General features: G+C 39.1%; 52 protein-coding genes and 3 pseudogenes (2 of these 55 cut by a window edge). 45 read left to right on the top strand and 10 right to left on the bottom strand.

Annotated elements, in window-relative coordinates; all coding sequences use genetic code 11:
* The 12 genes from DOZ58_RS04270 to DOZ58_RS04220 form a co-directional block, all read left to right on the top strand.
* Nucleotides 1–618, top strand: partial view of an enoyl-CoA hydratase/isomerase family protein gene (locus tag DOZ58_RS04270; protein ID WP_070372596.1) — the 3' portion only. 303 nt of this gene lie to the left of the window's left edge; the window shows 618 of its 921 coding nt (coding positions 304–921); its start codon lies off the left edge, out of view; it ends in the stop codon at nucleotides 616–618.
* Nucleotides 619–648: 30 nt separating this feature from the next.
* A complete protein-coding gene (locus tag DOZ58_RS04265) occupies nucleotides 649–1,500 on the top strand; it encodes a 3-hydroxyacyl-CoA dehydrogenase family protein (RefSeq protein WP_084633789.1) in 852 nt (283 codons plus the stop codon).
* Between the two features lie 124 nt (nucleotides 1,501–1,624).
* Nucleotides 1,625–2,788: a thiolase family protein gene (locus tag DOZ58_RS04260; protein WP_070372594.1), complete on the top strand. Its 1,164-nt coding sequence runs from the start codon at nucleotides 1,625–1,627 to the stop codon at nucleotides 2,786–2,788.
* Between the two features lie 41 nt (nucleotides 2,789–2,829).
* Entirely contained in the window at nucleotides 2,830–4,413 is a 1,584-nt protein-coding gene (locus DOZ58_RS04255; protein WP_111887171.1) for a malonate decarboxylase subunit alpha, read from the top strand.
* 45 nt (nucleotides 4,414–4,458) lie between these two features.
* A complete protein-coding gene (locus DOZ58_RS04250) occupies nucleotides 4,459–6,465 on the top strand; it encodes an FAD-dependent oxidoreductase (RefSeq protein ID WP_111887170.1) in 2,007 nt (668 codons plus the stop codon).
* Nucleotides 6,466–6,733: 268 nt separating this feature from the next.
* Nucleotides 6,734–7,639: a carbon-nitrogen hydrolase family protein gene (locus DOZ58_RS04245; RefSeq protein ID WP_070372591.1), complete on the top strand. Its 906-nt coding sequence runs from the start codon at nucleotides 6,734–6,736 to the stop codon at nucleotides 7,637–7,639.
* A gap of 50 nt (nucleotides 7,640–7,689) precedes the next feature.
* A complete protein-coding gene (locus DOZ58_RS04240; protein ID WP_111887169.1) occupies nucleotides 7,690–8,880 on the top strand; it encodes an MFS transporter in 1,191 nt (396 codons plus the stop codon).
* Between the two features lie 91 nt (nucleotides 8,881–8,971).
* Nucleotides 8,972–10,420: an aminomethyltransferase family protein gene (locus DOZ58_RS04235; RefSeq protein WP_111887168.1), complete on the top strand. Its 1,449-nt coding sequence runs from the start codon at nucleotides 8,972–8,974 to the stop codon at nucleotides 10,418–10,420.
* Between the two features lie 161 nt (nucleotides 10,421–10,581).
* Complete coding sequence (locus tag DOZ58_RS04230) at nucleotides 10,582–10,815, top strand: hypothetical protein (protein ID WP_070372589.1); 234 nt, start codon at nucleotides 10,582–10,584, stop codon at nucleotides 10,813–10,815.
* 382 nt (nucleotides 10,816–11,197) lie between these two features.
* Nucleotides 11,198–13,531, top strand: a complete 2,334-nt coding sequence (locus DOZ58_RS04225; RefSeq protein ID WP_111887167.1) for a methyl-accepting chemotaxis protein — start codon at nucleotides 11,198–11,200, stop codon at nucleotides 13,529–13,531.
* A gap of 209 nt (nucleotides 13,532–13,740) precedes the next feature.
* Nucleotides 13,741–14,151 carry a hypothetical protein gene (locus DOZ58_RS18860; protein ID WP_242988605.1) on the top strand — a complete coding sequence of 137 codons (411 nt, stop codon included), beginning with the start codon at nucleotides 13,741–13,743 and terminating at the stop codon, nucleotides 14,149–14,151.
* Entirely contained in the window at nucleotides 14,036–15,040 is a 1,005-nt protein-coding gene (locus tag DOZ58_RS04220) for an MFS transporter (RefSeq protein ID WP_353744758.1), read from the top strand. Before DOZ58_RS18860 ends, DOZ58_RS04220 begins: the two co-directional genes overlap by 116 nt.
* Nucleotides 15,041–15,245: 205 nt before the next feature.
* Here DOZ58_RS04220 and DOZ58_RS04215 read toward each other — a convergent pair.
* Nucleotides 15,246–15,704 (bottom strand): annotated as a pseudogene (locus DOZ58_RS04215) (IS630 family transposase); the annotation flags it as partial.
* Between the two features lie 738 nt (nucleotides 15,705–16,442).
* Between DOZ58_RS04215 and DOZ58_RS04210 the strand changes: the two are divergent.
* From DOZ58_RS04210 to DOZ58_RS04185, 6 genes and pseudogenes are all read left to right on the top strand, one after another.
* On the top strand, nucleotides 16,443–17,036 hold the full coding sequence (locus DOZ58_RS04210; protein ID WP_111887164.1) for a helix-turn-helix domain-containing protein: 594 nt from the start codon (nucleotides 16,443–16,445) through the stop codon (nucleotides 17,034–17,036).
* Between the two features lie 19 nt (nucleotides 17,037–17,055).
* Nucleotides 17,056–17,190 (top strand): annotated as a pseudogene (locus DOZ58_RS04205) (type I restriction-modification system subunit M N-terminal domain-containing protein); the annotation flags it as partial.
* A gap of 275 nt (nucleotides 17,191–17,465) precedes the next feature.
* On the top strand, nucleotides 17,466–18,989 hold the full coding sequence (locus DOZ58_RS04200; protein ID WP_111887163.1) for a DNA methylase: 1,524 nt from the start codon (nucleotides 17,466–17,468) through the stop codon (nucleotides 18,987–18,989).
* Nucleotides 18,989–19,408, top strand: a complete 420-nt coding sequence (locus DOZ58_RS04195; RefSeq protein WP_204355470.1) for a hypothetical protein — start codon at nucleotides 18,989–18,991, stop codon at nucleotides 19,406–19,408. The genes DOZ58_RS04200 and DOZ58_RS04195 overlap by 1 nt, the downstream gene beginning before the upstream one ends.
* A 699-nt stretch (nucleotides 19,409–20,107) precedes the next feature.
* Nucleotides 20,108–20,911 carry a MerR family transcriptional regulator gene (locus tag DOZ58_RS04190; RefSeq protein ID WP_111887161.1) on the top strand — a complete coding sequence of 268 codons (804 nt, stop codon included), beginning with the start codon at nucleotides 20,108–20,110 and terminating at the stop codon, nucleotides 20,909–20,911.
* Between the two features lie 164 nt (nucleotides 20,912–21,075).
* Entirely contained in the window at nucleotides 21,076–22,824 is a 1,749-nt protein-coding gene (locus tag DOZ58_RS04185) for an IS1182 family transposase (RefSeq protein ID WP_111887160.1), read from the top strand.
* Nucleotides 22,825–23,186: 362 nt separating this feature from the next.
* Here the strand turns inward: DOZ58_RS04185 and DOZ58_RS04180 are convergent, their stop codons facing one another.
* Together DOZ58_RS04180 and DOZ58_RS04165 are read right to left on the bottom strand one after the other, a co-directional pair.
* The gene (locus tag DOZ58_RS04180) at nucleotides 23,187–25,115 is read right to left on the bottom strand and encodes an FAD-dependent oxidoreductase (RefSeq protein WP_111887159.1); all 1,929 of its coding nucleotides are present in this window, start codon (nucleotides 25,113–25,115) and stop codon (nucleotides 23,187–23,189) included.
* 1,304 nt (nucleotides 25,116–26,419) lie between these two features.
* Complete coding sequence (locus tag DOZ58_RS04165; RefSeq protein ID WP_111887156.1) at nucleotides 26,420–27,292, bottom strand: DegV family protein; 873 nt, start codon at nucleotides 27,290–27,292, stop codon at nucleotides 26,420–26,422.
* Between the two features lie 484 nt (nucleotides 27,293–27,776).
* Between DOZ58_RS04165 and DOZ58_RS04160 the strand changes: the two genes are divergently transcribed.
* Nucleotides 27,777–28,343: a TetR/AcrR family transcriptional regulator gene (locus DOZ58_RS04160; protein ID WP_111887155.1), complete on the top strand. Its 567-nt coding sequence runs from the start codon at nucleotides 27,777–27,779 to the stop codon at nucleotides 28,341–28,343.
* Here the strand turns inward: DOZ58_RS04160 and DOZ58_RS18655 are convergent.
* Nucleotides 28,335–28,499 (bottom strand): hypothetical protein, encoded by a 165-nt coding sequence (locus tag DOZ58_RS18655; protein ID WP_204355468.1) that lies wholly within the window; start codon nucleotides 28,497–28,499, stop codon nucleotides 28,335–28,337. The two genes, DOZ58_RS04160 and DOZ58_RS18655, sit on opposite strands and share 9 nt — an antisense overlap.
* Nucleotides 28,500–28,614: 115 nt before the next feature.
* Here DOZ58_RS18655 and DOZ58_RS04155 point away from each other — a divergent pair, with 115 nt between their 5' ends.
* The 4 genes from DOZ58_RS04155 to DOZ58_RS04140 all read left to right on the top strand — a co-directional run bounded on the left by DOZ58_RS04155 (nucleotide 28,615) and on the right by DOZ58_RS04140 (nucleotide 31,599).
* Nucleotides 28,615–29,961 carry a radical SAM protein gene (locus tag DOZ58_RS04155; protein ID WP_111887154.1) on the top strand — a complete coding sequence of 449 codons (1,347 nt, stop codon included), beginning with the start codon at nucleotides 28,615–28,617 and terminating at the stop codon, nucleotides 29,959–29,961.
* A 175-nt stretch (nucleotides 29,962–30,136) separates the two neighbouring features.
* Nucleotides 30,137–30,739, top strand: a complete 603-nt coding sequence (locus DOZ58_RS04150; RefSeq protein WP_111887153.1) for a putative ABC transporter permease — start codon at nucleotides 30,137–30,139, stop codon at nucleotides 30,737–30,739.
* 193 nt (nucleotides 30,740–30,932) lie between these two features.
* Entirely contained in the window at nucleotides 30,933–31,301 is a 369-nt protein-coding gene (locus tag DOZ58_RS04145) for a phasin family protein (RefSeq protein WP_111887152.1), read from the top strand.
* A gap of 76 nt (nucleotides 31,302–31,377) precedes the next feature.
* The gene (locus DOZ58_RS04140) at nucleotides 31,378–31,599 is read left to right on the top strand and encodes a hypothetical protein (RefSeq protein ID WP_111887151.1); all 222 of its coding nucleotides are present in this window, start codon (nucleotides 31,378–31,380) and stop codon (nucleotides 31,597–31,599) included.
* Here the strand turns inward: DOZ58_RS04140 and DOZ58_RS18475 are convergent.
* The gene (locus DOZ58_RS18475) at nucleotides 31,596–31,793 is read right to left on the bottom strand and encodes a TetR/AcrR family transcriptional regulator (RefSeq protein ID WP_162624414.1); all 198 of its coding nucleotides are present in this window, start codon (nucleotides 31,791–31,793) and stop codon (nucleotides 31,596–31,598) included. The genes DOZ58_RS04140 and DOZ58_RS18475 overlap by 4 nt on opposite strands.
* Nucleotides 31,794–32,206: 413 nt before the next feature.
* Between DOZ58_RS18475 and istA the strand changes: the two genes are divergently transcribed.
* The 5 genes and pseudogenes from istA (at nucleotide 32,207) to DOZ58_RS18845 (ending at nucleotide 35,524) form a co-directional block, all read left to right on the top strand.
* Nucleotides 32,207–33,745: an IS21 family transposase gene (gene istA / locus DOZ58_RS04130; RefSeq protein ID WP_371414204.1), complete on the top strand. Its 1,539-nt coding sequence runs from the start codon at nucleotides 32,207–32,209 to the stop codon at nucleotides 33,743–33,745.
* Complete coding sequence (gene istB, locus DOZ58_RS04125; RefSeq protein ID WP_111887148.1) at nucleotides 33,723–34,484, top strand: IS21-like element helper ATPase IstB; 762 nt, start codon at nucleotides 33,723–33,725, stop codon at nucleotides 34,482–34,484. Before istA ends, istB begins: the two co-directional genes overlap by 23 nt.
* A 325-nt stretch (nucleotides 34,485–34,809) precedes the next feature.
* A pseudogene (locus DOZ58_RS18855) lies at nucleotides 34,810–34,893 on the top strand (hypothetical protein); the annotation flags it as partial.
* Between the two features lie 12 nt (nucleotides 34,894–34,905).
* Nucleotides 34,906–35,130: a hypothetical protein gene (locus tag DOZ58_RS18850; RefSeq protein ID WP_242988604.1), complete on the top strand. Its 225-nt coding sequence runs from the start codon at nucleotides 34,906–34,908 to the stop codon at nucleotides 35,128–35,130.
* A gap of 16 nt (nucleotides 35,131–35,146) precedes the next feature.
* Complete coding sequence (locus DOZ58_RS18845; protein ID WP_242988603.1) at nucleotides 35,147–35,524, top strand: nitronate monooxygenase; 378 nt, start codon at nucleotides 35,147–35,149, stop codon at nucleotides 35,522–35,524.
* Between the two features lie 101 nt (nucleotides 35,525–35,625).
* Here DOZ58_RS18845 and DOZ58_RS04115 read toward each other — a convergent pair whose 3' ends face one another.
* Entirely contained in the window at nucleotides 35,626–36,321 is a 696-nt protein-coding gene (locus DOZ58_RS04115) for a TetR/AcrR family transcriptional regulator (protein WP_162624413.1), read from the bottom strand.
* Nucleotides 36,322–36,550: 229 nt separating this feature from the next.
* Between DOZ58_RS04115 and DOZ58_RS04110 the strand changes: the two genes are divergently transcribed.
* The 8 genes from DOZ58_RS04110 to DOZ58_RS04085 all read left to right on the top strand — a co-directional run bounded on the left by DOZ58_RS04110 (nucleotide 36,551) and on the right by DOZ58_RS04085 (nucleotide 43,141).
* On the top strand, nucleotides 36,551–37,717 hold the full coding sequence (locus DOZ58_RS04110; RefSeq protein WP_242988602.1) for a uroporphyrinogen decarboxylase: 1,167 nt from the start codon (nucleotides 36,551–36,553) through the stop codon (nucleotides 37,715–37,717).
* An 11-nt stretch (nucleotides 37,718–37,728) separates the two neighbouring features.
* The gene (locus DOZ58_RS18470; protein ID WP_162624358.1) at nucleotides 37,729–37,881 is read left to right on the top strand and encodes a hypothetical protein; all 153 of its coding nucleotides are present in this window, start codon (nucleotides 37,729–37,731) and stop codon (nucleotides 37,879–37,881) included.
* An 87-nt stretch (nucleotides 37,882–37,968) separates the two neighbouring features.
* Nucleotides 37,969–39,138, top strand: coding sequence for an MFS transporter (locus tag DOZ58_RS04105; RefSeq protein WP_111887145.1), 1,170 nt, complete (start codon nucleotides 37,969–37,971; stop codon nucleotides 39,136–39,138).
* 447 nt (nucleotides 39,139–39,585) lie between these two features.
* The gene (locus DOZ58_RS04100) at nucleotides 39,586–40,767 is read left to right on the top strand and encodes a uroporphyrinogen decarboxylase family protein (RefSeq protein WP_242988601.1); all 1,182 of its coding nucleotides are present in this window, start codon (nucleotides 39,586–39,588) and stop codon (nucleotides 40,765–40,767) included.
* A gap of 12 nt (nucleotides 40,768–40,779) precedes the next feature.
* Nucleotides 40,780–40,932: a hypothetical protein gene (locus tag DOZ58_RS18650; RefSeq protein ID WP_204355467.1), complete on the top strand. Its 153-nt coding sequence runs from the start codon at nucleotides 40,780–40,782 to the stop codon at nucleotides 40,930–40,932.
* 114 nt (nucleotides 40,933–41,046) lie between these two features.
* Entirely contained in the window at nucleotides 41,047–41,676 is a 630-nt protein-coding gene (locus DOZ58_RS04095; protein ID WP_111887143.1) for a B12-binding domain-containing protein, read from the top strand.
* 65 nt (nucleotides 41,677–41,741) lie between these two features.
* Nucleotides 41,742–42,548: a methyltetrahydrofolate cobalamin methyltransferase gene (locus DOZ58_RS04090; RefSeq protein WP_111887142.1), complete on the top strand. Its 807-nt coding sequence runs from the start codon at nucleotides 41,742–41,744 to the stop codon at nucleotides 42,546–42,548.
* A gap of 164 nt (nucleotides 42,549–42,712) precedes the next feature.
* Nucleotides 42,713–43,141, top strand: coding sequence for a hypothetical protein (locus DOZ58_RS04085; RefSeq protein ID WP_111887141.1), 429 nt, complete (start codon nucleotides 42,713–42,715; stop codon nucleotides 43,139–43,141).
* 179 nt (nucleotides 43,142–43,320) lie between these two features.
* On the opposite strand, the gene DOZ58_RS04080 is transcribed toward DOZ58_RS04085, so the two are convergent.
* The gene (locus DOZ58_RS04080; protein ID WP_256372215.1) at nucleotides 43,321–43,728 is read right to left on the bottom strand and encodes a LysR substrate-binding domain-containing protein; all 408 of its coding nucleotides are present in this window, start codon (nucleotides 43,726–43,728) and stop codon (nucleotides 43,321–43,323) included.
* Nucleotides 43,729–44,745: 1,017 nt separating this feature from the next.
* Here DOZ58_RS04080 and DOZ58_RS04075 point away from each other — a divergent pair.
* The 3 genes from DOZ58_RS04075 to DOZ58_RS04065 are packed head-to-tail and all read left to right on the top strand — an operon-like array spanning nucleotide 44,746 to nucleotide 48,386.
* Nucleotides 44,746–45,759 carry a recombinase family protein gene (locus DOZ58_RS04075; RefSeq protein ID WP_242988600.1) on the top strand — a complete coding sequence of 338 codons (1,014 nt, stop codon included), beginning with the start codon at nucleotides 44,746–44,748 and terminating at the stop codon, nucleotides 45,757–45,759.
* 1 nt (nucleotide 45,760) lies between these two features.
* A complete protein-coding gene (locus DOZ58_RS04070) occupies nucleotides 45,761–46,957 on the top strand; it encodes a recombinase family protein (protein WP_111887139.1) in 1,197 nt (398 codons plus the stop codon).
* Nucleotides 46,890–48,386, top strand: coding sequence for a recombinase family protein (locus DOZ58_RS04065; protein WP_111887138.1), 1,497 nt, complete (start codon nucleotides 46,890–46,892; stop codon nucleotides 48,384–48,386). Before DOZ58_RS04070 ends, DOZ58_RS04065 begins: the two co-directional genes overlap by 68 nt.
* On the opposite strand, the gene DOZ58_RS18465 is transcribed toward DOZ58_RS04065, so the two are convergent.
* The 3 genes from DOZ58_RS18465 to DOZ58_RS04055 all read right to left on the bottom strand — a co-directional run bounded on the left by DOZ58_RS18465 (nucleotide 48,366) and on the right by DOZ58_RS04055 (nucleotide 50,631).
* Complete coding sequence (locus tag DOZ58_RS18465; RefSeq protein ID WP_162624411.1) at nucleotides 48,366–48,605, bottom strand: hypothetical protein; 240 nt, start codon at nucleotides 48,603–48,605, stop codon at nucleotides 48,366–48,368. The genes DOZ58_RS04065 and DOZ58_RS18465 overlap by 21 nt on opposite strands.
* Entirely contained in the window at nucleotides 48,580–49,515 is a 936-nt protein-coding gene (locus DOZ58_RS04060; protein WP_111887137.1) for a LysR family transcriptional regulator, read from the bottom strand. Before DOZ58_RS04060 ends, DOZ58_RS18465 begins: the two co-directional genes overlap by 26 nt.
* Nucleotides 49,516–49,731: 216 nt before the next feature.
* On the bottom strand, nucleotides 49,732–50,631 hold the full coding sequence (locus tag DOZ58_RS04055) for a LysR family transcriptional regulator (RefSeq protein WP_111887136.1): 900 nt from the start codon (nucleotides 50,629–50,631) through the stop codon (nucleotides 49,732–49,734).
* A 185-nt stretch (nucleotides 50,632–50,816) separates the two neighbouring features.
* Between DOZ58_RS04055 and DOZ58_RS04050 the strand changes: the two genes are divergently transcribed.
* The 6 genes from DOZ58_RS04050 to DOZ58_RS04025 form a co-directional block, all read left to right on the top strand.
* Nucleotides 50,817–52,175 carry an aminomethyltransferase family protein gene (locus DOZ58_RS04050; protein WP_111887135.1) on the top strand — a complete coding sequence of 453 codons (1,359 nt, stop codon included), beginning with the start codon at nucleotides 50,817–50,819 and terminating at the stop codon, nucleotides 52,173–52,175.
* A gap of 188 nt (nucleotides 52,176–52,363) precedes the next feature.
* Nucleotides 52,364–54,034, top strand: coding sequence for a formate--tetrahydrofolate ligase (locus tag DOZ58_RS04045; RefSeq protein ID WP_111889674.1), 1,671 nt, complete (start codon nucleotides 52,364–52,366; stop codon nucleotides 54,032–54,034).
* Between the two features lie 274 nt (nucleotides 54,035–54,308).
* On the top strand, nucleotides 54,309–54,779 hold the full coding sequence (locus DOZ58_RS04040) for a nucleoside-diphosphate kinase (protein WP_111887134.1): 471 nt from the start codon (nucleotides 54,309–54,311) through the stop codon (nucleotides 54,777–54,779).
* 28 nt (nucleotides 54,780–54,807) lie between these two features.
* On the top strand, nucleotides 54,808–55,311 hold the full coding sequence (locus tag DOZ58_RS04035; RefSeq protein ID WP_111887133.1) for a GNAT family N-acetyltransferase: 504 nt from the start codon (nucleotides 54,808–54,810) through the stop codon (nucleotides 55,309–55,311).
* A 503-nt stretch (nucleotides 55,312–55,814) separates the two neighbouring features.
* Entirely contained in the window at nucleotides 55,815–57,224 is a 1,410-nt protein-coding gene (locus tag DOZ58_RS04030; RefSeq protein ID WP_111887132.1) for an aminomethyltransferase family protein, read from the top strand.
* 263 nt (nucleotides 57,225–57,487) lie between these two features.
* Nucleotides 57,488–57,671: the 5' portion of a formate--tetrahydrofolate ligase gene (locus tag DOZ58_RS04025; protein ID WP_111887131.1), read on the top strand. Its footprint extends 41 nt past the window's final position; only the first 184 of its 225 coding nucleotides appear in the window; its start codon is at nucleotides 57,488–57,490; its stop codon lies beyond the right edge, outside the window.

Raw genomic sequence — 57,671 nt, 5'->3', positions numbered from 1 at the left:
GCAATAAATGGTCTTGCGTTGGGAGGAGGATTAGAACTGGCTCTAGCATGTGATTTTCGAGTAGGGGGCTCACGAACACTTTTAGCTTTACCGGAGGTTGGTCTTGGCATTATCCCCGGAGCACATGGCTGTGCTCGCATAACATCAATAATTGGACCGTCAAAGGCGAAACAGTTAATAATGCTTAATGAGAAGATACCAGGTAAGCTTGCTTATGAAATTGGTCTGATTAATTGGTATGTTACAGGAAATGCTACCTTGGATGAAGAAGTAACCTCCGCTCAAACTGCACTGATAGCTCAAAAATCTTGTGAGGAAAACAAAGTTTTATTAAAACAAGCAGAAGATAGAGCAAGATCAGCAGAGAAAGTAGCAGATGCTGCTGAAGCTGAGGCTATTTATACAAAAGCAATGGACATTGCGCAATTGTTGAAATCAAAACCTAAATGCGCTTTAGCTGCAGCAAAAGCTGTAATCAATACGGCAGCTAACGAGAGTATTCGAGCTGGTAAGACAGCTGAAACGGCTGAATTTTCTTTATTATTTGATACAGATGATCAGAAAGAAGGAATGTCTGCAATGCTTGAAAAAAGAGTTGCAGTATTTACTAATAATTAAAATTTAAAAGGAATAGGAAGGAATATTATTATGAACATACAAACGATAGGTGTAATTGGCGCAGGACAGATGGGAGCTGGTATTGCGCAGGCTGTTGCAACTGGAGGTTATAGAGTCATTCTTTACGACATTAAGGAAGAGTATTGTGAAAATGCAAAAGAAAAGATATACGCATCTTTAAAGAAACGTGCTGAGGCAGGAAAAATCACAACCGATTTAGTAGAAAATACCATAGAAAAGATTAATACTACTGAGGATTTGAAGCAGTTAGGAATCTGCGATATGGTTATTGAGGCAGTGCCTGAAGTATTAGAATTAAAACAGTCTATATTCAAAGAACTCGGAACGATATGCAGACCTGATGCGATTCTTTGCACAAATACATCCACGATATCAGTTTCTCAGGTTATGAGTGAATGTACAATGAAAGAGCGTTGCGCGGGCATGCATTTCTTTTTTCCTGCACCAGTCATGAAGTTGGTGGAGGTGATTCGATCAAATGATACAACAGATGCTACGGTTTCAGTAATTAAACAAGTGGCCAGTTATATAGGTAAGACAGCTATTGAATGCAAGTTTGATACACCAGGTTTTATTGTCAACCGGTGCTTGTTTGCTTTTCTACAGGAAGCACTTCACTGCTATGAAGATGGCATAGCTACTATCGAAGATATCGATACTGCTATGAAGCAGGGGCTTAATCACCCAATGGGACCGTTTGAAATGATGGATATGTCTGGATTGGATATATATCCTCATGCCTGTGAATCATTAAGAGAACTGCCAGTTACAACATGGGAGTGCTGCGATAGTGTCAAGAAATTAATTGAAGAGGGGCGATTAGGAAGAAAGTCAGGCCATGGATGGTATGACTATAAATAAATATAAACTAAATAGTTTATTTGTCAAGCGTAAAAATATCGAAAGATATGAAAAATACTTTTTGCAATTATGTCTATGAAGTTGTGAGGAGTAAGCATTTTTTAGAATTAACAAGGAGGAAATAATGAAAGAAGCAGTTATTGTTGCATATGGACGCAGCGCTTGTTGTCGGGCAAATAAAGGAGGGTTTGCAAATAGTCATCCGATAAATTATGCCGCACAGACACTGAAGGGAGTACTAAGCAAGGTTCCTCAAATCAATCCTGAAATAATAGGTGATGTAATTACTGGATGTGCTATGCCGATAAATGAGGCACATATGAATATCAGTCGACTGATTGTAAATCGAGCTGAATTACCTGATTGTGTACCAGCACAAACGATAAATCGTTTTTGTTCATCTGGTTTACAAGCGATTTCATCTGCGGCTAATGCTATTATTTCAGGTGAATATGATGTAGCAGTAGCAGGTGGCGTAGAGAGTATGAGTAAGTGTTTTATTCCGTATTCTGATTCGTATATGAATCCATGGATTAAAGAAAATTATATTGGTGGTTATATGTCTATGGGTGAAACGGCTGAAAGGGTAGCAGAACATTATATGATCAGACGTGAAGACATGGAAAAAATGGCCTTGGAATCCCATAAAAAAGCCGCAAAAGCTCGTACCGAAGGCAAGTTGGCTCATTGTATCATCCCGGTTTTAAATGATCAAGGTAACATGATCATGATAGATGAGGGGATTCTCGCCGACGAAAATGGAATGCTTAAAACGAGTATGGAAAGAATGGCCGCAATGACTCCGTGTTTCCGTGAAGAAGGTCAAGTAACGGCAGCTACTTCCTCTCAAATGACTGATGCGGCGGCATATGTAGTTATTATGTCTTCGGAGAAAGCATCAGAGCTTGGCATAAAGCCAATTGCCAAGTTTGCGGGATATTCTGTAGCGGGTTGTGACGCAACAGAAATGGGGATGGGACCCTTATTTGCTGTTCCAAAGCTTATGAAAAAATGCAATTTATCTCTCGAACAGATGGATGTTATCGAGATAAATGAAGCTTTTGCATCACAGGCATTAGCGTGCATTAACGAACTTGGTATGGATATGCAGAAGGTTAATCCTTATGGAGGTGCTATGTCCATTGGCCACCCTATGGGGGCTACTGGTGCTATTCTTACGTCAAAAGCGTTGTCTTATCTGAGTGATACTGGTGGACAATATGCCTTGATTACTATGTGTATAGGTGGCGGCATGGGAGCGGCAGGTGTCTTTGAGTTATGTAAATAGTAAGAAGAAATTACTAAGAATTGAATAGGAGAAATAAAATTATGGCAAAAATTATTAGTGCAGAAGAAGCCGTTCGCTTAGTCAAAGATGGCGATGTTTTAGCAGTAAATGGCGTAGTTACAGTATGTAACCCTGATCTGCTTTGTCAAGCTCTTGGCAAACGATACCAAGACACAAAAACCCCTAGTGGACTTACTCTATGGGGTGCAACAGCGCTCGGCTTATCAAAAAAAGGTGCCTTTGCAGATAGTTTGTTTTTAGACAATGAAGGGCTTTTCAAAAAAGCGGTATTGGGACAAGTCAACTCTACTCCTACTCTTGCCCAAATGATTTCTGAAAACAAAATAGCTGGTTTCAATCTCCCTCAAGGAGTGGTTTCACATTTGTATAGGGCTGCCGCAGGAAAACAACCAGCAATAATTAGTGGAATTGGTTTAAATACCTCGGTTGATCCGCGTCTCGACGGTGCGTGTCTTAATGAAAAAGCTCGTAATGAACCTCCGCTTTCCCAAGTCGTAAATATTGCTGAGAAGGAATATCTTCAGTTTTTCACACCTAAGATTGATGTTGCATTTATTGCAGGCTCTATCGCTGATGAAAAAGGTAATATTTCTTTTGAGAATGAGGCTGCTTTTGTTGATGCGATTGCAATTGCATTAGCAACAAAGGCTAATGGGGGAATAGTATGTATTCAGGTTGAGCAGATATCGGATAAGCGATTGCATCCAAAATTGGTAAAGATTCCGGGGAAAGCAGTGGATTATATTATCGTTAACCCGAATCAGTTGCAGTGCGTATTTGAAAAAAACCAGCCAGCTATTAATGGAGATGGGATACTTTATTCAGAAGAGATCGTACCTTACATTGAAAGAATGGTATCATTTATTCCTGGAAATAAGAAAAGATATGATCAATATATCATTGCTCGAAGAGCATATAAAGAGATCAATAAGGGTGACATAATCAATCTGGGAGTTGGCATTCCAGGACTCATTGCTACGATAGCTACTGAATGCGGTGATTGGGAGGATATTACTTTAACCAATGAAGTTGGCCTGTTCGGTGGGATTCCCCTGCCTCGTCCTGGTTTTGGCGCTTCTCTTAATGCTGAGATGATTACAGAAATGTCCATCATGTTTGATTTTTATGATGGTGGGAATCTGGATGGTGTATATGTTGGTGCTGCACAGGTATCATCAGAGGGAAACGTTGGTGTAAGCAAAGTAGGTAGTGTAATTATCGGAGTAGGCGGATTTATCAATCTGACACAATCATCACATAAAGTTGTCTTCATGACAAACTTTATGGATGGAAAGAATATGGAGCTAAAATTTGAAGAGAATAAACTTCGCATTATTCAAGAGGGTACTAATCGAAAATTTGTAAATAAAGTAGAACAAATATCCTTTTCAGGAGATGGTGCCATAGAGAATAATCAAGATATTACCTATATCACAGAGCGCTGTGTATTTAAACTGACCCCTGAAGGATTATTATTAACAGAAGTTGCTCCTGGGATTGATATAGAGCGTGATATACTGGCAAATATGGATTTTGTACCATTGATCGCAGAAAATGTTAAAATCATGGATCATGAATTTTTTGATTTTAAAATTCAAAATTAAAAGAAAAATTGTTTTAAATTTACATTAGAAAGTGAGTGCTAATATATGTCTAATATTTTGTTACAACCATATGAAATCGGTAGAATAACAATTAAAAATCGTTTTGTAATGACTCCTGTTCAGCTTTCCTATGCAACACAAGATGGCAAGCCTACACCCAGGTTAATAGAATTTTACCGTCGGCGTGCTGCAGGCGGTGCTGGCCTCATTGTTGTTGGGGCAGTAGGTGTGGATCCTATGCGTATATGCACTGCAGGTGTAATGCAACTTTCGCGTGACAACGATATGCCAGGTATGAAGGAATTGGTAGATGCCGTTCATAAGGAAGGTGGGAAAATATTCCCGCAATTGTGGCATCCTGGAGCTTACGCTAAACCTGAAGAGTACAACGGTCAAACCCCTGTTGCCCCTTCTGATTATAAGTGCAAATTTAATCAAGCCCAGACACGTGCATTAAAAATAGAAGAAATAGAAGAAATTATCTGTAATTTTGCTGCAGCGGCAAAACGGGCACAAGATGTTGGTTTTGATGGTATTGAATTGGTCGCTAGTGCTGGGTACTTAATTGCACAATTTCTATCAGCATCTACAAACTTTCGCACTGATCGTTATGGCGGATTTTTAGATGGCCGCATGAATTTTCTTCGTGATATAGTCGTTGCAGTAAAAAAAGCTGTGGGCTCCGATTTTCCGGTTACCGTACGATTAGCTGGAAATGAGTTTGTACCCAATGGTAATGATAATGACAGTTGCATTATCATTGCCAAGGAATTGGAACGACTTGGCGTAGCTGCACTTAATATAACGGGAGGTTGGCATGAAACGTTGGTGCCACAGCTTACTATGGATGTACCAAGAGGTGCCTTTAGCTATTTGTCAAAACGCGTGAAAGAGGCCGTTTCTATTCCTGTATACGCATGTAATCGCTTTGATATTTCGACTGCAGAAGAAGTCGTAATCCGAGGAGATGCAGACTTTATAGGGTTTTGTCGAGCTTTTATAGCTGACCCGGATATGGTGCGAAAATTAGAGGATGGACGTCCTGATTTAATTCGGCCTTGTGTTGGTTGCAATCAAGGATGTATGGATCACGTTTTCAAGTCAAAACCACTGGCCTGTCTTGCAAATAGTGATGCAGGATTCGAGTCTGAATCTGCGTCTTCCTTGATCAAGAAAATTCTTGTGATTGGTGCTGGTGTGGCGGGGATGGAATTTGCCCTGCGTGCTGCATCTGATGGCTCCATAATTACTGTTTGGGAAAAGGAAAATGAACCTGGCGGACAGATGGATTTAGTTTCTTCACCTCCAGGACGCGAAAGTTTTGCTGAGCTTTCTACTTTCCAATACATCGCCTGCAAAAATATTGGTGTAACTTTTGATTTCAATCATGAAGCTACGGCAGAGGAGATTATATCTTGTGTTGAAAGTGGAAAGTTTGACAAAGTAGTTTTAGCAACTGGAGCTCAACCCTTACTTCCTGATTTTCCAAAAGAGGAAGGTGCAAATATAGTTTCAGCGTGGGATGTTCTGCGTGGGAAAGCATCTATTGGAAAAAAGGTTGTTGTCGTTGGGGGTGGAGCGGTTGGTATAGAAACTGCGTTAAAAATTGCTGAAGAAGGAACTATCAGTGCAGATACGCTTAAATTTCTCTTTCTGAATCGTGCAGAAACACCTGAAATGCTATATGAATTATTGACTCATGGCAGCAAAAAAGTCTCCATTGTTGAAATGCAGCCTAAAATTGGATCGGATATTGGACCTTCTTCCAAGTGGATTATGATGACAAATTTGGAAAGATACAATGTTGACAAACATCCTGATTCAAAAGTTATCTCTATTCAGAAAAATTCAGTTACCGTAGAACGTTCCGACGGCACAAGGGAGATTATACCTGCAGAAACAGTTGTTTTGGCAATTGGATCTCGAGCCGAAAATAAATTGGCAGAGCAATTAAAAGGGAAAATTGCAGATATGGTTGTAATTGGCGACGCTAGAAAACCACGAAAAGTGATAGATGCTCTGAAAGACGCTAAAGAAGCACTCGCAGAATAATCGAAGTAACTTTCTATTGATATAATATATAGAAATCCAAAGTGTCTCGAAATGTGTCAGAAATGCGCATCTTTTATATTCTCAACTTGAGACATTGCGACGCATAATGAAACGGAAACCTGATTTAACGTGGCAAAAGCGGAAAAAAACTTGGCACAAGATTTGCTGTAATTATAACCAAATCTTGTAAGGAGGAATTAATAAAGACTGAGCGCTTTAAAAACAAAAACTACAATTTTAAGAAAACAATTTAAAGGAGGAAAAAGTAATGTCTAAAATTAAAATTGCATCCGTAGCAATGGTAAGTGTTCCTGATAAGGCGGTAAATTTGGCAAAAATGTTGTGTTTTATTGATGAAGCAGCCCAAAAAGGGGTTGATCTTATTGCGTTTCCTGAATTTTGTCTTCCAGGTATTCCAACTACATTTACTATGATGTCTACCAACATTGATGCGACATCTTATTGGGTGAATGCAGCGGAGTATGTGCCCGAGGGTGATTCAGTTCAGGCCTTGATTGCAAAGGCGAAAGAGCGTAATATTTATATCTCTTGGACCATGTCAGAACAAGACAAGGAGTATTGTGACAGATTCTACAATTGTGGTGTATTGGTTGGGCCAGAAGGATTTATAGGGAAATACAGAAAAATTCAACAACCCGGTACAGAACGGCTTTTCTTCCATCCTGGTAACGAGATACCGGTGTTCGACACAAAAATCGGTAGAATTGGTATGATGATCTGTTTTGATAGGTGGTGGCCAGAAATCGCAAGATGCCTAAAAATTGGGGGTGCAGAAATAATACTTGCAATGTCCGCCTGGCCAGGAACAGATAAAAGCACCGGCGAGGATGATTTCACTTTGAATCTCTGGACGAGTACTGGTTATTGCCGTACGCTTGAAAACGCCGTTGTACTTGTAGATAGCTGTGGAGCTAGCCCGGAAAATATTACCCGCATGGAAGAAGGCCTTGAAGCAGGGCATGCAAGAATATATAGTCCAGAAGGTTATGTTATTGTTACAACTGGCTGGGAAGAAGACATGGCGATTGCGGAGATTGATCCAAAGGCGGCAATTGCAAACTGCTTTGCTACTTTTGGTCTTGGAAACATGGATTCTATCAGAGATCTACGAACTGATATATATATACCGTATTTTGAAAAACACAGAAGATAGCTGTATGATGAGCAGCTAAAATTACCTTAAAAATACAGGAGGGGTTTTATATGGAAAATAAAAAATTAGTAAAAGCATCACTTGCTCTATCTTCGACTTACCTATATATTAATATCGGTATTTTTGTTTCAGTTTTCGGGAATATTGTGAAAACATATTCAAGTAATGGCGCTGTAATGACCAACTTGATTTATCTCATTCCCAATCTAACAGTTATTCCGTTTATTTTTATAGGAGGAAAATTGTGCAGTTGGTTTAGTAAAAAGACTCTTCTAGTAATAGGCTTATCTATTTTTTCGTTAGCTGGAGCAGGGACTCTTTTATTTGAAAATATCTATTATGTCTTGGCTATGAGAGCATTGCTTGGAGTTGGAATGGGGATTCTTTATCCTCTTGCAAGAGCTCTCGCTGTACAGTACTTTGATGGCGAAGAACGAGCAAGTATGTTAGGGATCATGCAGGCTACAGCATGTGGAATCGGTGTTCTACTGGCACTTGCTTCAGGAAGAATTGCTGTCGTTGATTATCACTATGCGTTGTTCTTGTATCTGATTGCTTTGCCCATCGCACTGTTGGCTTTTTTGGCTTTACCTAAAGATGAACCAGAAAAAAAACTTTATCAACATGCGGCAAAGGAAGAAAAAATGCAGAAATTCAGTTCCTCATATTACTATTTTCTAGCTGCTGTGTTTTTTCTATCGGTAATCTTAGTTATAAACCAATTGAAGATGGGGGTATTTGTTACCACTGAGCAATTGGGGACACCCATGCAGATAGGGATTGGAAGTGCGACTGTATTTGTGGCAGGTTTTCTATCGGGAATGCTGTTTGGGAAAATATATACTAAAATTGAGAGATATACAATTGCGTTGGGATGCTGTCTATTGGGGACAGGGTATGTTATTTATTATTTTACGTACAGTATTACAGGCGTTTATCTTGCCTGCGCTACAGCGGGTGCTGCGGTAGGACTGATCCAACCGTATTTTACAGCAAGAGTAGCTGTATTGGTGCCTAAAGAAAGAGCGACAATGGCTATAACATATCTTGGAGTGGTTTATTCGCTTGCTTATTTTTTAGCATCGTATATCATCCCAATGATTGAAAGTTTATTTAATGTTACAACTGCAAGGGGTTCGTATTTGTTGTTTGGAGTCATTGCACTTATAGGTTTTGTTGTGTCGATAGTTTGTACACTACTCTCACAGTCCAGTCAAAAAAAAGCTGATAATGTAGCGTAAAGTCATTTGAATTTTATAAGGTTTTTCAGTGGGGGGATGGTATCCATTTGTTTAAAAGCTTAACGATTTAAAATTTTCTGACTATAAAGACATGAATTTAATGTGTCATGAGGTTAAAGCGGATAACACCAACATCGTAGTAATTGCTGCTTGCGTTATCCGCTATCAATATAAAATTAATTTTATTATGAAAGGAAATATAACAATGAAATTTTCAGTAGATAGTTCGATTAATCGAGATTGCAAACTTATGAATAAGCGAGGACCATCGCTGTATCCATTCTTGGTTTCGTCACCTAAAGAGGAATTGCTTGCATGCAGAGAGACCGCATGGTTAGGATGCTTTTTGAATATTTCACCGGTCTATGATGTCTCAGGACCAGATGCAGTAAAACTACTGAATGACGTATGCGTAAATAGGGATTTTAGCAAGTTAAAGATTAGCGGTTCCCGACATGCATTAATGTGCAATGAGAAAGGACAGCTTATTGCTGATGGATTAATAACTAGAATCGATGATGAGACATTCCGTACTTATTGGTTGGCACCAGCGTTGCCATTTTATGTGGACACACTTGGAATGAATGTAAAAGGCCAGTGGATAACAGACGAATATTTTTTCCAGATTGATGGACCAAAGTCTCTTCAAATACTCGAAAAAGCTACCCAGACAGATTTACACGACATTAAGTTCGCAGGCAAAAAGGACGTTAAGATCGCTGGTACAGATATGACTGTAGTGCGGCTCGGGATGTCGGGTTGCTTAGCTTATGAAGTTCATGGTGAAGAAAAAAATGCCGATTTGGTCTTTGACACCATCATGGAAGCAGGTAAGGAATTTGGTATTAAGCAGCAAGGCACGAATACATACTGCAGAAATCACACTCAGGGCGGCTATCCGAATCAATGGATTCATTTCTGGTATCCGTGGCTTTCTAGCGGAGATGCGCTTGCACAGTTCGTTACTAATGAACCACATATTGCTCCTCACCATAAAATCTACCCATTCTCAGGAAGTGCAAGTGATGATGTTCAGAATGCATTCGTGACACCGCATGACCTAGCGTGGGATTATCTAATTAGTTATGATCATGACTTTGTTGGTAAAGAAGCGCTACAGGAAATTGAAAAGAAAAGTCCGAGAAAGTGCGTAACTTTGGAGTGGAATGCGGCAGATGTTGGAGAGATTTTTGCCAGCCAGTTCATGGGTGCTGAGGTAGAGCCCTTAGACATAATTACAAAGGTAGGAGATGGAGCTGATGAACCGTTCATTATCAGCAAGGTATTATGTGAAGGGAGTGTTGTCGGTGTGGCTTCAGGCAGAACACATGACTTTTACCACCGTCGTATGATTTCTCTTGCGTTTATCAAATCAGAATTCGCTATAGAAGGAAAAGAACTCAAAATCCTTTGGGGAACGCCGGGTACACCTCAAAAGGAAATCCGGGCAATAGTGGCACAGTTCCCTTATTACAATGAAGAATATAGAAATGAAACATTTGATGTAGAAAAAATTCCCCATCCAGTATTCAACGTTTGAGATTTTATTTAACAGGTCATGATCAAGAGATGGGCATGGTAAACACAATAAAGGACTGAGGCGCAACCTGGCACTGCCGGGAAAGTCGTGCTAATAGATGAGTCATAAAATAATGTGTTCAATTGATTTGAAAATTTTAGCGATAAATAGAGGTGAAATAATTGAAAGTAAAAGATATTCTAATTATGGGATTACCAGGTATTGTTATGGGGTTTATAATGAGTTTTATAATTTCTTATTTTGTAATTGGTATACCTGAAAATGAAATAGCAAATGCGATCAATAATGGGATAAGTGGATTAGTCAGCACCTTTTTGGGTGTTTTAATGACCTTTGTTGTGAATAAACAAAAGATAGCCAAGTGTTTTGCAGAAGTGAATGAGAAAAGCAAATAATAACTGTACAATTTAGCGATTTTAACATGGCAGAAAATTTAAAAACTGTAGATTAGATGGGCTTGTTGCATATTTATTTTGATGATCAATTTTATTTATATTTCCGCAGTTCCAATGGTGTTGGAAATTTTCAGTTTTGTGGTTATAACAGGTCAATTCTTCTTTATTGAACATAACTTTGGAATCGTGTCATGGAAATTAGTTACTGGTTTGCCATCGATACGATTCCGTTGATTATTATACAGCGGATTATTATGGAAAGGTGAAAAGGGCACCGGTATGACATCAGCTTCGTTTAACAGGTGGTTATGCAAAGGTTACTTATTTACCGAATGTGTTATTTGGTAAGTGTATCACTTTGTAGAGATACAAGGAGAGAAAAATGAAATTCAAAAGAAGGCTATTAAAAAAAATAATTATTGATCAATGTGCACCATTGTTTTTGATCACTTTGATGCTACTGGTTCTATTACTGGGAATATTTAACCCATCTAATAAAATCAACGAAACAATTAATTCTTTAATGGCTGTTATTTTCTTAATATTTTCTATTTCTGCAATCAGCGTATACTGTCTTTCAATGAAAAAATGGTATACCAAAATTGTCAATATGGCTGATATGTTGGGTAGAATTAACATATCAGAACAAAGCAGAGTTGGTAACGTTCTGGCAAGTGAGGGTGGTAATCCGTTGGATGAACTGATCTTACGAATCAAAATGGTTGAGCATCAGATTGAGTTCCATTATAAGATGGTTCATTCAATTTCGGAAGGAGATTTTTCACCTAAAAGCGAGTTGCTATCAGCTAACATTCCTTTTGATTTGGCATTATTGAGAATAAATGAGTGCTTAAGTGTATTAGAAGCTACAACTGAAGAAAATGTTCTATTAACCCAATGCGATAAGGGAGACAGAAAAATACCTGGTGTTATGGAACTTTCTGGAGGATTTCAAAGGGTCTTTATAAATCAGCAGCAAGCGCTAAAAAAAGCAACTGAAGAAAAGGATTTTCTCGGGGCAATCCTTGATGCAATTCCATATGCTTTGATGGTTACAGACGATAATTACAAATACAAATATATCAATAAAGGCATGGCTGATTATTTTATTAGCAAAGGCGTCATTGAAACGCGTGAAATGGCAGTGGGTATGGATTGTAGTTTATCCGGCTCGAGCATGTGTGGGAATGAAAACTGTGCCAGAAAAATGTTGATTGAAAGAAGCATAAATACTGTAAACTTTGATGCAAGAGGAAAATATTATAAGCAAGATATTGCTTATTTACTTGATAAAAATGGGAAGCCCACTACGGATATCTTAGAGATGACACTAGATCAGACAGCTGTAATGAGTGTGAATGCTTACAATCAAACGGAAATAAAACGGCTTGTGGGGAACTTGGGTAATTTAGCAAGGGGAGAGCTAAATTTTGACTTGAATCTTGGTGAGCCGAATGAATTTACGCAGGAAGTCTATCAGCAATATGAAAGTATCAGAGAGATGATGCGACAGGTAGGAGCATCAGTTGGCGGTTTGATTGACAACACGACTTGGATGATTGAGGAAATAATGAAAGGGAATCTAAGTGCCTGCGCTGATGAAATAGGATTTGAAGGGGCGTGGAAAACGCTGATTATTGGTCTTAACGCAATTCTAAAACGGATAAAAGCACCTTTAGATGAAGTAATTACTGTGATGACAGCTGTTTCAGGCGGTAATCTGAACGTTATGGTCAAAGGCGATTACCAGGGCGACTTCGATAAGTTGAAACAATCAGTAAATCAGACCAATACTTATCTGAACTGGATCACGAAGCGAATAAAAGATATAACTGGCGAAATCAGTAACGGAAATTTGGCATTGGATACTATTGATAGTTTTGATGGTGATTTTTCTGAAATTTCCACTGCTCTAAATGATATTATTGAAACTCTGAATGAGCTGTTATCAGAAATCAACCATGCTGCTGAGCAGGTTTTATCAGGTGCCAGTCAGGTAGCCAGTGGTAGTCAGTCGCTTGCACAAGGTTCGACTGAGCAGGCCAGTGCTATTGAAGAATTGACTGCTGCGATTAGTGAAATTGCCAATCGGACTAAAACAAATGCGGATTCAGCAAATCAAGCACAGGTGTTATCAAAGAATGTCAAATTAGGTGCTGAAGCTGGTAATGGGCAAATGGCTACCATGCAACATGCTATGGAAAAAATCAATCAGTCATCCATCGATATTTCAAAGATCATAAAAGTGATCGATGATATCGCCTTTCAGACAAATATTCTGGCTTTAAATGCAGCTGTTGAGGCAGCCAGAGCTGGACAACATGGCAAAGGTTTTGCAGTGGTAGCGGAAGAAGTACGAACTTTGGCAGCACGTAGTTCGGATGCCGCAAAAGAGACAACATTTCTAATTGAAGGTACCATCAATAAGGTGAAAAATGGAACTGAGATTGCCAATCAAACTGCAATATCTCTTCATGAAATGGTAGATGGGATCGGTAAGATCTCCGAAATTAATGGTCGTATTGCTTCGGCATCAACTCAACAGGCCGTAGAAATTGCTCAGATCAACCAGGGCATTGAGCAGGTGTCACAGGTAGTCCATCAGAATTCAGCGACTGCTGAAGAAAGTGCAGCGGCCAGTGAAGAACTGTCCGGGCAAGCGGAAATGCTTAAAAATAAGCTATATCGATTTAAATTAAAGAATGGGAAGTGCTAATTTTTCATCGATATCACCAAACAGTTTTAGCTGTTATATGAAGAACAAATTGGTAGAGCGGCAGACTAAGCGTAAATGTTAAGAATGAAGATTAGCTCAACTTCAATTAAAACAAAAAACGACAATAAGTTGTTTAAATGCCATTACGAAAGGCTTAGTTGGCAAACTGTAGATCTTTTAGTGGCATTTTCTCATTTGGAAAATAATACTTGAAGATAAAATATTTCAGAACATTTTGTCTTCTGAGTGAAACGAAAGGAATAATTATTGAAATGAATCATCTAAATCGCTGGATATATGCCAGCGTCGGAGTTGTTATTATGTTGTTGGCCGGTCTTGTTTATGCATGGACTGTTTTGCAGGCGCCAATCGCCATGATGTATAAAGAGTGGACAAAAAGCCAGCTATCAGTCACGTTTACAATTATCATGTTTTGTTTTTGCCTGGGCGGTTTCCTTGGTGGAGTAATGCAAAAAAAAACTGACACCGCGAGTCATTGTTTGGATTTCGGCCCTGCTGTTTCTGGCTGGTTTCAGTATTACCTCAGTTGCCGATTCACTGATTACCCTTTATTTGGGTTTTGGGGTATTGGCGGGCTTGGCTTTAGGACTAGTGTATAATGCAGTAATGAGTTCAGTAACGAGCTGGTTTCCTGATAAACAGGGATTTATTTCAGGGCTTCTGCTAATGGGATTTGGGATAAGCGGTTTTATTATTGGAAAAGTCTACACTGCGGTAACGCCAATGGATAGCAATGGCGGTTGGAGGACAACGTTTTTAGTATTTGGGTTTATTATTTTTGTCGTCATGGCTTTTGCCGGTTTTTTTATAGTAAAGAACGATAAACAATGGGATGTTGATGTAACAGAAAATGTTAAAGAATCTGAAAAAAGTTATGAGGAGATTTGTTCAAAAGAAATGGTAGTGCGCCCTTCATTCTGGTTATATCTTTTCTGGGCGACGTCGCTCTCAGCAGCGGGATTGGCCATCATTTCGCAGGGGGCACCGATGGCAATGGAAGCTTGTCCGGAAATCACAATGAGTACTGTAGCAACGGTTGTCGGTCTTATTTCGGTCTTTAATGGAGTGGGACGGATTGTATTCGGTACACTGTTCGATAAAATTGGACATTTTTTCACAATGGTTATTGGGAGTGTGATATTTATAATCGCGATAATATTGCTGATAACCGCATTAACAAGTCATATGATGGTATTACTGATCGTCGCTTATATCGTAACGGGGCTTGCTTACGGCTGCATAACCCCGACAGGATCGGCCTATGTTAATCGTTTTTATGGTTCAAAGAACTATCCGATCAATCTTTCCGTTGTGAATATGAATATGCTGGTTTCATCATTTGGATCGATGGCTGCGGGTATTGTATTTGATCTGACGCATTCGTGTGTCGCAATTCTTGAGATGGTTATTATTCTGGTTGTACTCGGTACAGTTGCATCATTTTTTATCCGGAAACCGAAAGAAGCGCATTTGCCAGTGATTCAATAGTTGTTTGATAAAGTTTTATAGGTATATGAAATATTTGTTGACGTTTTAATTAAATGATTAAATATGAAGGGTGTAAGCGTAAAAAGGTATCAATATGGTTGTACATCCCATAAGTGAAACAGTTAGTTAATGCCAGCAGATTTTGAAACAGTCAACAATTTTTTGTCAGAAAAACTATATATAATTGATTAAAGATTTTGAATAGCTATAACTTGAAACACAGTCTCTGAATGACCGCTTCCCGGACTGAATGGAGGTTAAGAAATCAGCAACATTCTTACGTATTTCAGAAACAGAATGATAGAATACATTATTAACGACCCGTTCCTTCAGCCACTTCCAGAGTCCCTCAATGAGATTCAGATTCGGGTTGTAAGGCGGTAGGAAAATCAGTTGGAGCCGGTCAGCATTCTCAGTAAGAAAGGGAATCAGCAGTTTTGCGTGATGGATACGTGCGTTGTCCAGAATCAGAACGGTCTTACCATCCGGATTCCTTGAAAGTAAATTTTCAAGGAATCCGAGGAAAACCGCTGCATCATAGGTTTCATGCTCCTTCGCAGTAAACTTCACCGGTTTCGTAGTTAAGATTTCCGACCAATTTTACACCGCGATGTTTCCCATAAGTCGGTACATACCGGTCCAAATATTTAATTATTATACTTTTTAGCGTAATAATACAATTTAGCGTAATTGACAATACCGCTAAATTGTATTATAATTTACGTTCTTAGACAAATAAAAACTCAAATTTTGATACAATTAAGGCCACCTTGTGATGAGGTGGCTTTTGTATTTTTTGAAAGAAATGGCTTTGCAGAGGGATTTAAGAGCTAATACAAATTTGATAAAAATGAAACGGTTGGTAGTTGGAATTTAGATTGATCGGCCAAGTGTAGAAAAGTTTTGAACTAAAGTAGGGGTGTGCAAAAGGGTGCATTTTTTGACAGGGGTGTGCATTTGTCAATACCGTTTCAAAACTTCCCAAAAGGGGTATTTTAACACCGATTTTGACACATTTTGGGATTGATATAATTGTTTGACATGTTTCCATAGACGGGGCACGTTGAGACGGTTGTATTGCTATCAAGAGCAGAAAAGTAAGAGTGTAGAAATGTGAGTAAATAAGAGCTTTCCGTGATTTGAGCTCTGGCTTCAAGCCAGAAAGATAATCACGGTTTTTTATTTTGTGGGAAATTATCCAAGACTATGAAAGCGTAAGGTTGAGTGGATAGATTGACTTTAAGCCTTGCGAGTTGACAAGATGACTGTAAAAAATGCGGTGGGTTGATAGAATTATTGTCAAAAAATTAGAAAACATTTACACTTTATATTGACCGAGACAATAAAATGAAGTACAATAAATATTAGGTGGGATTATAGCCCTGCACCAGGAGGTGAGAACTTGATAGGATTAGAATATATTTTAAACCTCTATAACCTTCAACATATAGAACTTGCAGAAAAACTTGGCATTAAAAAACAAAATATAAACATGTGGGTGAAAGGGCGACAGAACATTCCAAAGAAATATCTACCGGTTTTAGAAGAACTCTTTGGCATTGACCAGTCTTACTTTGGACGTGAGCTTAGTGAAATTGAACAGTTAGAAATCCAGAAGGAAAAGCTGAAAAGAGATCTGAAGCCTGTAATCAAAAAGCATGAACAGCAGTTTTCTTTGGGAGAGATTAATGATCTTGTTGAAGTTCCCATCTATGATAAAGAAGAAATGAATACAATTGAGCGAGATATAGAAAAAGCCAAGCTGGTATCTAAGTTTAAGGCCGCGATGGATGTAGTAGAAAATAATCCATACTTGGAGACCTATAAGCTCATTGTAGAACTACTTGAAAAAGTACAGCATGAATCAGTTCTACACAAAACGATTGAAGCGCTGGCTCATTATTATGAAGTCTTGCCTGACTGGGTAAGCAGCGAACCGGAACAAGAAGGCTTTGAAAGTGAAATTTTTGAAGTCTTTGATGATCATAACTATTAAACATTTGGAGGGAATATTAATGGCTGAGAACACAGGAAACATTGGATTTGAAGAGACACTTTGGAAAGCGGCAGACAAACTGAGAGGCAGCATGGATGCCAGTGAATATAAACACGTGGTACTGGGACTGATTTTCCTTAAGTACATATCAGATATCGTGCGTGGGAGATGAAGCGCTTGTTAACCGAGTATGGGAAGATAGACGAAATTAAACCGGAGCTGGTTAGGCAAACATTGGATCACATCGGCGTTAATGAAAATGGGGAGACGGAGGTGATTTTTTTATGTGGGGTGAGGGTTTGAAAAAATAAAAAGCTCTTTCAAAACATTCTTCATAGGGGGACAATCGCCCCCTCTCGTCGGTATAATTTAGAAGCAGAATGTGGTATAATATGTAACCTAAAAAAGTAAAAAAAAGGGGCTGTGAGTGTGAAAAACAGAACATATATTGCCATAGATTTGAAAAGTTTTTACGCTTCGGTGGAGTGTATCGAACGTCAGCTTGATCCACTGACCACAAACTTGGTGGTGGCCGACGCTGCTCGAACAGAAAAAACCATTTGCCTTGCGGTATCGCCGCCCCTGAAAACCCACGGTATTTCCGGTAGAGCAAGACTGTTCGAGGTAGTGCAGAAGGTGAAAGAAGCCAATGCCCAGCGACAGCGATACGCACCAAATCGCATTTTTACCGGTTCCTCTTATGATGATTCAGAACTTCAATCATCACCGGAACTGGAACTGGATTACATCGTAGCCTCGCCTCGCATGGAGCTGTATGTTGATTATAGCACACGTATTTACAATGTATATCTCAAATATATCGCTCCTGAAGATATTCATGTGTATTCCATCGATGAGGTTTTCATGGATGTGACAAATTATCTGAATACCTACAAGCTGACTGCTCGTGAACTGACCATGAAAATCATTCGGGATGTATTGAAAACCACGGGCATCACAGCTGCAGCGGGCATCGGTACAAATTTGTATCTCGCCAAGATTGCTATGGACATCGGAGCCAAGCATGTCAAACCAGATAAAAACGGTGTACGTATTTCAGAGCTTACCGAGATGAGCTATCGTCAATCCCTATGGGGCCATCGACCGCTTACCGATTTCTGGCGAGTAGGCAAGGCCACCGCCAAAAAGCTTGAGGCTCACGGCCTTTTAACTATGGGCGATGTGGCCAGGTGTTCCCTCGGGGAAATGGGGGATTTCTATAATGAAGCCCTGCTCTACAAGCTGTTTGGCGTAAATGCGGAGCTACTCATCGATCATGCCTGGGGCTGGGAACCATGCACGATTGCAGATGTTAAAGCCTATAAGCCAACCACTAACAGCATTAGCTCCGGCCAGGTCTTACAGTACCCTTATCCCGTCGATAAAGCCAGGCTCATCGTACGGGAGATGGCCGATCTTCTGGCCTTGAATTTAGTCGACAAGCAAATGGTAACGGATCAGTTGGTGTTAACAGTCGGTTATGACATCCAAAATTTGCAGGACCCAGAGCTCAGGCAATCTTATAAGGGTGAAGTCACCTCAGACCACTATGGCCGGCAGTTGCCTAAACATGCCCACGGCACCGAGAATCTTGGCAGGTACACGGCCTCGTCCAAGTACATAATTGATGCGGTTACAATGCTCTTCGACCGCATTATAGATAAGCGACTGCTGGTGCGCCGAGTGAATATAACCGCAAACCATGTCATCCCCGAAGCATCAGCGCCCAAAGCTGCTTCATATGAACAACTCGACCTTTTTACCGATTATGCTGCCTTGGAAAAGCAGCAGGCAGCGGAAGAAGCAGAGCTTGAAAGAGAGAAAGAGATGCAAAAATCCATCCTGGACATTAAGAAAAAATTTGGCAAGAACGCAATCCTCAAGGGTATGAATCTGGAAGAAGGGGCCACCACCAGGGATCGAAATGATCAGATCGGAGGACATAAAGCATAATGAGTTCATATGATGACATTATCCACCTGCCTCATCACGTTTCGCTTACCCGCACCCCGATGCCAATTACCGATCGAGCGGCGCAGTTTTCGCCCTTTGCAGCACTTACCAAATATGGGGATGCTATCATGGAAACAGCTCGGCTCACACGGGAGCGCAAGGAGCTTACTGAGGATGCCAAGAAAGAGATTGAATTGCGGTTGAATCTGCTGATCGAACAGATTGCCAGCCGGCCCCAAGTCTCCATCACCTACTTTCAGCCGGACGAGATGAAAGACGGTGGCAGCTATATCACCGTCGCTGGTATAGTCATAAAGATTGATGTTTATGATCATATAGTTGTGATGCTGGACAAAACCAAAATTCCTACAGAGAATATTTTTGAAATAAATGGGGAATTGTTTGCGGGGCTGGACTGAGTTATATGCGTTGCAGCTCTGGCTGATTCAAGTAACTTATAGAAATGAATCACGACCACACAGATTGAGACTTTAGTCAAACCCGATTACAAATCATTAATACCGCTAAAGGAAAAATAACCCCTGCAAAATTAATTTGTAAAGATATCATATGTGGAATCTGCGGCAGTACCTTTGTGCAGTTGACTGATAATGAAAGCAAAAAATATTTGCGATGAAAAACCTTTCAAGGGAAAAAAGAAACGCTGATTGAAGGGACGATGTATACTCCACCTCTGAGAAAGGTATGGGCCGATCGTTCCCAAAATATCCGCTGGCTAAGTGATCGGGCTCCTAGAGAAATATAATGTACTTATATCAAAGTTACGGCTAATTTTATCGAAACACTATTTATATACTTCTGGTACTTGCTGATAGACTATCCAGAAGAAACAAAACCGGAGCTGGTCAGATAAACTTTGGAACACATCTGTGTTGATGAAAATGGTGAAGCAGATGTGATTTTTTTATGTGGGGTGGGGGGTGAAAAAATAAACCTGAAAATGTTCAATCGCAGATGTCAGCAAAAAAATTGACATGACTTGAAATCGAATATCTGTAACGTTAGAATAAAGTAAAAAATTAGAAGAAATCTATTGACGGATAACACAGATACAACATTTTTATAAGATTAGGGATATTTGAACAAAGGAGATATGAATGGAATATAAAATTGGTGATGTTTCAAAATTTTTAAATATATCTGATCAGATGATTCGATATTATGAAAAACATGGTGTCATAAAGCCAAAACGTAAGGGTGACGGGAAATATCGCTATTATGATGCGATGGATATTTTTTGGCTTTATGAAGCAATGAAATATAAGGAATGGGATATCAATATTGCCGACGTAAAAGATATTATTTCTGATGGTTACTTTGATAAGTTAGGTGTTAAATTAAGGGATTTTTCTAAACAACTGAAGGATCAGATTAAAAATGAGGAGCTTCTTCTTGGAAGAATTATAGAAATCGAAAAGAGGCTGGCAGTCGGTCAATATAATATCGAAAATTTCTGGGTTGAACAAGTCCCCAGTATGTATAGATTTAATTCCAATATTGGCAGTACTGGCGATAACTATACATTTGAAGAGAAAGATTTTCCAATGAAATCATATATTTTCACGAAAGACTATATTTCTTTTTTCGATGTTTTAGTAGAGTTTAATGACAACGATGAAAATTGGAGTTATGCAATTGATAAATACACTTTAGATCAATTAGAAATTGAAATCGCTGAGAAAACTGAATTATTGCCCGACCAATTATGTGTTTGTACAATAATTGATATGGGAGAATTTGGAGATTTCAACTCTGACTGCCTAAATAATCTAATGAATTATCTCAAGGAAAGAGATCATCAACTGGTTTCAAAAATATTTGGCATTATTGTGGGCAGAGGAAGCGTGGCGGGAAAGTTAAATAGAATCATGAAAATATACGCACCAATTAAAACTTTGTAATGATTATAAGGTGATAAGGCAGGGGCTGTCGGGAAATGGCCTCAGCTAAAAAGGGAGTTTGATGGACAACATCAGACTCCCTTTTGATTTTTTGGCAAAGAAAAAAGACGGTTAAAAAAACCATCTTCCCTCCGTTACATATACAGAATATAATGTAACTACACATGAATACTTATTATACAGAATTTTTCGAAAAAGGACAACAAAAAATAAATTTCAATCTGTATCAGATCGGTTTGCCATCCGACGATCCCGTCTTTACCCTGAAAAAAGTTATGGAGGACTTGAACTATGCCAGCCTGCTGGAAAAATATTCACATCAGGGAAGAAAAGGATACAATCCGATTATGCTGTTCGCAGTGCTGGTTTATGCCAACATGCGGGGTGTTAAGGCAATTGACCGGATCGTAGAATTATGTCGACGCGATATTGCCTTCATCTGGCTGACGGGTGGTCTTAAACCAGGACGGGATGTATTTTATGAGTTCATAAAATACCGTCTGACTGGTGAGATCCTTTCCGGGCTGCATTGTCAGTTCATGCGTCGACTGCAGAAAGAAGGATTGGTGTCCCTGAAAGCCCTTTTTATTGACGGCACAAAGATTGAAGCGAATGCCAACCGTTATACCTTTGTCTGGCGGGGAAGCATCAACTATCATCTGGCCAATCTTCTGGATCAGATCAAAACACTGTATGCGTCCTATAATGCATTGCTCAAATCCGGCGGATATGGCGACAAATATGGTTTTTGCAAAGAAGAGATGCTGGTGATCGAAGGCATTGAGCGGGTAAAAACTGTCATTGAAAAAAACCGTAACCGTAAACTTCACGGGGAAAAGAAAGTTCCGAACAAGGCCATCATCACCATTGAAAACTGCTCACCCCTTGAACTGCTGAAGCTACAGACAAATCTGACCACGATCGCAAAAGGTGAAGACATTTTGTTTACCGTTTTGAAGGGACAACGGAAATCCGAGCTTCAGAAACTTTACGAAGCCATTGAAAGCTGCGGCGAACGCCTGATGAAATACAAAAACCATTTTGAAATCATGGGCGCTGATCGCAACAGCTATTCAAAAACAGATTTCGAGGCAACCTTCATGCGAATGAAAGACGACCATATGCGAAACGGACAGCTCAAACCGGCTTATAATGTCCAGATCGCCGTGGAGAATTACTTTATTATCCACAGCTATATAAGCAATGATCGTACTGATTATGATACCATGATTCCGGTTCTTGACAGACACCGGAAGGCTTTCGGATGCTATCCGGAAGAAGTGACGGCAGACAGTGGCTACAGCAGCGAAAAAAATCTTGATTTTCTGAAAGAAAATCATATCAGCAGTTACATCAAGCTGCAGGCTCATGAAAAAATGAAAACAAAAGCCTGGAATAACGATATCGGGAAGCATTACAATATGTCCGTGATAATGCATGGTGGTCTCCGCTGTTACCGCTGTCACGATGGACGGCTCTTGTCCCATATCCGGACAGAAACCGGAATAACAAAAGGGTATGAACGAAAATTTGAGGTCTACGCCTGTGACGACTGCAGCGGATGCCATTTTAAAGCGGAGTGCTTCTATCGCTACGACCCGATAAAGGATACGGATAAAAATAAAGTGATGAAGGTTAATCAGAAATGGGAGGACCTCAAGGCCCAATCGGATGAAAATATTCGTTCTGAAAAAGGCATCATTAATCGACAGATCCGTTCCATTCAGACCGAAGGTCATTTTGGTGATATCAAGGAAAATAATAACTTCAGGCGCTTCAACTACCGCTCCCGTGAAAAAGTTGAAAAGGAATTTCAGCTGTACGTTTTTGGACGTAATCTTAATAAATATCATCGTTTTATCCATCGGGAGATTGAGAAATTCGTTGGTAAAAAGAAACAGAACGCCGCCTAGAAAAAAGTTTAACTCAAAAAGTCAGACTTTCTTTTTGTGCTGCCTCAAAATAAAAACAATTCTGCAAAAAACAATAACCCGCATGATTCCGGATAAGCCTATCCCATTTTATCATGCGGGTTTCGTTAAATTTTTTAATCAGGGGCTAAAATCGTCATTTCCCGACAGCCCCTGATTCCGGATAAGCCTATCCCATTTTATCATGCGGGTTTCGTTAAATTTTTTAATCAGGGGCTAAAATCGTCATTTCCCGACAGCCCCTGATTCCGGATAAGCCTATCCCATTTTATCATGCGGGTTTCGTTAAATTTTTTAATCAGGGGCTAAAATCGTCATTTCCCGACAGCCCCCTGCCTCATTTCCTAAAGCTTTAAAGCAGCTTCGTAACCTTCTCTTGTTGCAGTCAGGGCGTTGCCTGCTTTGATAGCACTGCCCACGACATACACTTCATGACAGAGTGATTTAGCAATATCTCCCAGTGGGTTGTAGGCTTTATAGCCAAAAGCTGAGATAACAGATGCTGCTGGTAAAGTAATTTCGTCACCATTACTATTTTTGTAAGATACACTATCATTGGCAATTGCTGAGACTGTTGCCTTTGTAAGAATCTTAATTTGCTGCTGTGTGATTCTTTGTAAGAGCGGATACATGTTCGGCTCAACCATGTCACTTAAAATCTGCGCTTGCATTTCCAGTATTGTGACATCGTGATTGGTTTGAGCAATAAATTCAGCCGTTTCACCGCCGACCTCACCGCCGCCGCAAACAATCACTGGACCTGCCGGTAATTGGATATTGCCATATAAAACGTCTTCTGCAGTGTATACGTTTAGGCCATCAATGCCAGGAATTGGCGGTGCTAAAGGAACAGAGCCGGTAGCAACAATTATTGTATCAGCTTTTACGTCAGTAATAAGTGCCTGGTCAACTTCGATGCCCATTTTAAAAGCAACGCCTAAATTAATACATTCTTCCCGGTATGCGGAAATGACGGTTGATAAAATTCCCTTACCCATTGGATAAGCGGCTGATCTGAAAGCGCCACCAAAATGTGTGTCCTTATCATAGACTGTAACTGTATGTCCTTTCTGAGCTGCGGTTCTGGCGGCCATTAAACCGGCGGGACCAGCGCCAATGATCATCACATTTTTGGGTTTTGAAACAGGGTTTAGATCATTCTTGTATTCCTGTGAAACATGCGGATTAACCAGACAAGTAAATCCTAGTGGGGATAAAATACCATACTCACAGCCCTGTAAACAACCGATACAGTAATTTATTTCTTTTGTTTTTCCGTTCTGAGCTTTTTCAGGTAAGTGTGGATCGGCAATGGAACCTCTCCCCATATCAATAAAATCAGTTTTTTCCATTTTAATTAAGGTATCGGCCATCATTGGGTCATTGATTTTATTGACCAGCATAACAGGACAGGAGACCAGGTTCTTTATTTCTTCGCAGGTATCTCGGTTGAAGGCGAAATCTGCAAACATTGAAGAAATGACATGATGGTTTGGATCTGCTGCATAAGCGCCATTTGATACATTGATGGCATCTACACCCAATTTGTCAAGATGTCTTGCCAAAACAAGTGATTCTGCTTCCGTTCGACCACCGATGACATATTCATTGACGGATATTCGGACAATTACCGGAAATTCTGGGCCGACAGCTTTTCGGATACTGTAATAAATCTCGTCTAAAAGTCGCACCCGATTTTCAAAACATCCACCATATTCATCTGTTCTTTTATTGACAAAGTGTGATAAAAACTGGGCAATAAAATAACCATGAGCAGCATGAATTTCCACCCCGTCAAAACCAGCTTTCTTGGCTCTCAATGCTGCGCTACCAAAGGCCTCAACAATTTCATTGATTTCCTCAATACTTGCTTCCTTCGGGTCTGACATGGCTAAAGGATCTTTAATCGCGGATGGTGCTAAAACAGGGCCTGGAACATTGGGCATTTTTTGTTTGCCGGCGTAATAGATCTGGCAAAAAATTTTTGTTCCGTACTGGTGAACCGCATCGGTTAATTCGACGTTTCTGGCAATTTGGCTATCATCCCAAAAACCAGGAATCTGATCATAGCCTCTTGCTTCTGGGGTAACACCATAGTCTTCAGTAATAATTAATCCCCAGCCACCTTTGGCTTTTTCTTCATGGTATTTAATATACCGGTCACTGATGATGCCATCATAACCACAGGTTTGGGTAACCATAGCGGGTACAACCAGACGATTTTTAATCTCGCAATTGCCAATTTTCTTTGGACTGAATAAGTTTTCGTACATATCAATATCTCCATTTCTTTTGGTTTGATATTATTATCAAGTATGTAACGATTACAGAGTCAAGTGAATTGTTAAGAAAAAGTCAATATAATGATCAGTGACATGATCCTGGATATTCAATTGCATTCAAGGTACAGTTTCGCAGTATCTGTGCGAGGGTAACTTTATTTTGTGAAAAATAAGAGCACCAAAAGAATTATTCCAACGATTCATGAAACTAGTACTATTAGTGACATTTCTGATTATCTGGTCAATCACTCATTAAAGATACTGGAATAGATTTCACTATTGAGGCTAGGATGGATTAACAGTAATGGATCCTTTAGGGATCTGATGGAGACAGTGGTAGTGTCAATAATTTTTCGCGAAAATGGAAACAGCCATTAGGTAAATAAAAATCACCCAACAATTGAATCATTTTCCTGAAGCATAAGCCCGAAATCGCTCTTGTTGCCAAACCCCGAACCTGTCACAATCGCGCCCGAAAAGACTATCTGTCCATCGAAAAGCAGCGCAGAAAGCGCAGTAAAACAGTCCGCAAAGCAATTCGAAAATAGCTTCGGTATGTTAAGCGGGATCTGGAATACGTCGAGACTTATCTGAAAGACACTGCCAGAGCGGAACTTCGGACAAAATGCCAGCACAGCGAACTTGATACCATCTGAAAGCTTTATGAACAACAGAACACCATGTATGAGACGAAAACGCATTCTTTCCCAAACCGGATTGTGAGCATCTCACAGTCCCACATCCGGCCAATTGTCAGAGAAAAAGCCTTGAGTTCGGGTGCAAGGTAATGACAAGCGCTGTGGGTGGCTACACCTTCATTGAGAAGCTTGACTTTGAAAGTTTTAATGAAGGGACTTTATTGTAGGAAGCGCTTCTACAATACCTGATGCGCTTTGGCTGCTATCTGGAGGAGGTGCTGGCAGATTCAATCTTTCGTAACCGTGAGAACCTTGCCTGGCTGGAGCTTTGAGGCATCCGCATCAGTGGCCCGAGGCTGGGTCGCAAACCGAAAGTGGTATCGGCTGAAGTTAAACAGGTGGAACGTGCCGATAATGGCGAGCGCAACGCAATCGAATCGAATACAGGCGTTATCTCGGATCTGCTGCATAAAAAGACCGCCAACCATAAATCCATATGATTGGCGGCATCATTTTTATTTTTTATTCTGTCTACTTGACAGGGAGCGGTTCAAGTTCTGATCGGGTTTTATATTTATAATGAATTAATTTTGATACCTCGAAATACCAAAAAATTGGCTTTTTATTAATGTTTCATATCATAAATAATGCAATGAATTATGCATCGCGAGGTTGCCCGATAAAAGCTGCACTTAGAGTACCAGGTCCTGAATGAGCTCCGATTACCGGTCCAATGAAATTCACGATTACATCTTTAACATTATTTTGCTCGTTTATGATTGATTTCAAAAGGTAGGCATCTTCTGCACAGTCACCATGGTTGATAAAGACGACCTGGTTGTGGGGTTCAATAATGCGTTCTTTGATTTCGGCGGCCAATGTTTTGATGGCTTTTTTTCTCCGTCTAACTTTTTTCACGGCAACTAATTTGCCATTTTTATTCACCATTAAGATCGGCTTTACGTCGATGAGCGATCCCAGAGCAGCACTCGTTGGGGATATTCTACCACCTCTTTTTAAATGATCCAAACTATCAACTGTAAACCAGATATTCACGTTTAATTTGTTTTTTTCGATCCAATGAACAATGTCTTGTTTGGTCCAGCCTTGTTTTAGCATATTGCAAGCAGTATGGACAAGTAAACCTTGACCAGAAGTGGCTCCTTTTGTATCGATAACAGTAATATCTGCGGATTTATGCCTCTCTAGGATGGCTTTTTTAGCAAGAAGCGCACTATTATAAGTATCACTTAAACCAGATGAGAAACCAATATAAATAATGGCATATCCGAGGGCGACATATTTTGAAAAGACTTTTTCAAAACGATAGGGATTGATTTGAGTTGATGTAGCCCGATCCCCTAAACGAAGGGAATGGTAAAAATTTTGATGGGTTATGGACTGACCAAAAATATCTTCATAGTCTTTATCGTTAAGTTGAAAACGAAAGGGTATGGAAATAATATTATTATATTCAAGATATTCTTGGCTAAGGTCGCAGTTAGAATCAGTAATAATGATCGGTTTCATAAACAATTTTCTCCATAATTCATTAGTTTGTTTGATTTTTAAAGAATAGATAAAAACGGACGACTGTACTAATAATTTGGCAAAAAAAACAAAATTAACAATCATGAGGAATAGTCTTGTCATTAAATATAATTTAATTTAGTCGCTTGAAGTACTCCAATCAGTTAAAGCTGAATAATCATTGCGATGACTCTGCTTTTCTAAATGTAAATGTACAATGGAATCGATTTAATAATTGTTTAATGTTCTTTGTTCTCGCAGCTCCAATATTTTGGATGTGAAAAAAAATAATACAGACGTCCGAATTACGTTAAATTATAGGCGTAAAAGAATTTATTGTCAACAGATAACAATAAAGTATTAAATAAATAAAGATTCTCCTCAAATGCAAAGAATGACTTGACAAAGGTTGACAAAATAATATAATAGTATTTGTCGGACGCTTGTACGAAGTATGGATGGGAGCAACGTTATGAGGAATGAAATGAAAAGAACAAATCAATCAGAGCGAATCTTACAAACTGCATTTGAGTGTATTTCGTCAAAAGGCTATGCATCCGTTTCAATGCGTGATATTGCAGATGAGGCAGGGGTTGCGCTGAGCCAACTGACCTATCATTATAAAAATAAAGATGGGTTGCTGACAGAAGTAATAAAAATGATGATTCAGGAATACCTGCTTGAAGTAGAAGAGCATTTAAAAAAAGGATCGACACCAAAAGAAAAATTATCTGAACTGATTGCATATTTCCAGGGAATGTTAGAGGAAAATCCCAAATTGTTTAAAATGTTTTTTGATTTTACGAGTATGTCACTGTGGTCAGCTCAATTTAGCCAGTTGCTTCAAAATCTTTTTGATAATTTGGTAAATCTGATTGAAAAATATATTCTAAATGACATACCATTAAAAAGCAATCTGCGCAAATATTCACCGAAATCTATTGCAAGAATGCTACTGGGAGCTATGTTTGGAACGGCAATACAGGTTATTTTAGATCCTCAGGAAAAAGAACTTCCAGAAGCTTTAAATGCAATTGAATTATTATTTTAGCGTTTGATAGCGTGAACGAGTGGTGATATTCTTTTCCAGATCTTTCAGCTTAAAGTAGTGAAACGAGGGGGACGAGGTGAAAACTGAAATGGTTCCCCCAAAATAGCCAATCAAATTTGCTGAGAACTGAAGCATCAAAAAATAGATTGTATACAAAAAAATCATTTTGTTTAGCAGGTAAATTTTTTTTACAATCGAATTAATACGGACGTACGAATTATAAAGTACATCAACAAGAAAATTAAAATATTTTGAAATGGAGTGATAAACGATGAATAAAAAGACAGTTGTTGAAAATGCGAAAGTATATGGATTAAAAAAGGTAATTACCTATCTTGATTCTGATCCTGATAGGAATATTCCCAAGATTATAAACTGGGCTGAAAAATATGATAAAAATGGCATGTTGGATAATCAGATAAAAAAAACGCGCGAGGTGTTGTCAGATAAAAATAGCAATTGGTATCAGCTGACAAAAAGTCTTTGGAACGATATCGATGACGGTGTACGTAAAAAATTATTTGAGAATTTTATTGTTAATGCTTCAATTATTGCAGGTCAAAGGCAGGAAAAATCTCGGATAGAAAATAATTGCAACGTGCCTTGGGCAATTTTAATGGATCCTACTTCGGCATGTAACCTTAAATGTACAGGTTGCTGGGCTGCAGACTATGGCAATAAAATGAATATGAGTTATGAAACACTCGATAATATAATTGAACAGGGTAAAGCTTTAGGGACATATATGTACTTATATTCCGGCGGTGAACCTTTGGTTCGCAAAGATGATCTGCTAAAACTTTGTAAAAAACACAATGATTGTGTATTTTTGGCCTTTACCAATGCAACCTTAATTGATGAATCCTTTGCTGAGGAACTTCTAAGAGTAAAGAATTTTGTTCCTGCAATTAGTGTCGAGGGATTTGAAGAAGAAACAGATTTTCGTCGTGGTAAGGGCACCTATGCTGCTGTAACGGAAGCAATGGAACTGCTGAAACGAAAAAAACTGCCGTTTGGTATTTCATGTTGTTATACCAATAAGAATACAGAAATTATTGGCAGTGAAATTTATTTTGACGATATGATTGACAAGGGGGCAAAATTCGCATGGTTTTTTACCTATATGCCGGTTGGTGTAGATGCAGCGCCAGAGTTAATGGCAACAGCTGAACAACGTGAATTTATGTATCATCAAATACGCAAATTTAGGGATAGTAAGCCCATTTTCACATTAGATTTCTGGAACGATGGTGAATATGTAAATGGATGTATAGCAGGCGGAAGAAATTATTTACACATCAATGCAAACGGAGATATTGAACCCTGTGCATTTATTCATTATTCAGATTCCAATATCCACGAGCATTCTTTAATTGAGGCATTTAAAAATCCTTTATTTATGCAGTACAAAGAAAACCAACCGTTTAATACTAACCATTTGAGACCGTGTCCGTTATTGGATAATCCCGAAAAACTTGAAAAAATGCTGCTTGTTTCAGGTGCGAAATCAACTGAAATGCTGCACCCGGAAAATGTTCATCACTTATGTGGTAAATGTAAAACCGCTTCAGAAAAGTGGGCAGCTAAAGCAGAAAAACTCTGGAAGGTTTCAATATAGATAAAAATAAGACCCATAGTCAAATTGCGGGCGGGTTAAATTTGACATTATCGAACTCTAAAACTTAATAGAGAGAAGGGCAAAGCAAAGATGAATTCAGTAATGATTTGCTTAATAATCGTCATACTTATGTTATTGCGACTGGAATCAAAATAAATAAGCAAGGTGAAAATAAATGGAGTTTATTGATTTAATATTATACTTTGTAGTGTATTCTTTTATGGGATGGCTGATGGAAACCGCTTTTGCTGGCGTTATTGAGAGAGAATTTGTAAATAGAGGTTTTTTGATTGGTCCATTTTGTCCGATTTATGGATTTGGGGCAGTGCTGATTATCCTTTGTTCTGCATGGTTAAGGGGGTTTTTTGAAAATAATCTAACATTTTTGATTATCAGTATCATCATGGCAATTGTTCTGACGACGTTACTGGAAATGATTGTAGGAGCAATGCTGGAGAAATTAATGAACCGTAAATGGTGGGATTATGGCGATAAGTTGTTAAATTTTCATGGTTATATTTGCTTGCAATATTCATTGCTCTGGGGAGTGTTAGCGTTTCTGACGATTGAGGTAATTCATCCATCAATTTTAATATTAGCTCTAGCTATACCACTAAAGATGAAGATATTGGCAACAATTATTGTTCTCTTATATTTTTTCATCGATACAACAAAATCAGTCATGAGTTTGGTCGACTTGAAAAAGGCTGTTTTAAAGAACTCAAGCATTTGGGATAATAAATATTTTGAAAAGGTTGCGAACTATTTAAATTTGTAGTGAACTAAGGGGAACTGTTTACTATCTATTGCACCTATTGCACAAATTTCAAGAAATTATATGTAAATTGGAGATGTAAAAATTTTAAAAATGACGATAAAATGGGGGTTTATATAAAAATTTCAAAGATCTCAATGAATTAAGATGTACCAATGATGCAGAAGCATTTTGGAATAAAGAAAGGAGAATCAAGATGAAGTCAGATTTAAGTAATGCTTTCAAAAACATTTTTTTAGGAGGTGTTGGTGCGCTTGCCATAACCGCTGAAAAATCAAAAGAATTAGTTGATCAATTGGTAGAAAAGGGGGAAATAACCATAGAGCAGGGAAAAGTATTAAATGAAGAGCTGAAAAGAGAGTTAAGAGAAAAGGTAAACGATGCAGCTTCGGTAATAAAGACAAAAAAATCTGCGGAAACAATTTCAGGATACATTGATCAGATGAGCCCTGAAGAAATTCAATTATTAAGAGATGAACTTGATGCATTAAAAGAACAGAACGTAGAACAAATATTTGAGACACCGTTAGAAGGCGAGGGGTGTGAAGATAAAAGTCCAAACTGATAGGGGAAGAAAGAGTCAGATTGAGATAAGTCTAACAGAATTGCTATAAATTGATTGTCTTGGGATGGAGATAACAATGGAATCTGAAAATGAGAAGCAAAGCTATCGAGTTTTGCAGATTGCAAAGATTTTAAAAAGAAACGATTTTTTGCATGATATGGCACCGCAAAAGCTTCGCATTATATTAGAGGAATTAGGTCCTACTTATATAAAATTAGGACAAATAATGTCGATGCGACCAGATTTAATTCCAAATGATTACTGCGAGGAATTAATTTATTTGCGTTCAGAAGTTTAATCGATATATATGACTTCAAGAAGTTCAACCTTATTCTCATAATGAAAATAAAACGTTGATCGATTGATTAGTGCTTTTTGGCATATTTGACTTACTGTAATATCTTCGAATCGTTTAGTACTTAGCAATTCTAAAAAAGCACTTTTGATTAATTGTTTATTTTTTAATACGCGCAAGTCAGTTTGTTTTTTCATACTAAAATTCTCCCTGCTATGGATGCTTTTTAATGAGATATCCAACATTTTGAATAAAGTTGTTGAATATCCATCAAAATGAAATGTGTTTATTGTAAAATAAAAATGTAGAAAGTTGCAAAGCAAAAATCCATAGTATTGCAAGTTGGAAAATGCACAATATTGCAAAAATCCATTGTAAAATAAAAATGTAGAAAGTTGCAAAGCAAAAATCCATAGTATTGCAAGTTGGAAAATGCACAATATTGCAAAAATCCATTGTAAAATAAAAATGTAGAAAGTTGCAAAGCAAAAATCCATAGTATTGCAAGTTGGAAAATGCACAATATTGCAAAAATCCATTGCGGGCAAAACTCAAGTCAATTATCCTTGTATCTGACCAAAGAACAAGGAGGAAATGGAGAATGCTCACAATGGATCAGATACATGATATCAGAAATCGTTTTTATGAGAAAGGGGAAAATATTTCCCAGATTGCGGAAGCGTTGCACCTGGATTGGCGAACGGTACGCAAATACATTGATCAGACTGATTTTAACAGCCCGCCGCCAAAGCCGGCGTTGGAGAAACAATTCTGTCCCAAACTGGATCCCTACAAGGAGATGATCGATTCCTGGCTGATTGAGGACAAATCAGCCCCACGCAAACAGCGCCATACAGCTAAACGGGTATTTCATCGCCTGCTGGCCGAAATTCCCGGTTTTGACTGCTCCTATCGGACGGTCGCCAGCTATTACGCAGTGAAACACCGGGAAATATTCAAGCAGAATAAACAGGCCTATCTGCCACTGGTACATCAACCCGGAGAAGCGCAGGTTGATTTTGGTACAGCTGAGTTTTATGAAAATGGCCAAAAACTGACTGGAAAATACCTGGAGGTCTCTTTTCCATACAGCAATAAAGGCTATCTGCAGCTGTTCTACGGGGAAAATATGGAATGCCTGCTGGAAGGGCTGGATGCCATATTCCGCCACATTGGCTGTGTGCCAAGGGAACTCTGGTTTGATAACACGAAAGTCATTGTTACCGAGATTATCCGTGGTGGCGGGCGAAAACTGACTGACAAATTCGAACGGTTCCGGGAGCATTACCATTTTAAAGCCGTCTTCATGAATCCCGGGGCCGGCCATGAAAAAGGAAACGTCGAAAACAAGGTCGGCTATCAGCGTCGCAACTTCATGGTACCGGTTCCCCGCTTTCTGTCGCTGTCGGATTATAACCGGCAGTTGCTGACAGAGTGTGAGAAAGATGCCCGGCGGAACCATTATCGCTACGATGAAACCATCGAGGAGCGGTTTCAGGCTGATCTGACGGCCTGCCACAAACTGCCCGGAATTGCGTTTGACCTCACCGGTCATCAAACCCTCAAAGCCGACAACTGGGCCAGGATTTATCTGAACAAACGACAGCATGCTTATTCGGTGGCTCCAAAGTACGCCCAGTGCCCGGTTCATCTGGTTTTAACTTCAGCGCTGGTGATTATTCAAGATGAAAACTTTCGTGAAATTGTTCGCCACCGGCGTCTTTACGGAGATACCAAACAAGAGCAGATGGACTGGCTGCCCTATCTGAAACAATTATCCCTGCGACCCCGAGCCCTGAAATATACTGGGATCTATGAGCTGATGCCGGAAACCATGCAAACCTATCTGGCCACCTGTTCAGGCAGCGAAGTTGGACAGATCCTCAAGGTTCTTTCCGAGTTGACCAGTCGCACCGGTTTTGACAGTGCCGTAAATACCGTTAACCATGCAATTGCTCATCAGGCGCGAGATGCCGATAGTCTGGAGAGTCTTTACCGGCGGTTGTATTCGGATGTACCTGAGCTGCCTGCAATGACCCTTGCTCCGGGCATTCCCAAAATGATCCCGATGCAGCCCAATCTGACGGCCTATGATATCTTGCTTCAGGGAAAGGGGGCTGACGGATATGCTCGACAAAGAAATCTTTGAATGCTGCCGGAAACTGCGTCTGAGTCGCAATCTGGCCGAGTTGGCGCAAACCACCGAAGGCAGCAGTCACCAGGAATATCTGCATCAGTTGCTTAGTGATGAACTCCATTACCGGGAACTCACCCGCACCCAAAAGTTGGTTACCAGCGCCGGTTTCTATGGGATTCACACCTTTGAAGGATATCGCTTTGATGAAATCACCCTGCCTTCGGATCTGACTCCAGAAGGCCTGAAATCCCTGGCCTTTATCCACGAAAAGAAGAATCTGATTCTCTATGGTGGCACCGGAACCGGCAAAACTATGCTATCAACCGCACTCGGCGTTGCCGCCTGTCGACAGGGAATCCCGGTTAAATTCTTTCGAACGGCCGCCCTGGTGAATAAACTGTCGGAAGCCAAAGTAGCCGGTACCCTGACCGCTTTTCTGAAAAAACTGAATAAAGCCGAAGTGATTATTCTGGATGAATATGGTTATGTCCCACTGGACCGAACGGGAGCACAGCTCCTGTTCGAAATCATATCCGATTGTTATGAACGTCGGTCTATCATTCTTAATACCAACCTTGAATTTTCCCGATGGGTCAATGTGCTCTATGATGAACAGATGACGGCTGCCATGCTGGATCGGCTCCTTCATCACTGCCACCTGCTCATGTTTCCGGGACCCAGTAACCGGATGCGGGAATCCAGCATCAATGAATTATATCGCTCAATATCGGACAATCAATTGAAAAAATAATAATTGCCTGCAATGTTTAGATTGCTCATGAAATTGCTTCGCATTTTAGCTTGCAAAACTATGGATTTTCCATAATGCAACATTCTGTATTTTTAACTTGCAACTTTCTGCAAAAAGTACTTGCAAAAAACAATGAAATGCAATGATTTGAAAAAAATCAGTAGTTGTTTAATAATAAATTATAACATAATTGGGAGGAAGTACAATGAATACCAATCGATTTTGTCAGATATTCCATGTAGAAAAACTAATCATTCAGGGATCAATGGCCTGGATCTAAACAACACCGTTAGTAGCAGTAGTATCTAATGCAGGAGGACTTGGAATACTGGGAGTAGGTTTTGCGCCAATAGAATTTATCATTTCTCAGATCCAAGATATCCGAAGATTAACAGATAAGCCATTTGGGATCAATGTTATTATGATTCCAGATATGCTGGAGAGTGTTACAAAAGTGATTAAAGAGGAAAAACCACCTGTTGTATATGCAGATACCCTTGTAGATTTGGCATATGAGCTATCCGCCAAGTACATTGTATTGTGGCATGAAGCCGGAAGTAAAGTGATCGTAAAAGCTTCTACAATTAAAGACGCTGTCACAGCAGAGAAATGGCGGCAGCAATTGCGTTTGGAGCAGAGGCAATGAAATGGGTACTGTGTTCATGATGGCAAAAGAGACTGATATTCACGAAAATGCGAAGAAGGCGATTATTGAATCACAAGATATGGATACAGTTATTACAGGAACATGTACTGGAGAACCTTGTCGTCAGTTGAAAAATAAATTGTCAGATAGGATGTTAAAACTGGAGGCTGAGTATTCTTATCAGGTAGCTGCTGAAAAATTGAAAGAGATTGCAATAAGTTCTTTGCGGGCAGCCGATATTGAGGGGGATATTGAAGAGAACGGTGCCGTAATGGTAGGTCAAGTTACAGCATTAATTAATCAAAAGAAACCCACATTGAATATTATAAATGAAACTTTGGAAGGCTGTAAGGAAAGTATCAAAAGAATGAACGAATTTATTTTTAACAATTAAGATACAGTTTTTCAATTTAGAAAAAGCATCTTCATTCATTAAATTGCAAAGAAGGTGCTTTTTTCTAATAAAAATACCAGAATTTTTAAAAGATGTTTATTTTAAAGGTTTTTAAGTTTCTTCTCTTGAAACAGATAAATTTCGGGTTTTTTAAGATCGGGGTAATTTTTATAAAGAACTGCAGTAATTTCATCTACTTTTTGTCTCAACTGAAGTATCTCTCCATCAGTATAATCCAGGTTTAGAGCCCAGAGAAAAGCGCCAAAGAATATATCAAATAGCTCTTCTTGGGAAAAATCAACATCTTCGACCAATCGTAATATTAAATTTCGTTGGATGCCAAAAACAATGCCAAGGAAAATTGATATATTCATATCCAAACATTTGCCATTTGGTGGCATAATTTCTTTCACAAGTCTTCGGTAATACTCGGTTTGATTATTACCAAATCGAACCGATTCTTCAATTAAATTTTCTTTTGAGATCTCAATAACGAAGCGAATATAGCCGCTTGAATTGATAGAAGGGGTTGAGACAACTTTTGAAAATATCAGCAAAAAGAGTAAAATATCTTTCTTAGGATCTACAAAGTATTTTATATGTGTTGCGATTATTTCAAAACTTTCTTTTAAAACCATCATTGCAATATTTTTTTTGTTTTGAAAATAATAGGTGATCAGACCCTGATTGACACCAGCTTCATTGGCGATTTTTCTGCTACCAACGGCATAACCTTCTTCAATAAACAGTAGTTTAGCTGTTTCATAAATTTTTTGTTTAGTACTTACATTATACATTGAATTCACTCCTCGTATGAAATATTTAAACATACTTTATCATATTTATCAACAATTATCTGTTATTCATGAATAAAATGCCATGATTAATATAATGTTCGACAGATAGGATGAAGCGTAAAATTTCAAAATATAAAAAATAATGATATTTACGAAAAAATAACTTGACAGAAAAATTGAAAAGGCTTACAATTTATTCATGAATAACTTATTCGCGAATAAATTTAAAATGAAAGGAAAAGAGATGGAATTAAATCAAGAAACTTTAAAAAAGAATGAACTTTTCGAAAATTTATTTGATGGGAAAATGCCTGAAAGAGTACCAGTCTTTGTTTCAGGAGATAATGCATTTTGTCTGGAGTATGCAGGTTTTGATTTATTAAAAGAGCAATACAGCATTGAAAAAAATATTGAGGCTATTGATATTACCACGCGTAATTTCAATTCAGATCTCTGTTTTGGATCGCTGATAAGAATACCACATTTGTATAAAATATTGGGAGCCAAAAATTTTGTACCTGGTACTGATGGATTTATTCAGCATCCAGAAATTAATGCTTTAAATGAAGATGAGTATGATGAATTTATTAAGGACCCATACAAAACGTTATGGGATAAGGTCTTACCAAGGCTTTACACTGAACTGGGAAAAGGCGGCTTTGCGGCACAGAAAGCTACAACAAAAGCGTTTTTTGCATTTTACGCTACCATGGGTCAAATGGGGACTGCTTCTGCTGAAATTGCTAATAAATACGGAAAAACAATCTATACCATGGCTTCCACTGCTTGCGCAGTCCCATATGATTCTTTAGCTGATCAACTTCGCTCTTTCACCGGGATAAGTAAAGATATCAGAAGAATTCCTGAAAAAGTAGAAGCGGCATGTGAAGCATTGTTGCCACTTTCAATCAAGGCTGGCATTATTCCAAACTCAAACCGCTACAATCGCACGTTTATCCCGTTACACATGGGACCTTATATGCGTGAAAAAGATTTTTTGCGTTTTTACTGGCCAACTTTTAAAGCGTTTGTTGAGGCCCTGGATGCTGCCGGGGTAGGCGTCAATATTTTCGTTGAGCAAGATTGGATGCGGTATCTGGATTATCTTAATGAATTACCTAAAGGGTGCTTCTTTTTATTTGAATATGGTGATCCTAAAATTATAAAAGAAAAAGTCGGCAAAAAGCATATTATCAGTGGCCTTTATCCGCTTGGGATACTTAAAACAGAGAGTGAGCAGAGATGCATTGATAAAGCAAAAGAATTAATTGATGTTTTAGCTCCTGACGGAAATTACATGTTTAGTTTGGATAAAAGTTTACTTCGCTTGAAAGATGTCAATGTCAATAATTTAAAAGCAGTTTTAAACTTTGTACAGGAATATGGTAAATATTAGGAGGAAAGAAAATGAATATGGAATTTGATTCGGAATATTATGATTCTTTTTTAGAAGCAATGGAAAAATATGAAATTCCTGAAGGGGCTTTCCCGTTTGCCGGGGAAGGGCTACAAGGCGTGGAAGAAATGTTCTTCGGGTTTACAATGTTTCTGATCAGCTAATAATGTCGAAAAATTAAAGAATGAGAAATTAAGGAGGGTGTCTTGGAAAAAACTGACATCCTCACTTAATTTTTGTAGGAGAAAATTTTGAAAAAGAGAAAAATTAAAGTTGCGATTCTGTCAATATCGTCATTATTGATGATATCAATGACCGCTTCAGCGATTCTGGCCGATATTCAGGCCTATTTTGTAGGTGTGGATCCGTCGCTGATTTCAATGGTTTTGACCATACCGGCCTTGATGGGACTTGTTTTTGCCTTTGCATCCGGCCCGTTATCACTACGGTTGCCTAAAAAAAATCTGGTTATTTTTGGGCTGGTTTGTGGATTGATCGGAGGCATGGTTGCCCTGCTTTTCGGTTCAACCAGCATCTATGTGTTGCTCGGCTGCAGTTTATTGCTGGGGGTTGCCCAAGGGATGAATGCGACTATGTCGATGGCACTGATTGCTGAGTATTTTGTAGCTGAGGAAAGCGGAGCCATGATGGGGTTGCAGTCGGCCTTTGTTAATGGGGGAAGCATGGTGCTGCTCTTTACCTCTGGGATGCTGGCCGGTATCCAGTGGCAGATGTCTTATCTGGTTTATCTTGTTTTCATCCCGGCAATTGTGATCGTTATGAAAAACCTGCCAATGGATCACCCAAAGGTACATGATGAAGAAAAACAAACGGAAAAAAGCGCTAAACTCAATGTCAGGGTTTATTTTACCGCAGTGATTATGTTTTTATTTGGGGCTTTCCTGTTTGTTTTCCAGACTAATATTGCTTTGTATATTTTTAGTAATGGCTTTGGTGATGCCTCAACCGCCGGAATCATCAATACCACAATGTCGGCAGCTGGGATGCTCACCGGTATTTTGTTTGGTCGAATGCAAAGTATTCTCAAAAAACTGATTATTCCGGTATCATTATTGGTGGGTGGTTTGGGGATGCTGCTCATTTTCGTAATTGGCTCGCTGCCAGCACTGTTTATCGGTGCCATGTGCTGCGGTTTCTGTATGGCAACCATTAACCCGGCGGGGACCTTTCTAGCAGCCAATGCCGTCCATTCTTCCATCAGTTCATTGGCTATTGCCATTGTTACCGCATCGGCAAGTGTTGGGATTTTTGTCTCGCCAATTCTTTCAAACGCCGTGGCGAATGCCTGCGGGGGAGATATAACCATCAAATTTTTAATGGCAGCGATCGGACTGCTTGGAACTGCCTTATTAGCCTGGGTTGGTAATGTGATAATAGATAAAAACCAAAGTGGAGTCTGATTTAGATAACCGCTGGTTTCGGAAAAGTTCGGTTTTTTAGTATACCCGGCATGGAGCGATCTAACAATCGATGTCGAATCAGCTATATTGGTTAATGGACCATGAAACTGATTCAGTGGATGCGGGGTAAACCTATACCATGATGATCAGCATACAACCATTATTTTTATCCAATACATCAGTCTTTGTAAAGTCGATCCTGGTGTAAAATCAACGCTAACAGTTAAATTACGCGCAGTTCTTTTTTATTGATGTTTTAGGACAAATTGAGCTGGGAAAGTCGAGCTATTAAGCAACAAAACAAATGACGAAAAAACAGTCAAACTCAAAAGTATACTTGGGTTTGACTGTTTTTTAAGTATAACTTAAGCGATATTATTCGCGAATAAAATAACGCTTGACAAAGCGATAGAAACGGTTTACAATTTATTCACGAATAACTTATTCATGAATAAGTTGAAATTGAAAGGAAATAAAATGGAATTAAGTCAAGAAACCCAAAAAAAGAATCAGTTGTTTGAGAATTTATATGATGGAAAAATGCCGGAAAGGGTTCCAGTGTTCGTTAATGCAGACAATGCTTTTTGCTTGGAATATGCCGGATTTGGTCTTTTAAGTGAACAATATAGCATGGAAAAAAATATTGAAGCGTTTAACAAAGCAACAGAGGATTTTAATTCAGATGTTTGTTTTGGCGCAATGATAAGAATTCCGCATCTTTACAAAATACTCGGTGCAAGAAATTTTGTGCCTGGTTCAGATGGTTTTATTCAGCATCCAGAGATTGAAACCCTTAGAGAAGATGAATATGATGAATTTATTGCTGATCCTTATAAAACCATTTGGGAAAAAGTTATGCCTAGATTGTATTCAGAAATCGAAAAAGGTGGGTTTGTCAGTCATAAAGCAGTCACAAAAGCTTTTTTCACTTTCTATGCGACGATGAGTCAAATGGGGAGTGCCTGTGCTGAGATTTCAAATAAGCATGGTAAGTCTACCTATACTACGGCAAGTACATCATGCGCAGTTCCTTATGACATGTTGTCAGACCATTTGCGTTCGTTCAGTGAGTGTAGCAAGGATATTAGAAGACGACCTGAAAAAGTGATGGCAGCTTGTGAGGCGATTCTGCCAATGGCGGTTAAAGCTAGTATTTTGCCTAACTCAAATCGATATAACCGTACCTTCAATCCGCTGCACATGGGCCCTTACATGCGAGAAAAAGATTTTCAACGATTTTACTGGCCAACATTCAAAGCTTATGTGGAGGCTTTAGATGAAGCTGGTGTGGGTGTCAATATTTTTATGGAACAAGATTGGACACGCTATCTGGATTATCTGAATGAGTTACCTAAAGGATGTCTGATGTTTTTTGAATATGGTGATCCGAAGGTAATTAAAGAAAAGGTCGGGAAACGACATATCATCAGTGGTCTTTACCCAATGAGCATCCTTAAAACTGAAACCGAACAGGTGTGCATTGACAAAGCGAAAGAAATAATGGACATTCTGGCACCGGGGGGGAATTATATGTTCGGCTTTGACAAAGGAATACTTCGTCTCAAGGATGTCAATGTCAATAATTTAAAAGCTGTTTTAAATTTTGCCCAGGAATATGGGAAATATTAGGAGGATATTGAAATGAATAATGAATTCAATTCAGAATATTATGATTCGTTTATTGAAGCAATGCAGAAATATGAGATTCCAGAAAGTGCTTTTCCATTTACAGGTGAAACATTTCAAGGTATTGAAGAAATGTTCTTTGGATTTACCATGTTTTTAATCAGTTAACTCAGTAAGAAAGAGTATAGGCGATTAAGTAGATCGACGCAATGACTTATGAACGAGTTAGGTTAAAACCAGTGAATGTCATAAAACTGATTTTATTTAAGAAAGGATATAAAAATGTTAGATTTAAAACTATTAACACAGTCTTTGGGAGATTTGGAAGAAGACCAGGTAATGGACCAATTAAAAGAATTTGCAAAGACTAATCCGAGTGAAGCAGAAGCACTCGAAGCGGTTGCAGCATGTCAGGGAGGGATGTCAATTGTTGGGGAACTTTTTGAAAATGGAGATTATTTTGTTGGTGATTTGATTTTTGCCGGTGAATTATTGACTGAAGCCATTAATGTTTTAAAACCAGCTCTTGGCGGTGGTGCTTCTACTGTGATTGGAACCATTTTATTGGGAACTGTACACGGAGATTTACATGATATTGGAAAAAATATCTTCAGAAGCATGGCAGAAGCAGCGGGTTTTGAAGTTATTGATATCGGGATTGATGTTGAAGTTGAAGTTTTCGTTCAAAAAGCAAAAGAAATTAAACCACAGATTATTGGAATGAGTGGTGTTTTGACTTTGGCTATCGATTCCATGAAAGACACAGTGGATGCTCTTAAAGAAGCGGGAGTAGATGCCAAAATTATTATTGGTGGAAATCCGGTGACAAAAGAAGCGTGCGCTTTCGTTGGCGCAGATCGTTTCACAACAAATGCTGCGGAAGGTGTCAAAATTTGCCAGGAATGGTTATAAATAAGACAAGCGTTTTGCATTATTAAATCTGAGTACCATCGAATATTAAAGGAGACCAAGCGAATATGATTATTATTGGAGAAAAAATAAATGGAACAATACCGGTTGTAAAGGAAGCGATTGAAAAAAGAGATGCTACATTTATAGCTGATCGGGCGATTAAACAAACTGAAGCAGGTGCTCATTTCATTGACATATGTGCCAGTACAGCGCCAGAATATGAAATTGAGACCTTAAAATGGCTTATCGAAGTGGTTCAGGACGCTACCGATACTCCCCTATGTATCGACAGCCCTAATCCTCGCGTCATTGAATCGGTATTTAAATATGCTAACAAACCGGGTATGCTTAATTCTATTTCTGAAGAAGGCGACAAATGTGAAATTTTGCTTCCACTTATGGAAGGCAATTCTTGGGAAGTAGTCGGTTTAACCTGTGACAATAATGGGATACCATGTGACGTTCAGACAAAAGTTGATATCACAAAAATCATGGTTGAAAAAGCTGCAAAATACGGCGTTACTCCGGATCGAATCCATATTGATCCATGTGTAATGGCCTTATCAACAGAAAATAACTCCCTGCTGAATTTTGCGCAGGAAATCCGAGAGATTAAAGAACTATATCCAACGATTCACGTCACAGGCGCCATTAGCAATATTTCTTTCGGTCTACCTGTGCGGTCATTGCTCAATAAAACATGTATGGCATTTGCTATTCAAGCAGGCATGGATTCTGCAGTAATGGATCCGCTGAACCGGGATATGATGGGAACAATATACGCAACTTATGCTCTTTTAGGACAGGATAAGCATTGTAGAAAGTACAGTAAAGCATTTCGAGCAGGTCAAATCGGTACGCTGACAAAGTAATGATAAATAACCTTTTTTATTTGGTGGATTATGAACTTATGCTGTACTGAATTAATGCAAGTTAGATAGAGTTTAAAAATAGTCAATCTTAAGCTTCAAACTTGGGATTGACTATTTTTGTTTGAGTTAAAGTCATGCAAATGTATAGTGAAAAGGAAGAAAAAATGAAAAACAAGCAGAGTGTTTTTATAAAAATTCTACTATTAATTGGGGTACCAGTTGTAGTAGTATTTCTTTTAATGGCAGAAACAGGTATCAATTTATTAAAAAAAATCAATTTAAGTTCAGCCCAGTTCACCACGATTCAAAATAGTATAATATTGGTTTTTGTTATCGGCCTGATTATTGTTTTAGCAATTATCATGATCATTGCTAAAAGAATTTCTATTAGAGTAACCAGAATTGAAAATATTACAAATTACATTGCATCTAGAGATGTAAAGCTCATATTAAATGAACAGATCAAAAATTCTAATGATCAATTGAATGGTATCATAATTGCATTGGTAAATATCGCAAAAATAATGCAAAAACGAACGATTGAGGTAGAAAAAATTGCGCTATGGGATGATTTTTCGTTGTATAGAAATTGAAATCAAAAAAATTATTTTCCGAAAAAAATATCAGTTAATTCTGGGAATGATCATACTGTTGCCAATAGTCTATCTAATCATTTACAACATTCCTGGAAGTGGGATTTTTTTTACAATGGGTAATCTTCCATATACAGTGCTTAGTGTTTCCGCTTATCTGTTGATTCCTATGTTAGGTTTTATGATTGCATCGGATTTTTTTGCAGGAGAAGAGGAACGGGGTGAGCTCTTCTTCTCGAATAAGTCATCGAACGAAATGCCGCCCTTACCCCGAGAACAATTAATTTTGATTTATTCAGGTCTTTATATGTTAGATACGGTTTTTCAGCTAGGGGGTGTTTTTTTAACATCCTCAAATATATTTTTTCTTTGCAAAGTAATTTGTATTTGATCCCTTTGGGTAAATCACTGCAATTTTTATCTATAGAAAACGTAAGACAAATATCACTTTTCATATGGACCACTTCAGAAATGGCCTCTCCTGGCAGTTTGGGATAATATTCTATCTTGATGTTTGGATGATTCTTCTTAAATGATGAAGTGATTTTAGGTAAGTATTTATCTATCACCAGATACGAAGCGGAAATCCTTAAAGTTTCATATAAACCACTTTTTAAATCGTCAATTTGTGTTTAAGTGTATTATAATAACTAACAATCTGCTCAAAAGATTTAACCGAAAATTGTTCTGCTGTCGTTAATTCTACAAAATGTGTGGTTCTCAGTAATAGCTCTAGTCCCAGCTCCTCTTCTAGAGAAGCAACATGAGACATTTTTAGAGTCAAGGGATCATTCCTTTGGGTACTGTTTATAACGAACACGTAAATTATTTTCTATCTTCTATAGGAATGCAAACAATAATTAAACCCAAAGTTGAACCTAAAAAACAAGAAGCGAGAAGAATAGATTATGCAAAAATTAATCCGGGTAATAAGCAAGACATTGTCTAGATAAAATTCGCAAAAAATGGATATATTGTGTAATAGGAACGGGAGGCGAAATATATTTTACAGAAAAAGTAAAAAAAGAAACAAGCGCAGGACTTATAAATCAAAGTTTAGGTCTATAATGGGATGAAAGTATTGTTTTGGTTTTTCCGTTGATAAATATTCGAGAAGGATTATATAGATCAGACATTGAAAGCGGTATAGGAAATTATTTAATTTCAAAAGGAGTCCCTATACTCGATTTTTATTCACATAATCATTAAACTCAAATCCTTCTACAGTTGTTATATTTTCCCACTATAATATGCTAATTAAGAATTACATTTTTGAGCAATTAATTGTCTCTGAAAATGAGAAATAGTTCAGCGTATAAATACCTCATATTATAAAAGACCGATGTACTGATTTCATTGATGAAGGTTTTAATTAATTACAAAAGTTTTCAGATAGGAGCTGACTAATCATACTTTTTAGCGTAATAATACAATTTAGCGTAATGCCATTTACGCTAAATTGTATTATTTTTTGCGTCCTTAGACAAGACGAAAGTCGCTCAATTTCAGAAAATGTGACGTGGGGGAAACGAAAAAGTTTTTCTGACGGAAATATTTCCCTACCTTACAAGAGCTTCTTAGGATATGTAAAAGGGGAGAATGGATTGCCGCAGATAGTTGAAGATGAAGCAATGACAATTCGACTTATTTATAAGCTCTTTCTGGAAGGTCACACGCCATCATCCATTGCCAAACAGTTGATGTCATTAAACATTTTAAGCCCAACGAAAAGACAAAAATGGCCGGTGTCAACGGTGATCAGCATTCTTAAAAACGAAAAATACAAGGGCGATGCAATACTGCAAAAACGCTACACGACGGACTTCTTGACTAAAAAAACAAAAACAAATGAAGGGGAAGTTCCTCAATATTATGTTGAAAACAGTCACCCAGCCATCATTCCACCAGAAACCTTTGGCCTGGTGCAGGAAGAGTTTGCGAGAAGAAAATCAAAAGGCGGATATACAGCTTGTCAAAGTTGTTTCTCCAGCCGGATTATTTGCGGCGATTGTGGTAGTGCCTATGGTAGCAAAGTCTGGCATGCGGGCAGCAAATATCAGCATACTGTCTGGCAGTGTAATAACAAGTTTAAGGAAAAAGACAAATGCAGCACACCGCACTTATATGATGAAACCATTAAAAAAATATTCGTGGAAGTCATGAATCACCTTATTAAAAATAAAGCAGAGATTTTTGAGAATTACCGCCTTATGATTGAGAAGCTAACAGATTGTCAGAATTTAGAGGAAGAACTGAAGAAAGTCGATGAGGAATGCAGCTCCATTGAAATGATGGTTGATGCCTTTGTCAGTGAAAACACCCGGGTAGCGATGGACCAGGAGGAATACCAGCGCCGGTACAACACCTATGCTGAGAGCTATGATAAACTTCGCAATCGCCATATGGCCTTAACCGAAGAAATCAGAAAACGGGAGGCCCAGAAGAATCAGATTCATGACTTTCTGGGTATTCTTGAAAAACGCGACCAGCTACTCACAGAGTTTGATGAAACCCTCTGGCGTCGGACTATTTTAGAGATGGTTGTTCTCTCCAAGGATGAAGTCAACTTTCGGTTTAAAGATGGAGCGGAGATAAAATGGCCAATGAAAGGAATATGAGATGGCTGAAAATCGAGAAATCAAAACGATCACTAAAAGAAAGGGGATTTCACATCATCAACTCAAACGGGTCTGTGCCTATATTCGGGTATCAACTGGTCACGATCTGCAACTAAATTCACTGGAGAACCAGGAACAGTATTTTAAGCGTCTAATCACGTCACATCCGGATTATGAGTTTTGTGGCATCTATTCAGATGCTGGGGTATCCGGTGTTAAGAATGATCGCCCTGCTTTTAATGCCATGATGGAGGCGGTAAGAAATCAGGGAATTGATTTAATCATTACAAAAAGCATTTCTCGATTTGCCAGAAATACCATGTTTTTACTTGAAACAATCCGGGAATTAAAACAGTTAAACGTTGGTGTGATTTTTGAAGAAAACCATATTAATACCCTTAATGCTGAAGGGGAGTTAATGTTAACAGTTCTTGGGTCTCTTGCTGAAGCAGAACGAAAATCAGTAAGCCAGAACATCAAATGGTCCATTCAAAAGAACTACCAGGCAGGAAAGACGTTACACAGTCCGGACCGTGTCTTTGGCTACACGACCGATAAGAATCGGAATCCTGTGATAAAGCCCAACGAAGCTGATATTGTCAGATTAATTTTTAAGCGCTATCTGTCGGGAATCTCTGGTTATCAGATTGCAAAAGATTTTAATGAAGAAAAAGTACCGATTGAATTTAAAAGGGTTTGGACCTCGGAAAGAATCCTTCGGGTGATTTCGAATGAAAAGTATATGGGGGATTGCCTTCTTCAAAAATCGTTTGTTGATGAGAAAGGAAACCTGAAAAGGAATAAAGGACAAAAAAATAAATATTATGTGCGTGATTGTTTCCCGCCTATTATCGATCAGGTAGACTGGTTAAAAGCTCAGGAATTAAGAAAAACTCGTTCAAAAAAGACCTACCCATTTACAGGTAGGTTCATTTGCCCATACTGTCACCAGACCCTGATTCGCGTCACGGGTTATGAGAAACAAATCTTTTGGATTTGTAAAACCTATTTGCAACAAGGAAAATCGGTTTGTAAGGGCGTTCGGATAAAGGAAAAGATTCTAAAAGAATTGATGGAAGACCAAAATTTATTAAGTACTGAAATACAGATAATTGTAGAGGAGCAGTGTTATGGAAAAAACCATCACACAAAAACTAAGAAAGATTTTTCGCTTAGACCCGTCAACAAAGAGCAATGAAGAAGTTGAGGCTTGTGCAGATGAGACTAAAAAGAAGCTTCAAGTCGCCGCCTATTGTCGGGTTTCCAGCGGAAGCAATGAGCAGGCATCCAGTTATGCAGCCCAGGTTGATTACTATAATCGATTGCTGCAGGAAAATGAGGATTATATTTTTTCAGGGATTTATGCGGATGAAGGAATATCGGGTACCAGCCTTAAAAAAAGAGAAGCCTTCAACCAAATGATGGCCGATGCCAGGGAGCACAAGTTCGAGATGATCATCACAAAATCGGTTTCCCGGTTTGGACGAAATACCCTGGATTGCCTTAACTGCATTCGGGAACTTAGTGAACTGGGGATTGATGTATATTTAGAAAAAGAAAACATCCATACCAACAAAAGCGAGGGGGAGGTGCTACTCACCCTGATTTTAGCGGTTGCTCAAAATGAAAGCCAGACACAATCGGACAATGTGAAATGGGGGATTCATAAGCAGTATGAGCGGGGCAACATCAAAAGTATTCCCAGTGGAAAGTTTCTGGGTTACGATAAAGATGATGAAGGCAATCTGGTAATAAATCAAGAGCAGGCGGTCATTGTCCGGCGCATTTATCAGGAATTTCTGGACGGCTATGGTGGGTATCAAATCGCAAAACGACTGACAGATGAAAAAGTACCAATGGCTTATGGTGGAAAAGGCTGGTGTCCAAGCCATATTAAAAAAGTATTGATCAATGAGAAATATAAAGGGGACACGCAGTTTCAAAAAACCTACAATACCTGCTGTTTGACCAAGAAACGAGCCAAGAATCAGGGCGAATTACCGAAGCCATATGTTGAAGATACCCATCCAGCGATTATTGAAAAACCAATCTGGGACCTGGTCCAGCTTGAATTTATGCGGCAAGAACAATACTGTAAAGATCATCACATCACAAATGGTCGATATCACAATCAAAGTGATCGCTTTCCTTTTGCCGGCAGAATCATCTGTGGAACCTGCGGCAGCACCTTTATGCAGTTGACTGATAATGAAGGTAAGAAATACTGGCGCTGCAAAACCTTTCAAGGTAAAAAGGGAACGCTGATTGAGGGGAAGTTGTATACTCCGCCTCCGAGAACGCTATGGGCTAAAAATCCCAGTAAAAGTTATAGAAGAAAACTTCCTGGGCCAAGAGAAATGTATTGTACAGATATCAAAGTAAAAGTTGAATTTACCGAAACACTATTCATAAACGCCTGGAATCACCTGGTAGATCATCCGGAAGAAATCAAACCAAGCGGGGATGCTTTGAAAGATTATTGGGCAGGGGAGATGAAACGCTTGTTAGCAGAGTATGGCAAGATTGATGAAATCAGGCCGGAACTGGTTAGGCAAACATTAGATCACATCTGTATCGATGAAAATGGTGATGTAGATGTGACTTTTTTATGTGGGAGAAGGGTTTGAAAAAATGATGGCTGCTACCGGTAGCCGTTGGGATGTACAGGTTGGATTCTGATTGTCACGGTAGTGAGGCCGCTTTTCTAGTGATGATTGAGCGGGAAGTGCACCGGAATACTGAGGAATCATCTTACTGGCAGTGATTAATGCTGCCAATATCAAAGATTTTGATATTTCTCTACCGGGGAGATTGGGATATTCAATTAACATCTTTGTATTGCTCATTTTCTACAACCGCCTTAATAAAATCATTGACAATTGGCCGTTCTGTTTGATTTTTCCACACAATAATCAAACTGCTCTCGGTATTATCCAGTTCAAAGTGTTTCAATTCCGGGCTATTGCCATCATAAAGAAATCGATTACCTAATACGATTCCAGATTGAGAACGGATTAATGTACTCATCATCGATCGTGCGTTTGGGGCAGAAGAATTGATTTTAGGTTCGAACCCTTGGGCATTACATAGTCTAACTAACAGATCGATGTAATTTTGATGGCCCAGCGGAGACATGACGATAAATTCTTCATTCTTTAAATCAATTATCTCTAACTTATCTTTCGCAGCCAGCGGATTGTTGATATGCATAATAATCGTAAGCTTCGGACTTTCGGCAATGATCTTCCAATTAACATCTAAATTTTTTAATGAGGGAATTTCATAATCAACAGTAATCGCAACATCTAATTCATCGGTCAAAAGATTCGAGATCAGTTCTCCGATGGGCTTTTCAACAAATGAAATATTTAACTCGGGATGCATTACTTGAAAATCTTTGATTGCAGGCAGATAATCTTTATCAGTCCGCATGGAATCAGGCTCACCAATGATTAAACTGGATTGTCGCTTATAGTAAGCAGAATAAGCTTTATCAATTGATGACTGAATGTTGCGGATTGCATGCTTCCACTCAGCGTATAGAATTCGGCTGGCTTCGGTCAGTTCAAGTCGATTTTTTTTTCTTTCAAATAGAGGAAAGCCAAGTGTTGTTTCCATTGAAGTAATTGATTTGCTGACAGCGGACTGGGTGGTATTTAGCATTTGTGAAGCAGTGGTAAAACTTTTGCATTCACAGACAACCAGAAAAAGCTGGATCTGATAAAGTCTGAAATCCAGAAAATCAACTCGCGACATGGGCTTCCTCCAATTTTAATTTCAACACAAAGATCATAATGAGATAGCTTAATTCATGTATGGTTTTATGTAGTGCTGAGGGATATTATTTAAATTATAAAGCATCTCTATGTTTTTTTCAATGATACATTAATGCCTAAATGTTATCAATAGCATCCATTTCAGCTTGCTGATTTTTTCTTTAACAGTTTAGAGGTATTTTGAAAGAGCATCTTATTAATGAGCAAAAACATCTTTTGCTACCCGCAAAAACTGCGGGATCAAAGGATTGTTATTACCTATTTTGTAGTAAAAACTTGTTTGCATGGTAAGCTCAGCTTTGTTTAATGGAATCATCTTGGTATAATCCCGATCCATATGTCTGAGGCCATAGGGGACAATCGAAATGCCCTGAGATTTCTGGATAACCATGCCGATGGTATCAACCTGTTGGGAATACACAATCTTTGCCGGTTCAATCTGATAAGTGGCGAATAATCGCAGGATTTCGGTATTTAAAATATTGTTATAGGCATCTTCCGGATTCAAGAGGATTAACACGCAGTCATTTAAATCGGCAATGGAAATCGATGTTTTTTGCGCAAGAGGATTGTCAGTTAATAGAATGACACCCATTAGTTCAGTAGCGAAAACAAATCTGCGGATATGGCTATCCGGCTCAAAGCCGAAATCGCAGGTCAGTAAAAGATCGCTTTCACCGCGTTTTAGCTGGTTCATACCCTCGTTAGGCTGGCAGGAGATAATTTCAATTTGATGCTGCGGATATAATTTCGAAAATTCAAAAACAATCGGTTCCGTATAATCAGCAGTCCAATAGTAAGGGCTGCTGATTTTTAATGTTCCAAATGCTTCATCAGACAACATCAAAGCTTGTTCGCAAGTCTGATTATAGATGCGGATGATCTTTTTAAATTGATCATAGACAGATTTCCCGGCTGGGGTAATGGCGACACTGCGGGTACTTCGCGAAAAGAGTTTGACACCCATTTCCTCTTCAATAGCAGCGATATGGCGACTTAAAGCAGGCTGAGCAACATGTAAAATTTCTGCGGTTTTCGAAAAATTCAAGTTTTCAGCCAAGGTGATGTATTCAATCATATAATCAATATTTATCATCGGTAGTATCCTCCGTTACTTACATCTTACTAAAATATTGTTGTGATAGCAAGGTCACTTATGCAATTTTGGTATAAATAACTGCTAAATTTAGAATTTCACAATTTCTGTCTCAGGATCTATAATTGAGCTAAGCTTATACTGGCCGGTATAGAATTAAAAACGATAACAAGGAGTACTTTAATATGTTTTCTATTGATCATTCTGTAAATAATGGTGCATTGCATTTTATGCACTTTGGTAACAGTAAATTTTTACCATCAGTGGTAACGTCTCCAAAAGAAGAATTATTGGCAGCACGCAGCAGTGCCTGGTTGGGAGCTTTCTTAAATATTTCACCGGTATATGATGTGTATGGACCGGATGCTGATAAATTAATGAACTATGTTTGTGTCAACCGAGACTTTTCAAAATTGAAGGTTAGCTCTTCACGACATGCACTGCTTTGCAATGAAAAAGGGCAATTGCTGGCGGATGGTTTGGTAACCCGCATCGATGAACAGACTCTACGGACATACTGGCTGGCACCAGCCGTTTCATATTATGTTGATACCCTTGGGATGGACGTTAAAGGAAAATGGGTTTATGATGAATACTTTTATCAAATCGATGGACCCAAATCGCTGGAAATTATGGAAAAAGCGACCGGCAGCGACTTACACGAAATGAAATTTGCCGGAAAAATGGACGTTAAAATTGCTGGAACCGATATGTCCATTGTCAGACTTGGCATGTCAGGATGTCTTGCTTATGAGATGCATGGAGCATTGGAAAATGCCGACAAAGCATTTGCAGCGATCTTAGCAGCCGGTGAAGAATTTGGAATCAAACGGTTGGGATTTGCCCAGTACTGCAGAAATCACACCCAGGGTGGTTATCCAAACCAATGGATTCAGTTCTGGTATCCATCACTGACCAGTGGTGAAAAAATGGCTGATTACATGAAATCCGATAAATTAAGAGATGACATGAAAAATTGCAGCTATGCAAATTACTTAAGAACAAACTATCCATTTGAGGGCAGTGCCAGCGACAATGTGGAAAATGCGTTTGTAACTCCGTTTGATCTTGATTGGGATTATCTGATCAACTGGGATCACGATTTTATCGGGAAAGAAACATTATTAAAAATTAAGGATAATCCACCGCGAAAAATAACGACTTTAGAATGGAATGCCGAAGATGTGGCGGCCGTCGTTGCTTCCTCCTTCATGGGACAAGATGTTGAACCGGCTGCTGATATTACATCGACAGGTGATGGCGGCGAAAGACCTTTCGTTATGAGTAAAGTCATGCTTGATGGAAAAGTAATTGGGGTCGCCACCGGAAGAACCCAGGATTTTTATCATCGCAGAATGATTTCACTGGCGTATCTGGAAAGAGATAAAGTAGTAGAAGGCAAAGATGTCGTTGTAATCTGGGGAGACGCAGATGGCAGACAGATGGAAATTCGTGCAAAAATTGCGGCGTTCCCATATTACAATGAAGAATACCGAAACGAAACATTTGATGTCGAAAAAATACCGCATCCGACTGTTAAATAATAGTTTAAAGAAAAAATCAGATTGAAAACCTCCCTCAATTTGAAAAATCTCTTTTGATAAAATTTTAATGTGACAGGCTCCCCTGGCATTAGCTGGTCAACTCTAAAACTGGCTGATGAACGGGGGAGTATTTTACAATCAGATCTAATAAAAAATGGGAATTATTTTGAAAGTGAGAATTATTGAAAATGAAAACAGACGTACAAATCGCACAAGAAGCAACATTGCAACCGATTGCAAATGTTGCCCAAAAACTGGGTATTTTAGGAGATCAACTGGAGCTTTACGGCAATCACAAAGCCAAGGTGTCACTATCGGTATTAAAAGACAATCAGGATAAACCAGACGGTAAACTGGTGCTGGTAACGGCCATCAACCCGACACCAGCTGGGGAAGGAAAAACGACCACCAATGTGGGTCTGTCCATGGCGCTCAACTACATTGGCAAGAAAACCATCACCACCTTAAGAGAACCGTCCCTGGGACCCTGCTTTGGGGTCAAAGGCGGTGCTGCCGGCGGCGGTTACTCACAGGTTGTGCCAATGGATGATATCAACCTGCATTTTACCGGCGATTTCCATGCCATTACTTCCGCCCACAGCCTGCTGGCAGCCTTGCTGGATAATCACCTCCATCAGGGAAACGCCTTAAACATTGATATGGACCGGATTGTCTGGCGTCGGGTAGTGGATATGAATGATCGGGCCCTGCGAAAAATTACCGTCGGACAAGGCAGTCGCGCCAACGGCGTTGAACGGGAAACCGGCTATGACATTACCGTGGCCTCAGAAATCATGGCGATTCTCTGTCTGGCCTCCAGTCTGACCGATTTAAAAGAACGTCTGGGACGGATGATCGTAGCCTACAACACCGACGGTAAAGCGGTGACCGCAAGTGATCTGGAAGCCACCGGCGCCATGGCCCTGCTGTTAAAAGATGCCATCAAACCTAATCTGGTGCAAACATTGGAAAATACCCCGGCCTTTATTCATGGCGGACCTTTTGCCAATATCGCCCACGGCTGTAACTCGGTCCTGGCGACTAAAACCGCTTTAAAACTGGCGGATTACGTGGTAACCGAAGCCGGCTTCGGCGCCGACCTGGGAGCCGAAAAGTTCTTTGACATCAAATGCCGTTATGCTGGTATCAGCCCCAGCGCCGTGGTGATTGTGGCTACCGTTCGAGCTTTGAAAATGAATGGCGGCGTCGAAAAAGCGGAATTGTCCAAAGAAAATGTCAAAGCGGTGGTTTCCGGCAGTGCCAACCTGCTTCAGCATCTGGAAAACCTGAAGAAGTTTGAAGTGCCGGTTGTTGTAGCGCTCAATAAATTCCCAACCGATACGGCTGCCGAATTTGATGCCGTCATCAAATCCTGTGAAGCAAAAGAGGTAAAAGTGATTCTCTCTGATGTTTTTTCCCAGGGCGGAAAAGGCGGGGTCGAGCTGGCTGAAGAAGTGGTCAGACTCTGTGATCAAAATGTAGCTCCTTACAAACCGCTTTATGAACTGGAACTGCCGATCGAAGAAAAGATCGAAACCATTGCCAAAGAAATCTATCGGGCTGATGGCGTGGTCTTCAGTCTGGAAGCCAAGCAACAACTGGATGAGATTGTTGCCCTGGGCTTTGATCACCTGCCGGTGTGTATGGCGAAAACCCAGTATTCCTTCTCGGATGATGCGGCCCTGCTGGGCGCACCCCGGAACTTTGATATCCACGTAAAAGAAATTCGCTTATCCGCCGGAGCAGGTTTTGTGGTGGCGATTACCGGTGCAATCATGACCATGCCCGGACTGCCAAAAGTGCCGGCCGCCAATGGGATGGATATTACCGAAGATGGGGAAATCATCGGTTTGTCATAAAGTTTATCTCAATCATTAATGGATTAAACCAGTATTTTAAAAGAGTTAGTAAAAACAAAAGCTAAAACCTGAACAATACCAATACTACCGCAGATTTATTTCATACATTTCATTAATAAATCGTTCCAAATAAATTAAAAAACAATGATTCAGCGTACCAGTGATTGTTGCCCCTATCACAATGACTGGTACGGATCGGATCATTGTTTTTTAATAAAAAGGTTTTTTAAGAAATAAAAAATTCAAAAATTTAAATCAAAGAGAGGCTAAGAAAATGAAATCTTATGCATTTATCATCATGAAACCCGATGCGCTGGCGGCTGAATTGGTTGAAACCATTATCAGCCGTTTTAAAGAACATAATTTTGGGATTGAAATAGTTGGTTTTAAAAAAGCCAGTGAAACCTTGATTTTGCAGCATTATCAAGAAGTCATAGAAAAACTCGGACCAACGTTTAAAACGATCATCGTATCAGATTTGCTGAACAAGGGTATGATACCGATCATTTTAAGCCAGGATGGGCCGGATGCGATTCCAAACGCCCGGCTTTTAACCGGCGCAACCGATCCAAGCAAGGCATTTCCAGGAACAATTCGCGGAGATTATGGAAAAGACTCGATGGCGGACGCCAATCAGGAAGGCCGAAATTGTCATAATCTGATTCATTGCAGCGATTCAGAAGAATCGTTTAAGAAAGAAATAAAATTATGGTTCAATGACCGTGTCGCTGAATCATATCCTTAAAAAATTTATAAAATCAGGGAGTTAACCGATGAAATTTCAATTACGAGCATGGGAGCTGACCGATGCACCGAAAATTGTGCCACTCGCAAATAATCCCCAAGTGGCCGGCCATTTGCGAAATACCTTTCCGTACCCGTATACGCTGGACGATGCTCATTTATTTATCCTAAAAAATAAGACGCAATTCAGACAAAAACAAATAAGTCAAGCGATTGTCATTGATGATCAGGTTGCAGGTTCAATTAGCCTACTGAGGCAAGATGATATTGGCTGTAAAAGCGGTGAATTAGGGTTTTGGCTGGGAGAATCTTACTGGGGAAAAGGGATCACGACACAAGCAATTATCGAATTATGCAAAAAAGTTTTTTCAGGATCCGATCTCATGCGAATCTATGCCAGACCATTTTCCGAAAACAGTGGTGCCCGCCGTGCTTTAGAAAAAGCTGGCTTTCAACTGGAAGGAACATTTAAGAAAAGTGTTTATAAAAACTCCGAACTAGCTGATTCGTGTATGTATGCACTTGTTCGATAAAATGTAATGGAGCGAATTTATTATTCATTCAAACAATAATTTATCTAAAGCATCCACATAGTAATGGCTCTTCAATGCTTATGATGAAATATTAACTGAAGTTGGATTTTTGAAGAATCTTTGATAAAAGGATTTAGACCATTTAACTCAATTTTATATTCCAGGGTATATTGGGCCTTCCAGATTAATTTATTTTGATCTGGAAGGCTTTTTTCTGTAAAATATGTATTGCAGCATTTTACTAATTTAAAATAATTTGATCAAATAATAAATAAATAAAGTTGTCTTTACGATAATAAATTAAGTTTCACAGCTTAGTTTGCAACTAATCTCGTTAATGATCAAAAATTAACTAAATGAAAAGAATAAAACACAAAAAGCAATATATAATCTTTTCTTTACGAATATTTGGAATGAGAGGATTCTATTTATTCGTTTTCAATAAAAATGAAAACGATCTATAATGACCTTAGAAAACATTTACAAATACGGGAGGTAATTTTATGAGTTACAAAGAACTGGCATTAAGTTATGAAAAAGAAACGAATTTTGGTTTATTTCACAGCCCGGTCGTTCCACCGGACCTTTCTCAAGCAAGAAATCTGCATCACTATTGCACCTATGCCGCAAATCCTTATCAAGCGGGTTTGCAGCCAAGCGAGTACAGTGGTTGGAGAGCGGAAGAAGTGGCATGGCATGAAAGCTGTTATATTCACACTGGTTTAAATCCGTCGCCGACATATAAATTTGGCGGTCCTGATTCATTCAAGTTTTTAAATAAATATTTTGGCAATTCCTTTGGTACATTCCCGATCAATAAAGGCAAGCATGGAATCATGTGCGACGAAGCAGGCAGAGTAATGATGGATGGCGTACTGATGAGAACTGGTGAAGAAGAGTTCATTACCTACTGGCTGGCACCATGGGTTGCGTACTGTGTTCATACAAGCGGAATGGATGTTTGGGGCGAAGATTTAACAGAAAAAGTATTTTTATTCCAACTAGGCGGACCAACTTCGTTACAGATTCTTGATGCGGCAAGCGGCGTTAATTTACATGATATCCCATTCTTTGGAATGAAAAAAACAAAAATAGCCGGCGCCGAAGTAACGATTATTCGTGTCGGGATGGCAGGTTCATTGGCGTACGAGGTCCATGGCAATATTGAAGATTCCATTCCTGTGTTTGAGATGATCATGAAGGCCGGCCAAAAATATGGCATTGAGCGACTTGGAGTCGCTGCTTATAATATGACCCATTGGGAAAATGGTTTCCCGCAAGCTTATATTGACTTCCTGTTCCCATGGTTTGAAAACGAAGCATTTGCTGCATTTTTATCAGCCAATGGCATGGTAGCAGGCGATTTGATTTCGAATGATGCGCTTAGCGGAAGTATGGGCAAAGATCTTCAAAAACGATATCGTAACCCAATTGAACTCGGTTGGGGTAAAACCATCAACTACGATCATGATTTCATTGGAAAAGAAGCGCTAATGAAAATTGAAGAAGAAGGTACTTATCGACAAATGACCACCCTTGAGTGGAATATCGATGATATTCTCGAGATACACCGTTCTCAGTTTACCGAAGACCCTTTCCAGGATATTGCTATGCCTGATGATTTTTCTTTCGGTCATCCGAGTTACCATGCTGATATGGTGCTTGATCAAGATGGAAACGAGATCGGTATTAGTACCGGCCGTATGATTGCATGGTATTACAAAAAAATGATTTCACTTTGTTCAATTGAAAAAGCTCAAAACATTATTGGCAACGAAGTCTATGTTCTCTGGGGTGATCCGGGAACAAAACAGAAGAAAATTCGTGCTAAAATTGTCCGTTATCCTTATATGGACGAAGGCAGAAACCAGAAAGTGGATGTCAGCCAAATACCCGTCGGCACAATGGATTAAGATTCCTTCAGTTTAACAAAAAAAACAATTAAATATTTAACCAGTACGGAAAAGATCCAGCTATTATTAACTAAAATTTTTAATAGCGGGTCTTTTTTGTTGGGTAAGAAAATTGCCTACTTTGGTTATTACTGACGAAATGTATGTTGATATTTCTAATTAAAAAACGATTACAAACAAAAATGAGTATATTATAATGAACATCAAAAATTGAATTAGCATATCAACATTTTAAATTATGTGAAACAGAAATAGGAGAATTTATGAAAACAGACGTACAGATCGCACAGGAAGCAAATCTGCAACCGATTGCAGATGTTGCTTCAAAACTGGGTATTCCAGAGGATCAACTGGAGCTTTACGGCAATCACAAAGCCAAGGTGTCACTATCGGTATTAAAAGACAATCAGGATAAACCAGACGGTAAACTGGTGATCAACTGGAGCT

Origin of the sequence: Acetobacterium sp. KB-1, from assembly GCF_003260995.1 — a bacterium.
Classification (GTDB): Bacteria; Bacillota; Clostridia; order Eubacteriales; family Eubacteriaceae; genus Acetobacterium; species Acetobacterium carbinolicum.
Note: the sequence above shows the minus strand (reverse complement) of the source record. Positions and strands in the feature narration are given on the sequence as shown.

What these genes read in the sequence shown, in the direction of transcription:
- DOZ58_RS04050 (WP_111887135.1), top strand. Translation starts at nt 50,817, where the DNA reads ATGTTTTCTATTGATCATTCTGTAAATAATGGTGCATTGCATTTTATG.
- DOZ58_RS18475 (WP_162624414.1), bottom strand. Translation starts at nt 31,793, where the DNA reads ATGAAAAAACAAACTGACTTGCGCGTATTAAAAAATAAACAATTAATC.
- DOZ58_RS04160 (WP_111887155.1), top strand. Translation starts at nt 27,777, where the DNA reads ATGAAAAGAACAAATCAATCAGAGCGAATCTTACAAACTGCATTTGAG.
- DOZ58_RS04070 (WP_111887139.1), top strand. Translation starts at nt 45,761, where the DNA reads ATGGCTGAAAATCGAGAAATCAAAACGATCACTAAAAGAAAGGGGATT.
- DOZ58_RS04155 (WP_111887154.1), top strand. Translation starts at nt 28,615, where the DNA reads ATGAATAAAAAGACAGTTGTTGAAAATGCGAAAGTATATGGATTAAAA.
- DOZ58_RS04055 (WP_111887136.1), bottom strand. Translation starts at nt 50,631, where the DNA reads ATGATAAATATTGATTATATGATTGAATACATCACCTTGGCTGAAAAC.
- DOZ58_RS04255 (WP_111887171.1), top strand. Translation starts at nt 2,830, where the DNA reads ATGGCAAAAATTATTAGTGCAGAAGAAGCCGTTCGCTTAGTCAAAGAT.
- DOZ58_RS04225 (WP_111887167.1), top strand. Translation starts at nt 11,198, where the DNA reads ATGAAATTCAAAAGAAGGCTATTAAAAAAAATAATTATTGATCAATGT.
- DOZ58_RS04250 (WP_111887170.1), top strand. Translation starts at nt 4,459, where the DNA reads ATGTCTAATATTTTGTTACAACCATATGAAATCGGTAGAATAACAATT.
- DOZ58_RS18470 (WP_162624358.1), top strand. Translation starts at nt 37,729, where the DNA reads ATGAATATGGAATTTGATTCGGAATATTATGATTCTTTTTTAGAAGCA.
- DOZ58_RS04265 (WP_084633789.1), top strand. Translation starts at nt 649, where the DNA reads ATGAACATACAAACGATAGGTGTAATTGGCGCAGGACAGATGGGAGCT.
- DOZ58_RS04115 (WP_162624413.1), bottom strand. Translation starts at nt 36,321, where the DNA reads ATGTATAATGTAAGTACTAAACAAAAAATTTATGAAACAGCTAAACTA.
- DOZ58_RS04165 (WP_111887156.1), bottom strand. Translation starts at nt 27,292, where the DNA reads ATGAAACCGATCATTATTACTGATTCTAACTGCGACCTTAGCCAAGAA.
- DOZ58_RS18845 (WP_242988603.1), top strand. Translation starts at nt 35,147, where the DNA reads ATGATGGCAAAAGAGACTGATATTCACGAAAATGCGAAGAAGGCGATT.
- istA (WP_371414204.1), top strand. Translation starts at nt 32,207, where the DNA reads ATGGATCAGATACATGATATCAGAAATCGTTTTTATGAGAAAGGGGAA.
- DOZ58_RS04095 (WP_111887143.1), top strand. Translation starts at nt 41,047, where the DNA reads ATGTTAGATTTAAAACTATTAACACAGTCTTTGGGAGATTTGGAAGAA.
- DOZ58_RS04040 (WP_111887134.1), top strand. Translation starts at nt 54,309, where the DNA reads ATGAAATCTTATGCATTTATCATCATGAAACCCGATGCGCTGGCGGCT.
- DOZ58_RS04030 (WP_111887132.1), top strand. Translation starts at nt 55,815, where the DNA reads ATGAGTTACAAAGAACTGGCATTAAGTTATGAAAAAGAAACGAATTTT.
- DOZ58_RS04240 (WP_111887169.1), top strand. Translation starts at nt 7,690, where the DNA reads ATGGAAAATAAAAAATTAGTAAAAGCATCACTTGCTCTATCTTCGACT.
- DOZ58_RS18650 (WP_204355467.1), top strand. Translation starts at nt 40,780, where the DNA reads ATGAATAATGAATTCAATTCAGAATATTATGATTCGTTTATTGAAGCA.
- DOZ58_RS18465 (WP_162624411.1), bottom strand. Translation starts at nt 48,605, where the DNA reads ATGAGCAATACAAAGATGTTAATTGAATATCCCAATCTCCCCGGTAGA.
- DOZ58_RS04060 (WP_111887137.1), bottom strand. Translation starts at nt 49,515, where the DNA reads ATGTCGCGAGTTGATTTTCTGGATTTCAGACTTTATCAGATCCAGCTT.
- DOZ58_RS04085 (WP_111887141.1), top strand. Translation starts at nt 42,713, where the DNA reads ATGAAAAACAAGCAGAGTGTTTTTATAAAAATTCTACTATTAATTGGG.
- istB (WP_111887148.1), top strand. Translation starts at nt 33,723, where the DNA reads ATGCTCGACAAAGAAATCTTTGAATGCTGCCGGAAACTGCGTCTGAGT.
- DOZ58_RS04065 (WP_111887138.1), top strand. Translation starts at nt 46,890, where the DNA reads ATGGAAAAAACCATCACACAAAAACTAAGAAAGATTTTTCGCTTAGAC.
- DOZ58_RS04110 (WP_242988602.1), top strand. Translation starts at nt 36,551, where the DNA reads ATGAAAGGAAAAGAGATGGAATTAAATCAAGAAACTTTAAAAAAGAAT.
- DOZ58_RS04045 (WP_111889674.1), top strand. Translation starts at nt 52,364, where the DNA reads ATGAAAACAGACGTACAAATCGCACAAGAAGCAACATTGCAACCGATT.
- DOZ58_RS04260 (WP_070372594.1), top strand. Translation starts at nt 1,625, where the DNA reads ATGAAAGAAGCAGTTATTGTTGCATATGGACGCAGCGCTTGTTGTCGG.
- DOZ58_RS04140 (WP_111887151.1), top strand. Translation starts at nt 31,378, where the DNA reads ATGGAATCTGAAAATGAGAAGCAAAGCTATCGAGTTTTGCAGATTGCA.
- DOZ58_RS04185 (WP_111887160.1), top strand. Translation starts at nt 21,076, where the DNA reads ATGAATACTTATTATACAGAATTTTTCGAAAAAGGACAACAAAAAATA.
- DOZ58_RS04245 (WP_070372591.1), top strand. Translation starts at nt 6,734, where the DNA reads ATGTCTAAAATTAAAATTGCATCCGTAGCAATGGTAAGTGTTCCTGAT.
- DOZ58_RS04145 (WP_111887152.1), top strand. Translation starts at nt 30,933, where the DNA reads ATGAAGTCAGATTTAAGTAATGCTTTCAAAAACATTTTTTTAGGAGGT.
- DOZ58_RS04090 (WP_111887142.1), top strand. Translation starts at nt 41,742, where the DNA reads ATGATTATTATTGGAGAAAAAATAAATGGAACAATACCGGTTGTAAAG.
- DOZ58_RS04190 (WP_111887161.1), top strand. Translation starts at nt 20,108, where the DNA reads ATGGAATATAAAATTGGTGATGTTTCAAAATTTTTAAATATATCTGAT.
- DOZ58_RS18850 (WP_242988604.1), top strand. Translation starts at nt 34,906, where the DNA reads ATGATTCCAGATATGCTGGAGAGTGTTACAAAAGTGATTAAAGAGGAA.
- DOZ58_RS04235 (WP_111887168.1), top strand. Translation starts at nt 8,972, where the DNA reads ATGAATTTAATGTGTCATGAGGTTAAAGCGGATAACACCAACATCGTA.
- DOZ58_RS04180 (WP_111887159.1), bottom strand. Translation starts at nt 25,115, where the DNA reads ATGTACGAAAACTTATTCAGTCCAAAGAAAATTGGCAATTGCGAGATT.
- DOZ58_RS04100 (WP_242988601.1), top strand. Translation starts at nt 39,586, where the DNA reads ATGAATAAGTTGAAATTGAAAGGAAATAAAATGGAATTAAGTCAAGAA.
- DOZ58_RS04035 (WP_111887133.1), top strand. Translation starts at nt 54,808, where the DNA reads ATGAAATTTCAATTACGAGCATGGGAGCTGACCGATGCACCGAAAATT.
- DOZ58_RS04150 (WP_111887153.1), top strand. Translation starts at nt 30,137, where the DNA reads ATGGAGTTTATTGATTTAATATTATACTTTGTAGTGTATTCTTTTATG.
- DOZ58_RS04195 (WP_204355470.1), top strand. Translation starts at nt 18,989, where the DNA reads ATGAGTTCATATGATGACATTATCCACCTGCCTCATCACGTTTCGCTT.